This is a genomic window from Vreelandella sp. H-I2, from assembly GCF_052959335.1.
In genome coordinates this window covers 340,012-397,266 of record NZ_JBRAMC010000003.1, presented here as the reverse complement: position 1 = coordinate 397,266, position 57,255 = coordinate 340,012, and the positions used below count along the sequence as shown (strand labels likewise).

Annotated in this window: 55 protein-coding genes and 4 tRNA genes (2 of these 59 cut by a window edge); 22 read left to right on the top strand and 37 right to left on the bottom strand. The window is 52.8% G+C overall.

The genetic code is table 11. The features are described 5' to 3' along the window. A protein-coding gene (locus tag ACUVOF_RS09815) for a D-2-hydroxyacid dehydrogenase (RefSeq protein ID WP_447044180.1) crosses the window boundary here: on the top strand, positions 1-342 show its end. It extends 597 nt beyond the left edge of the window; the window shows 342 of its 939 coding nt (coding positions 598-939); its start codon lies off the left edge, out of view; the stop codon is at positions 340-342. A 48-nt stretch (positions 343-390) separates the two neighbouring features. Here ACUVOF_RS09815 and ACUVOF_RS09810 read toward each other — a convergent pair whose 3' ends face one another. Together ACUVOF_RS09810 and ACUVOF_RS09805 are read right to left on the bottom strand one after the other, a co-directional pair. Then, positions 391-666: an acylphosphatase gene (locus ACUVOF_RS09810; protein WP_447044179.1), complete on the bottom strand. Its 276-nt coding sequence runs from the start codon at positions 664-666 to the stop codon at positions 391-393. Between the two features lie 23 nt (positions 667-689). Then, a complete protein-coding gene (locus tag ACUVOF_RS09805; RefSeq protein ID WP_447044178.1) occupies positions 690-1,589 on the bottom strand; it encodes a YihY/virulence factor BrkB family protein in 900 nt (299 codons plus the stop codon). Between the two features lie 141 nt (positions 1,590-1,730). Between ACUVOF_RS09805 and ACUVOF_RS09800 the strand changes: the two genes are divergently transcribed. Beyond that, entirely contained in the window at positions 1,731-2,825 is a 1,095-nt protein-coding gene (locus ACUVOF_RS09800) for a bifunctional nicotinamide-nucleotide adenylyltransferase/Nudix hydroxylase (protein ID WP_447044177.1), read from the top strand. A 53-nt stretch (positions 2,826-2,878) separates the two neighbouring features. On the opposite strand, the gene ACUVOF_RS09795 is transcribed toward ACUVOF_RS09800, so the two are convergent. From ACUVOF_RS09795 to ACUVOF_RS09765, 7 genes are all read right to left on the bottom strand, one after another. Continuing rightward, a complete protein-coding gene (locus ACUVOF_RS09795; protein ID WP_113267893.1) occupies positions 2,879-3,796 on the bottom strand; it encodes a LysR substrate-binding domain-containing protein in 918 nt (305 codons plus the stop codon). Between the two features lie 62 nt (positions 3,797-3,858). Further along, complete coding sequence (gene cls, locus ACUVOF_RS09790) at positions 3,859-5,277, bottom strand: cardiolipin synthase (RefSeq protein WP_447044176.1); 1,419 nt, start codon at positions 5,275-5,277, stop codon at positions 3,859-3,861. A 109-nt stretch (positions 5,278-5,386) separates the two neighbouring features. Next, a complete protein-coding gene (locus tag ACUVOF_RS09785; protein ID WP_447044175.1) occupies positions 5,387-6,892 on the bottom strand; it encodes a fumarate hydratase in 1,506 nt (501 codons plus the stop codon). A 220-nt stretch (positions 6,893-7,112) separates the two neighbouring features. Then, the gene (gene nei, locus ACUVOF_RS09780) at positions 7,113-7,937 is read right to left on the bottom strand and encodes an endonuclease VIII (RefSeq protein WP_447044174.1); all 825 of its coding nucleotides are present in this window, start codon (positions 7,935-7,937) and stop codon (positions 7,113-7,115) included. A gap of 3 nt (positions 7,938-7,940) precedes the next feature. After that, positions 7,941-9,965 carry an excinuclease ABC subunit UvrB gene (gene uvrB / locus ACUVOF_RS09775; protein WP_447044173.1) on the bottom strand — a complete coding sequence of 675 codons (2,025 nt, stop codon included), beginning with the start codon at positions 9,963-9,965 and terminating at the stop codon, positions 7,941-7,943. A gap of 35 nt (positions 9,966-10,000) precedes the next feature. Further along, on the bottom strand, positions 10,001-10,408 hold the full coding sequence (locus ACUVOF_RS09770; RefSeq protein ID WP_447044172.1) for an OsmC family protein: 408 nt from the start codon (positions 10,406-10,408) through the stop codon (positions 10,001-10,003). After that, positions 10,408-10,605 carry a hypothetical protein gene (locus ACUVOF_RS09765; protein ID WP_447044171.1) on the bottom strand — a complete coding sequence of 66 codons (198 nt, stop codon included), beginning with the start codon at positions 10,603-10,605 and terminating at the stop codon, positions 10,408-10,410. The genes ACUVOF_RS09770 and ACUVOF_RS09765 overlap by 1 nt, the downstream gene beginning before the upstream one ends. A gap of 161 nt (positions 10,606-10,766) precedes the next feature. On the opposite strand from ACUVOF_RS09765, the gene ygfZ reads away from it, so the two are divergent. Beyond that, the gene (gene ygfZ / locus ACUVOF_RS09760; protein ID WP_447044170.1) at positions 10,767-11,750 is read left to right on the top strand and encodes a CAF17-like 4Fe-4S cluster assembly/insertion protein YgfZ; all 984 of its coding nucleotides are present in this window, start codon (positions 10,767-10,769) and stop codon (positions 11,748-11,750) included. A 48-nt stretch (positions 11,751-11,798) separates the two neighbouring features. On the opposite strand, the gene ACUVOF_RS09755 is transcribed toward ygfZ, so the two are convergent. From ACUVOF_RS09755 to ACUVOF_RS09720, 8 genes are all read right to left on the bottom strand, one after another. Continuing rightward, positions 11,799-12,560, bottom strand: a complete 762-nt coding sequence (locus tag ACUVOF_RS09755) for a TatD family hydrolase (RefSeq protein ID WP_447044169.1) — start codon at positions 12,558-12,560, stop codon at positions 11,799-11,801. Positions 12,561-12,568: 8 nt separating this feature from the next. Beyond that, positions 12,569-14,158 carry a peptide chain release factor 3 gene (locus tag ACUVOF_RS09750; protein ID WP_447044168.1) on the bottom strand — a complete coding sequence of 530 codons (1,590 nt, stop codon included), beginning with the start codon at positions 14,156-14,158 and terminating at the stop codon, positions 12,569-12,571. Positions 14,159-14,396: 238 nt separating this feature from the next. Further along, on the bottom strand, positions 14,397-14,606 hold the full coding sequence (locus ACUVOF_RS09745) for a putative motility protein (RefSeq protein ID WP_007114201.1): 210 nt from the start codon (positions 14,604-14,606) through the stop codon (positions 14,397-14,399). A 141-nt stretch (positions 14,607-14,747) separates the two neighbouring features. Continuing rightward, positions 14,748-15,989 carry an NAD(P)/FAD-dependent oxidoreductase gene (locus ACUVOF_RS09740; RefSeq protein WP_447044167.1) on the bottom strand — a complete coding sequence of 414 codons (1,242 nt, stop codon included), beginning with the start codon at positions 15,987-15,989 and terminating at the stop codon, positions 14,748-14,750. A gap of 371 nt (positions 15,990-16,360) precedes the next feature. Beyond that, a tRNA-His gene (locus tag ACUVOF_RS09735) sits at positions 16,361-16,435 on the bottom strand. A 35-nt stretch (positions 16,436-16,470) separates the two neighbouring features. Continuing rightward, positions 16,471-16,545: transfer RNA gene (locus ACUVOF_RS09730), tRNA-His, on the bottom strand. Positions 16,546-16,622: 77 nt separating this feature from the next. Further along, a tRNA-Arg gene (locus ACUVOF_RS09725) sits at positions 16,623-16,699 on the bottom strand. A 90-nt stretch (positions 16,700-16,789) separates the two neighbouring features. Further along, positions 16,790-16,866: transfer RNA gene (locus ACUVOF_RS09720), tRNA-Pro, on the bottom strand. A 202-nt stretch (positions 16,867-17,068) separates the two neighbouring features. Here ACUVOF_RS09720 and folD point away from each other — a divergent pair. Continuing rightward, the gene (gene folD / locus ACUVOF_RS09715; protein WP_447044166.1) at positions 17,069-17,941 is read left to right on the top strand and encodes a bifunctional methylenetetrahydrofolate dehydrogenase/methenyltetrahydrofolate cyclohydrolase FolD; all 873 of its coding nucleotides are present in this window, start codon (positions 17,069-17,071) and stop codon (positions 17,939-17,941) included. A gap of 39 nt (positions 17,942-17,980) precedes the next feature. Beyond that, positions 17,981-18,688 carry a 5'-methylthioadenosine/S-adenosylhomocysteine nucleosidase gene (mtnN, locus tag ACUVOF_RS09710; RefSeq protein WP_447044165.1) on the top strand — a complete coding sequence of 236 codons (708 nt, stop codon included), beginning with the start codon at positions 17,981-17,983 and terminating at the stop codon, positions 18,686-18,688. 80 nt (positions 18,689-18,768) lie between these two features. Here mtnN and pyrC read toward each other — a convergent pair whose 3' ends face one another. Then, a complete protein-coding gene (pyrC, locus tag ACUVOF_RS09705) occupies positions 18,769-19,806 on the bottom strand; it encodes a dihydroorotase (protein ID WP_447044164.1) in 1,038 nt (345 codons plus the stop codon). A 170-nt stretch (positions 19,807-19,976) separates the two neighbouring features. Between pyrC and ACUVOF_RS09700 the strand changes: the two genes are divergently transcribed. The 3 genes from ACUVOF_RS09700 to ACUVOF_RS09690 are packed head-to-tail and all read left to right on the top strand — an operon-like array spanning position 19,977 to position 22,255. Next, entirely contained in the window at positions 19,977-20,393 is a 417-nt protein-coding gene (locus tag ACUVOF_RS09700; RefSeq protein WP_447044163.1) for a hypothetical protein, read from the top strand. A gap of 7 nt (positions 20,394-20,400) precedes the next feature. Further along, positions 20,401-21,672: an ATP-binding protein gene (locus ACUVOF_RS09695; RefSeq protein WP_447044162.1), complete on the top strand. Its 1,272-nt coding sequence runs from the start codon at positions 20,401-20,403 to the stop codon at positions 21,670-21,672. Positions 21,673-21,715: 43 nt separating this feature from the next. After that, positions 21,716-22,255, top strand: a complete 540-nt coding sequence (locus tag ACUVOF_RS09690; protein ID WP_447044161.1) for a response regulator transcription factor — start codon at positions 21,716-21,718, stop codon at positions 22,253-22,255. Positions 22,256-22,330: 75 nt separating this feature from the next. Here ACUVOF_RS09690 and ACUVOF_RS09685 read toward each other — a convergent pair whose 3' ends face one another. Next, positions 22,331-23,104 carry a 3-hydroxybutyrate dehydrogenase gene (locus ACUVOF_RS09685; protein ID WP_447044160.1) on the bottom strand — a complete coding sequence of 258 codons (774 nt, stop codon included), beginning with the start codon at positions 23,102-23,104 and terminating at the stop codon, positions 22,331-22,333. 87 nt (positions 23,105-23,191) lie between these two features. Beyond that, a complete protein-coding gene (gene hybE / locus ACUVOF_RS09680; protein WP_447044159.1) occupies positions 23,192-23,617 on the bottom strand; it encodes a [NiFe]-hydrogenase assembly chaperone HybE in 426 nt (141 codons plus the stop codon). A 183-nt stretch (positions 23,618-23,800) separates the two neighbouring features. Here hybE and ACUVOF_RS09675 point away from each other — a divergent pair, with 183 nt between their 5' ends. Together ACUVOF_RS09675 and ACUVOF_RS09670 are read left to right on the top strand one after the other, a co-directional pair. Beyond that, positions 23,801-24,064: a GrxA family glutaredoxin gene (locus ACUVOF_RS09675; RefSeq protein WP_113267909.1), complete on the top strand. Its 264-nt coding sequence runs from the start codon at positions 23,801-23,803 to the stop codon at positions 24,062-24,064. Between the two features lie 155 nt (positions 24,065-24,219). Next, a complete protein-coding gene (locus ACUVOF_RS09670; RefSeq protein ID WP_447044158.1) occupies positions 24,220-24,987 on the top strand; it encodes a DUF1338 domain-containing protein in 768 nt (255 codons plus the stop codon). A 71-nt stretch (positions 24,988-25,058) separates the two neighbouring features. On the opposite strand, the gene ACUVOF_RS09665 is transcribed toward ACUVOF_RS09670, so the two are convergent. Together ACUVOF_RS09665 and ACUVOF_RS09660 are read right to left on the bottom strand one after the other, a co-directional pair. Beyond that, positions 25,059-25,724, bottom strand: a complete 666-nt coding sequence (locus tag ACUVOF_RS09665) for a CoA transferase subunit B (protein ID WP_447044157.1) — start codon at positions 25,722-25,724, stop codon at positions 25,059-25,061. A 60-nt stretch (positions 25,725-25,784) separates the two neighbouring features. Continuing rightward, complete coding sequence (locus ACUVOF_RS09660; protein WP_113267912.1) at positions 25,785-26,483, bottom strand: CoA transferase subunit A; 699 nt, start codon at positions 26,481-26,483, stop codon at positions 25,785-25,787. Between the two features lie 163 nt (positions 26,484-26,646). Here ACUVOF_RS09660 and ACUVOF_RS09655 point away from each other — a divergent pair, with 163 nt between their 5' ends. The 3 genes from ACUVOF_RS09655 (at position 26,647) to ACUVOF_RS09645 (ending at position 29,456) form a co-directional block, all read left to right on the top strand. Next, complete coding sequence (locus tag ACUVOF_RS09655) at positions 26,647-27,543, top strand: LysR family transcriptional regulator (RefSeq protein ID WP_447044156.1); 897 nt, start codon at positions 26,647-26,649, stop codon at positions 27,541-27,543. A gap of 105 nt (positions 27,544-27,648) precedes the next feature. Continuing rightward, positions 27,649-28,530 (top strand): acyltransferase, encoded by an 882-nt coding sequence (locus ACUVOF_RS09650; protein WP_447044155.1) that lies wholly within the window; start codon positions 27,649-27,651, stop codon positions 28,528-28,530. Between the two features lie 125 nt (positions 28,531-28,655). Beyond that, positions 28,656-29,456, top strand: a complete 801-nt coding sequence (locus ACUVOF_RS09645; protein WP_447044350.1) for a LysM peptidoglycan-binding domain-containing protein — start codon at positions 28,656-28,658, stop codon at positions 29,454-29,456. A 91-nt stretch (positions 29,457-29,547) separates the two neighbouring features. Here the strand turns inward: ACUVOF_RS09645 and gcvT are convergent, their stop codons facing one another. Beyond that, a complete protein-coding gene (gcvT, locus tag ACUVOF_RS09640) occupies positions 29,548-30,660 on the bottom strand; it encodes a glycine cleavage system aminomethyltransferase GcvT (RefSeq protein WP_447044154.1) in 1,113 nt (370 codons plus the stop codon). A gap of 126 nt (positions 30,661-30,786) precedes the next feature. After that, on the bottom strand, positions 30,787-32,196 hold the full coding sequence (locus tag ACUVOF_RS09635; RefSeq protein ID WP_447044153.1) for an alanine/glycine:cation symporter family protein: 1,410 nt from the start codon (positions 32,194-32,196) through the stop codon (positions 30,787-30,789). Between the two features lie 401 nt (positions 32,197-32,597). On the opposite strand from ACUVOF_RS09635, the gene gcvH reads away from it, so the two are divergent. Together gcvH and gcvP are read left to right on the top strand one after the other, a co-directional pair. After that, positions 32,598-32,987, top strand: a complete 390-nt coding sequence (gene gcvH / locus ACUVOF_RS09630) for a glycine cleavage system protein GcvH (RefSeq protein ID WP_447044152.1) — start codon at positions 32,598-32,600, stop codon at positions 32,985-32,987. Between the two features lie 84 nt (positions 32,988-33,071). After that, positions 33,072-35,966 (top strand): aminomethyl-transferring glycine dehydrogenase, encoded by a 2,895-nt coding sequence (gene gcvP / locus ACUVOF_RS09625; RefSeq protein WP_447044151.1) that lies wholly within the window; start codon positions 33,072-33,074, stop codon positions 35,964-35,966. Between the two features lie 34 nt (positions 35,967-36,000). Here the strand turns inward: gcvP and ACUVOF_RS09620 are convergent, their stop codons facing one another. Beyond that, positions 36,001-36,909, bottom strand: coding sequence for a LysR family transcriptional regulator (locus ACUVOF_RS09620; protein WP_447044150.1), 909 nt, complete (start codon positions 36,907-36,909; stop codon positions 36,001-36,003). Between the two features lie 268 nt (positions 36,910-37,177). Here ACUVOF_RS09620 and ppnN point away from each other — a divergent pair, with 268 nt between their 5' ends. From ppnN to ACUVOF_RS09605, 3 genes are all read left to right on the top strand, one after another. Further along, a complete protein-coding gene (gene ppnN, locus ACUVOF_RS09615) occupies positions 37,178-38,560 on the top strand; it encodes a nucleotide 5'-monophosphate nucleosidase PpnN (protein WP_113267919.1) in 1,383 nt (460 codons plus the stop codon). A 61-nt stretch (positions 38,561-38,621) separates the two neighbouring features. Further along, positions 38,622-39,353, top strand: a complete 732-nt coding sequence (locus tag ACUVOF_RS09610; RefSeq protein ID WP_447044149.1) for a sulfite exporter TauE/SafE family protein — start codon at positions 38,622-38,624, stop codon at positions 39,351-39,353. Positions 39,354-39,484: 131 nt separating this feature from the next. After that, on the top strand, positions 39,485-39,685 hold the full coding sequence (locus ACUVOF_RS09605) for a hypothetical protein (protein WP_113267920.1): 201 nt from the start codon (positions 39,485-39,487) through the stop codon (positions 39,683-39,685). An 82-nt stretch (positions 39,686-39,767) separates the two neighbouring features. Here ACUVOF_RS09605 and ACUVOF_RS09600 read toward each other — a convergent pair whose 3' ends face one another. The 4 genes from ACUVOF_RS09600 to ACUVOF_RS09585 form a co-directional block, all read right to left on the bottom strand. After that, complete coding sequence (locus tag ACUVOF_RS09600; protein ID WP_447044148.1) at positions 39,768-40,604, bottom strand: DUF6694 family lipoprotein; 837 nt, start codon at positions 40,602-40,604, stop codon at positions 39,768-39,770. Positions 40,605-40,775: 171 nt separating this feature from the next. Beyond that, on the bottom strand, positions 40,776-41,009 hold the full coding sequence (locus ACUVOF_RS09595) for a hypothetical protein (RefSeq protein ID WP_447044147.1): 234 nt from the start codon (positions 41,007-41,009) through the stop codon (positions 40,776-40,778). Between the two features lie 152 nt (positions 41,010-41,161). Next, a complete protein-coding gene (mepA, locus tag ACUVOF_RS09590) occupies positions 41,162-41,965 on the bottom strand; it encodes a penicillin-insensitive murein endopeptidase (RefSeq protein WP_447044146.1) in 804 nt (267 codons plus the stop codon). A 64-nt stretch (positions 41,966-42,029) separates the two neighbouring features. After that, positions 42,030-43,217 (bottom strand): alpha/beta hydrolase family protein, encoded by a 1,188-nt coding sequence (locus tag ACUVOF_RS09585; protein ID WP_447044145.1) that lies wholly within the window; start codon positions 43,215-43,217, stop codon positions 42,030-42,032. 205 nt (positions 43,218-43,422) lie between these two features. On the opposite strand from ACUVOF_RS09585, the gene ACUVOF_RS09580 reads away from it, so the two are divergent. After that, a complete protein-coding gene (locus tag ACUVOF_RS09580; protein ID WP_447044144.1) occupies positions 43,423-43,623 on the top strand; it encodes a hypothetical protein in 201 nt (66 codons plus the stop codon). Positions 43,624-43,655: 32 nt separating this feature from the next. Here ACUVOF_RS09580 and ACUVOF_RS09575 read toward each other — a convergent pair whose 3' ends face one another. From ACUVOF_RS09575 to hemN, 8 genes are all read right to left on the bottom strand, one after another. Next, positions 43,656-44,918 carry a molybdopterin molybdotransferase MoeA gene (locus ACUVOF_RS09575; RefSeq protein WP_447044143.1) on the bottom strand — a complete coding sequence of 421 codons (1,263 nt, stop codon included), beginning with the start codon at positions 44,916-44,918 and terminating at the stop codon, positions 43,656-43,658. Positions 44,919-44,921: 3 nt separating this feature from the next. Next, the gene (moaB, locus tag ACUVOF_RS09570) at positions 44,922-45,488 is read right to left on the bottom strand and encodes a molybdenum cofactor biosynthesis protein B (protein ID WP_447044142.1); all 567 of its coding nucleotides are present in this window, start codon (positions 45,486-45,488) and stop codon (positions 44,922-44,924) included. A 49-nt stretch (positions 45,489-45,537) separates the two neighbouring features. Beyond that, entirely contained in the window at positions 45,538-46,359 is an 822-nt protein-coding gene (locus tag ACUVOF_RS09565) for a peptidylprolyl isomerase (RefSeq protein ID WP_447044141.1), read from the bottom strand. A 39-nt stretch (positions 46,360-46,398) separates the two neighbouring features. Then, positions 46,399-47,091 carry a respiratory nitrate reductase subunit gamma gene (narI, locus tag ACUVOF_RS09560; RefSeq protein WP_447044140.1) on the bottom strand — a complete coding sequence of 231 codons (693 nt, stop codon included), beginning with the start codon at positions 47,089-47,091 and terminating at the stop codon, positions 46,399-46,401. Between the two features lie 10 nt (positions 47,092-47,101). Further along, positions 47,102-47,917 (bottom strand): nitrate reductase molybdenum cofactor assembly chaperone, encoded by an 816-nt coding sequence (gene narJ / locus ACUVOF_RS09555; protein WP_447044139.1) that lies wholly within the window; start codon positions 47,915-47,917, stop codon positions 47,102-47,104. Continuing rightward, complete coding sequence (gene narH / locus ACUVOF_RS09550) at positions 47,910-49,472, bottom strand: nitrate reductase subunit beta (RefSeq protein WP_447044138.1); 1,563 nt, start codon at positions 49,470-49,472, stop codon at positions 47,910-47,912. Before narH ends, narJ begins: the two co-directional genes overlap by 8 nt. Further along, positions 49,469-53,251, bottom strand: a complete 3,783-nt coding sequence (locus ACUVOF_RS09545; RefSeq protein ID WP_447044137.1) for a nitrate reductase subunit alpha — start codon at positions 53,249-53,251, stop codon at positions 49,469-49,471. Before ACUVOF_RS09545 ends, narH begins: the two co-directional genes overlap by 4 nt. A gap of 173 nt (positions 53,252-53,424) precedes the next feature. Further along, positions 53,425-54,810, bottom strand: coding sequence for an oxygen-independent coproporphyrinogen III oxidase (gene hemN / locus ACUVOF_RS09540; protein ID WP_447044136.1), 1,386 nt, complete (start codon positions 54,808-54,810; stop codon positions 53,425-53,427). Between the two features lie 203 nt (positions 54,811-55,013). On the opposite strand from hemN, the gene ubiU reads away from it, so the two are divergent. The 3 genes from ubiU to ACUVOF_RS09525 form a co-directional block, all read left to right on the top strand. Further along, entirely contained in the window at positions 55,014-56,009 is a 996-nt protein-coding gene (ubiU, locus tag ACUVOF_RS09535) for a ubiquinone anaerobic biosynthesis protein UbiU (RefSeq protein WP_447044135.1), read from the top strand. Positions 56,010-56,017: 8 nt separating this feature from the next. Continuing rightward, on the top strand, positions 56,018-56,965 hold the full coding sequence (locus tag ACUVOF_RS09530) for a U32 family peptidase (RefSeq protein WP_447044134.1): 948 nt from the start codon (positions 56,018-56,020) through the stop codon (positions 56,963-56,965). Positions 56,966-57,110: 145 nt separating this feature from the next. Continuing rightward, a protein-coding gene (locus ACUVOF_RS09525) for a ribonucleoside triphosphate reductase (protein ID WP_447044133.1) crosses the window boundary here: on the top strand, positions 57,111-57,255 show its beginning. The gene runs 1,598 nt beyond the window's last position; 145 of the gene's 1,743 nt are visible here — the first part of the coding sequence; its start codon is at positions 57,111-57,113; the stop codon falls past the right edge of the window.

The following is a 57,255-nucleotide window of genomic DNA, read 5'->3' as shown; positions in this document are numbered from 1 at the left end:
GTGATTAGTTTGCACTGCCCCCTCAGTGATGCCACCAAACATTTGATTAATCGAGAGCGCTTGGCCAGGGCCAAGCCGTCCTTACTGTTGGTTAACTGCGCTCGCGGCGGGGTTATCGACGAGGTCGCTGCGCTTGAAGCGCTGCGCAGCGGCCAATTGGGCGGCTTGGGTGTTGATGTATTACCCTCAGAACCGCCTAAAGAAGGCCACCCGCTATTAGAAGCGCTCAGTGAGCCGCTCAATCTAATTGTCACGCCTCACAACGCCTGGATTACCCCCGAAGCGCGTCAGAATATTGTCAGCCTAACGGCTACTAATATCCGCGAATGGAAAAGCGTTTAAGTAGGAGATTTACCCTATCTCATGCTACCACTAGGGCTTGACCAGGCCCTAGTGAGTAGCGAAATGGCTGGGAGGACGGCAGTTATCCAGTACATCAAGTTCGACGTGGGTTACCTGCGCCCCTTCTGAGCCTTGCCATAGCCATTCGCTTAGTAGTTTGACGGCCTCAGGATGCCCGCACATTAAGACCTCAACGCGCCCATCTGGAAGGTTCTTAGCGTAGCCGGTAACACCCTGCTGAAGTGCCTTTTCATGGGTAGCGCGGCGATAACAAACACCCTGTACTTTACCGGTAACCAGGGCACGCACACAGCAATCGGTCATATCTTTCTCCTCGCACCAGAATGTTAAACAAACTCGCGCTTTACTATCACTGCACTGTTGCGCGGTATCAACGGGCGACCACGGCGCAACAGCAACGATCGCGTAAACGCTGCACCAAACAGCAGGATCAATGAGCTGTAGTAAACCCACAGCAAGATCATCACGACTGACCCAGCAGCACCATAGGTAGACGCCGTAGCCGTATAAGCCAGATAAATCGCAATCACACTGCGGCCAATGGTAAACAGCACGGCAGTCACAACGGCACCAATCAACACATCTTGCCAGCGAAGCATGACGTCGGGAAGCACCTTAAAAATGGTCGCAAACAGTAAGGTGACGACACCCAGCGAGATCAGCGACTCAACCGACGTCGTTAACAAACTGGCATAAGGCACTAGGTTATCGGCAGCTTGCAGCATTCCCCGCAGCACTACCCCCATCACTAATGAGACCAACAATATAAACCCAATGGAGAGCACTACCGTTAGCGACAATAGCCGACTTTTAATAAAGCGTAATACGCTGTTAGAGGTTGGCTTTGCCGTTACGCCCCAAATGGTATTAAGTGAAAACTGCATTTGAGCGAAGACAGTCGTCGCACCGATTACTAGCGCTCCCACACCTAACAGCGTAGGCAATAGGCCTGACTCCTCGATTCTCGACTGAGCAACGGCTTCTTGAATGGCGATAGCTGCATCCATGCCTAAGGTGCCCTGCAGTTGAGCGACGATTTGTCCTTGAGCTGCTTCTTCACCCATAACAACACCGATCACCGTGACCGCAATAATAATCGTAGGAGCCAGTGAGAAAAGCGTATAAAACGCAAGTGAGCCTGCATAACTAAAGGCATTTCGCTCCAACCATAGTGACGTGGCGTCTTGCACGACATTCCACCAAAAGATAGCTGTGCGTTTAATCATATTCACTTCCTGTGCCGTAGGTATGGAGGCCTTTTATAAACGTTATCAATCTTCTATTTTTCTAGCATACCGAACCACAGCGTTGAGCGCAGTTTTCTGGTACGTTGCATCATTAACACGACCAAACAAAAGGAAGCTTGGATGGCCATCGACGTTTCGCGCTCCGCTGCTGCCTGCGATTTCGACTGTTTGGTGTTTATTGGGCGCTTTCAGCCTCCTCACTTAGGTCACTTGGCGATTATTCGTGAGGCATTGAAGCGCGCTCGGCAAGTGATTGTCTTGGTAGGTTCATCTTGGCAAGCGCGTTCGTTGCGAAATCCATGGCAATTTGATGAGCGTCAGGCAATGCTCCGTGCAGGGTTTGGCGACGTGGATAATCAGCGCTTAGAAATTACCCCGTTATTGGACGCTCTCTACAATGATGATGTTTGGGTACGCGACGTTCAGCGCAAAGTACGCGATTTGGCCGCCCCGGCCAATGCACGCCTGCCCCGCATTGGTTTGATTGGTGCCAGCCGAGGTCAGTCAAGCTACTATCTTTCGCTGTTTCCTCAGTGGGAGTCGGTCAGTGTGCCGCCGGTGGAAGGGATTTCAGCGAGCCAAATTCGAGAGCGCCTATTTCGCTCTCCCAGTTCAACAAATGACTACCTGAGCACTGGCGCCTACCACGATTTACCGCCCGGCGTTGTCGAGAGGGTTAAAAAATTCTGCCACGCAAGCGCCTACCAGCGACTGCTCGAAGAACAACAGCTATTGGAACAATACCGCCAAGCGTGGGCTCAAGCCCCCTACCCACCTATTTTTGTAACGGTTAATGCGGTAGTGGTTCAGTCGGGGCACGTCTTGCTAGTGCGGCGCACAGCGGCACCGGGTGAAGGGCTTTATGCCTTGCCGGGAGGATTCATTAACCCCCACGAGCGGTTACTCGATGCCTGTTTGCGTGAACTTCGTGAACGCATACGCTTAAAGGTTCCCGAGCCTGTGCTCAAAGGCTCTCTGCGTGGTCAGCGCTTATTCGATGAGCCTCACCGCAGTTGGCGCGGTCGCACATTGGCGGAAGCCTTCTATTTTGCACTACGCCCTGATCAACAATTACCCCGTTTAAAGCCTATCAAAGGCGGCGACCATGCACGCTGGGTGGCGTTAGCTGATCTAGAGCCTGACAGTCTGTTTGAAGACCATTTTTTTATTATCCAAAACTTTTTGGGTTTGCCAGCCGATTTTGGCAGTAGCTAAACGGAGTAAGCGGTCGACAATATTTATCTTTGTGACCGATAGACCTGTGAATATTAGGCTTGAAGAAAGTCACGTGGCAGCTTCATCATTTGCCGCCACAAACGCTCTACTCCGGGTTTATGCACCATCGCGCAACGGTATAAGCGAATTTCCAAGGGTATATCCCAACTCTGGTCACCCGCTCTCACCAGTCGACCACTCTTCAACTCTTCACGAATGCAGAAATCAGGTATCCACGCCACACCAACGCCTTGTAGTACCATGCCCTTTAAACCTTCGGCCATGGCCGTTTCATACACGGTACGCAATTTCATACGCAACGGATCATTCTTCAGCAGCATACGCACACTGCGCCCTAAGAAAGCCCCCTGCGTATAGGAAAGATACGGTATGGAAGTGTCATGCTGGAGTGAAAACTTTGCTTTTCCCTGCGCATCTGGCAACGAGACGGGCAGCATATTGACCTTACCAATGGAAAAAGAGGGGAACACCTCGGCATCCAGTTGCATAGTGGCAAACGGGTCGTAATAGGCGAGCATAAGATCGCAGTTGCCCTCGCGGAGCACATGTATCGCTTCGCCCACGTTCATGGCAACTAAGCGAGTTGGCAGTTCCCCCAAACCTTGCTGCAGGCGCGAAATCCATGGCGGGTAAAAACTCAACGCCAGAGAGTGAGCTGCGACGATGTCCAACGCCTCATTGGCAATAGAAAGACCTCGTAAATGGCTAAGCGATTCATTTAATTGTTCGACCAAATTGCGCGCAGTCACCAAAAATAACTGCCCTTCCGGCGTTAACCCAATGGGGGTGGTTGAACGGTCTACCAAGGTAACATCAACAGCTTGCTCTAATGCCCGGATACGTCGACTAAACGCCGGCTGCGTGACATGTCGCTGGCGTGCTGAGGCAGAAAAGCTACGCGTATTGGCGAGCGCGACGAAGTCTTCTAGCCATTTTGTTTCAAGATTCACCCCAAGGCTCCTTGTTTTACCCATCGTGCACGCATATTGGTTCCCTTATTACGCTTTCTTTACTATTGAACTGGAGCCAGTAAATAGGCAGCCCGTGAGATCACTTTCTTCCACATTGGACGCTGGTTAATTTCATCAATATTCAAACGACGGCACTGTGCAAAATCATTTTCCAGCATAACCTGCACGCTGGCTGCAAAATCTTGACTAGGAATAAACGCGGTGATTTCAAAATTCAATCGAAACGAGCGATTATCTAAGTTTACTGTGCCAACGGTGGCTGCTTCGTTGTCTACTAGGATTACTTTTTGGTGTAGAAACCCAGGGAGATAACGGTATATTTTCACACCAGCTCTTAACATATCGGGTAAAAATGAGAATGCTGACAGAAAAACCAGCAAATGATCCGGGCGTTCAGGGATCATTACTCGAACATCTACCCCACGCATTGCCGCAAGGCGCAGAGCATCTTGAACCCCCTGGTCAGGGACAAAATAAGGGCTGGTTACCCATAACCGATGTTTGGCACTATGGATAACCTGTTGAACTAACAGGCTAGCGGTGTCCTGCCGATCAGCAGGCCCCGAGGGCACAATAACAACATGATGGTTTTTTGAGGAAGAAGCCTTTGCCATCCAATTCAGGCTAATCACCTCATCGGTAGCCCAGTGCCAATCTTCCCAAAACGCTTCCTGCAGCCCCAACACACTGGGGCCTTCAAGCTTCAGGTGAGTATCTCGCCAGGGTCCATGTCGAGCGTCCTCCCCCAAGTATTCGACGCCAACATTAAAACCGCCTATCCAGCCCTCTTTGCCATCAATTACCGTTACTTTGCGATGGTTGCGAAAGTTAAGCTGAAAGCGATGTTTTAGGCCCCGCGAGGAGCGAAAGGCGCTGACGGCCACACCATCATGGGTTAAATCATTAAGGTAACTATCGGGTAATTTACGACTACCCACTTCATCGTAGAGAAAATAGACGCGGACGCCGCGCTGGGCAGCGTGCTGTAAATGATCCTTTAGTTGTTGTCCAAGCGCATCATTGCGAACAATAAAAAACTGCAGCAGAACATAATCTTCAGCGCGAGCAATACCCTCAAAGAGACTTTCAAACGTCTCGGGGCCATCAATCAACAGCTTCGCATGATTGCCAAGGGTTAATGGCATCATGGCAAGTTGCTCAACCGCCTGTATATCTGCATTACCAGAGGGCGCAACATGCGGTTCTACATTGGCACGGTAACGAACCAGCACCCGGCGCAATACGTTGTCACGCTGTCCTCGGGCAGATACGTAACCATAAAACCGCGGGCGCCCAAAGAACCAGTAAGCGGGTACCGCAGCATAGGGGAACGTAAGCAGGGATATAATCCACGCCACGGCCCCCTGTGAGGTGCGACTAGACATCAATGCCATAATGGCTGAAACAACACCCAACAGGTGTATCAATAAGATACTGGTCCCCAGCAACCAGGAGGTCATAGCTACATCCTCATAAAGCCCTCACAAAGAACAGGGCCTCGCCGTTAGCGAGGCCCTTATGCGCTTAAAAACGAATGCGCTTAAAGCCTAATCAATCTTACCATTCCCGCTATGCCGACTGAGCAATAATCTCTTTCCATTTAGCCGGTCCAGTTTGATGGACTGAAGTCCCCTGACTATCAACGGCAACGGTCACCGGCATATCTTCCACTTCAAACTCGTAGATCGCCTCCATGCCCAGGTCTTCAAAACCCACTACTCGCGATTTCTTAATTGCTTGGGCGACCAGATAGGCAGACCCACCTACAGCCATTAAGTAAACTGCTTCATTGTCACGGATAGCATCAATGGCGGCTTGACCACGCTCTGCCTTGCCTACCATGCCTAATAGGCCGGTCTCTTCTAACATTGTGCGGGTAAACTTATCCATCCGCGTGGCGGTGGTCGGGCCAGCAGGGCCAACAACTTCATCTCTGATAGGATCAACCGGGCCGACGTAGTAAATAAACCGACCTCTCATGTCGACTGGCAACGGCTCACCCTTAGCCAGCATATCGACCATACGCTTGTGCGCAGCATCGCGACCGGTTAGTAACTTACCGTTCAATAGCAGCGTATCACCGGGCTGCCAGGTTTTGACTTCAGCAGGCGTCACGGTGTCGAGATTGACACGTTTAACGTTATCACCTGCTTCGCGAGTGATTTCCGGCCAGTCTTCAAGCTTCGGCGTTTTTAATGACGCAGGCCCTGACCCATCAAGGGTAAAGTGGGCATGACGCGTCGCCGCACAGTTGGGAATAATTGCGACCGGCTTGTTGGCCGCATGGGTAGGATAATCTTTAACTTTAATATCCAGCACGGTGGTTAAACCACCTAACCCTTGCGCGCCAATACCGCTCTTATTGACCTTATCAAATAGTTCCAAGCGTATCTCTTCGGCGCGATTACTGGGGCCCCGCGCCTGTAAATCCTGGATATCGATAGGATCAAGCAGCGCTTCTTTGGCAATCATCATGGCTTTTTCAGCAGTGCCACCGATACCAATACCCAGCATCCCAGGCGGACACCAGCCTGCGCCCATCTTCGGCAGCTGTTCCATTACCCAATCGACAACACTGTCGGAAGGGTTAAGCATGGCAAATTTAGACTTGGCTTCACTCCCCCCACCTTTTGCGGCTACGTGAATATCCACGCTGTCGCCAGGCACAATCTGGTGGTGGATAATCGCAGGGGTATTGTCTTTGGTGTTAGCCCGTTTCCCGTCAGGATCTGCCAGTACTGAGGCACGAAGGACATTGTCAGGCAATAGATAAGCGCGACGAACACCTTCGTTGATCATGTCGTCCAGGCTCATGTCCGCTTCCCAGGTAACGTTCATACCCACGTGAACAAACACGGTGACAATACCGGTGTCCTGGCAAATTGGGCGGTGACCTGTGGCACACATACGCGAATTAATCAGAATTTGCGCAATAGCGTCTTTAGCAGCGGGGTTCTCTTCACGCTCGTAGGCGGCCGCCATGGCGTCAATAAAATCTTTAGGATGATAGTAAGAGATGTACTGCAGAGCATCGGCAACGCTTTGAATAACGTCGTCCTGGCGAATCACGGTCATGGACTAACAGCTCCTAGGTTATCGTCTAGTCAGCGACATTTTTGCGTATCAGCGCAAGTGCCGTCTTAGCGTGTGGCCAAGTATACCGTATTGCCCTGCCGCCGGCAGCATTCCTCGCTGGCTAACTATTTTATAAGTTTAGTGTTTTAGTGGTTGTTTTATAATAATCAAGATAACGGTATAAAATCTAAAAAAGCATGATCGACTGCCCGTCAGAAAGCTAACCATTAGCTTGGCAGTGAGGGCAATAATAGAGCCTTCGTGATCCGACCATTTTGCGCTCGATCACCGAATTACAGCGGTGGCACCCAAGCCCTACGCGATCGAACACTGCAAAACGCCATTGCCTGCGTGGCTCGCCTACGGCTTTAGCCTGCTCAATCCAAGCCTCACGATTCGTGACGCCTGCGGTGTGGTACGCTTGCCGAGTCGTCTCAATAATGCATTGCGCCAGCAATTGTTGCTGATTAGGAGTGAGATCTATCGGGCGAGCGCTAGCGGACAACTGAGTAAAAAACAGAATTTCAGAGCGAAGATAATTGCCCAGCCCTGCCACCAACGTTTGATCAAGCAGCAGCGCTCCTAAGCGACGTTTGTGGAATTGTTTGAGGTTCAAGCGCTGCTGTACGTCTGATGGCGTTACCCGCTGACTCAATAAATCAGGCCCTAACCGAGATAAAAAGGGATGCTCGGTGAGACGCTCTTCATGCCAAAGGGAAATGTCAGACGCACTGTAAAGGCTTGCGCAGTGCCCTTCTGCTGTTAATCGAACACGCAACGTGCGCTTAGTTACCGGCGGTTCATCTTCGCGATGCAGCTTCCAAACCCCATAGAGCTGGTTATGAGAATAAAGCACACGCCGATCAGTAAACCGGATCAGCATCGCTTTACCCCAAGTATCAACGCTTGAAACTCGAACGCCAATAAAGGATGACGCCTTTTCCGCAAGCTCTGGAAAGGCGAACCAAGCATCAGCAATTACCCGCCCGCCTATCTGCTCCTGAATACGGTCTGCTGCGCGACGTATTTCTGGCCCTTCTGGCATCCGTTAGCCCAGCGCCAGCTGTTTTTCTTTCATTTGATGGAGTTGATCGCGAAGTCGGGCCGCTTCCTCAAATTCCAGGTTTTGCGCTGCTTCAAACATGGCGTCTTCAAGCTTGCTGATCGCGCCCAACAGGTCCTGTTTGTTCATGGTCGACACATCATACTCGGCGCCACTTTCCGCCACTTTACGTTCACTGCCGCGCCGGCGACTGCTTTTCTTACCCGGCGCCTGGGCAGCTTCAAGGATATCAGCCACCGAGCGGGTAACCGTTGTTGGCGTAATACCATGTTCTTCATTATGAGCGGTCTGCTTGGCCCGTCGACGTTCGGTTTCATCGATGGCTTTACGCATCGAGTCGGTAATCCGGTCGCCGTACAGAATCGCCTTACCATGCGCGTTACGAGCAGCGCGGCCAATGGTCTGTATTAACGAGCGCTCCGCGCGGAGAAAGCCCTCCTTATCGGCATCCAAAATGGCCACCAGCGAGACTTCGGGAATATCCAACCCTTCACGCAGCAAGTTAATGCCTACCAGCACATCAAACTTGCCCAGTCGTAAATCACGAATGATCTCGACACGCTCGACGGTATCGATATCCGAGTGCAGGTAGCGAACCCGTATGCCGTGCTCGTCAAAATACTCGGTCAAGTCTTCCGCCATACGCTTGGTGAGCGTGGTCACCAGCACCCGCTCACCCACGGCGGTGCGTAGGCCAATCTCCGAAAGCAGATCATCGACCTGAGTACTGGCCGGACGCACCTCAATTTCAGGATCCAGTAGACCAGTAGGACGCACCACCTGTTCGACGGTTTGGCTAGCGTGCTCGCCTTCATAACGACCTGGGGTGGCGGAGACAAAGATGGTTTGCGGGGAAATCGCCTCCCACTCTTCAAATTTCATTGGCCGGTTATCCAGTGCTGAGGGCAACCGAAAACCGTACTCGACCAGCGTCTCTTTTCGGGACCGGTCGCCTTTATACATGCCGCCTACCTGGGGCACACTAACGTGAGACTCATCGATAAATAGCAGTGCGTCATCGGGTAAATAGTCGAAAAACGTGGGCGGCGGCTCGCCGGGCGCCCGCCCCGAGAGATAACGTGAGTAGTTTTCAATGCCGTTGCAGTAACCCAGCTCCAGCATCATCTCAATATCATAAAGCGTACGCTGCTCCAGACGCTGCGCTTCTACCAGCCGTTCGTGCTTGCGCATCCACTCAAGGCGACCTTTTAGCTCCTCTTTGATCGCATCAATGGCCCCTAGGATGGTTTCCCGCGGCGTAACGTAATGCGATTTGGGGTAGATGGTCATACGCGGGACTTCCCCACGAACAGCACCGGTCAACGGATCAAATAGGCGGATCGTATCGATCTCGCTGTCAAATAGCTCGACGCGTACCGCTTCCTCGTCGGAGTCAGCGGGGAAAATGTCGATCACATCACCGCGCACTCGATAGGTACCGCGCCGGAAATCCATATCATTGCGGGTATACTGTAGCTCGGCCAAACGTCGTAGAAAGGCGCGCTGATCAATTAGTTCTCCGCGGGTGAAGTGAAGACGCATTTTAAGATATTGATCGGGATCACCCAGACCATAAATCGCCGAGACTGACACCACAATCAGCGCGTCGCGGCGTTCTAGCAGAGCCTTGGTGGCCGAAAGCCGCATCTGCTCGATATGGTCGTTTATCGAGGCATCTTTCTCGATAAAGGTATCCGAGGAAGGCACATAGGCTTCCGGCTGGTAGTAGTCGTAATAGGAGACGAAGTACTCTACGGCGTTATCCGGGAAGAATGCCTTGAATTCGCCGTACAGCTGGGCCGCAAGAGTCTTGTTCGGCGCCATGACGATAGTGGGGCGTTGCTGCTGCTCAACCACATTAGCCATAGTGAAGGTTTTGCCCGACCCGGTTACGCCCAACAACGTTTGATGGGCAAGCCCTGATTCCAGCCCACTAATCAGTCCTTTAATGGCGGCAGGCTGATCGCCTGCAGGCTGAAATTTTGACTGTAAGCGAAAGGCTTTGCTCATCGGTGCTCCAAAAAGAGAAACTAGATAAGGGGTAACTAAACAAGAAGTGTGGCGATCTCGACCGTGGATACCGTCATCAAACGTTGGATGGGGCAGCGATGACTAATCTCTTCAAGCCTGGCGCGCTGATCAGGGTCATCAATACCGTGCAATGCCAATACGACGGTTAGCTTGTATATCCCCTTTTTTTCCTGACTATCATCGCGCTGCACCGTGACGGTCACACCCTCAAGCGGCCACGCCTTCCGCTTTGCGTACATCTGTACCGTAATGGCTTTGCAGGTACCTAAGGCAATATCGAAATAGTCATGCGGGTCAGGAGCACTGCCATCCCCACCGACGATCGGCGGCACATCGGCATACAGCGCCTCTAAGCCATCAACGTCTACCCGCTGCCTAAATACGCGGTTGCGTTCACTGATGACAGTAATTGGTATGTGCATTAAGAGATTTTCACACCTAATTTGAGTTTTTCGATGGCATTAATCAGCGTTTCACGCTTTGCTCGACCGTCTACATCCGCACCATGGCGGCCCACTTCGGCACTGTCGACGCCATCAAGCATCATGAGCGCTGTGGTAATTTTATTGACTTGCTCGACCGTTTTTACACCTTGAAATGTTAACGACTGCTGCGCCATGACCTTTCCCTGCCTATTGACCTGTGCAAGACTTCCAAAGCAACGAGTCTAGCACGCTAATGGTGCCTTGCAATTAATGCCTACTGCCCGCACTTAATGGCAATATTCGTCGATTATTTTTCTAGCAGATTCTCTACTGCTACCTACACCAGGAGTTTTTTATGGCGACCGTTACCGCTAGCAACCCCGACCTTGGCAACGTCCGCCTTAGCCATTTAGCCGCGCTTGACGTAAAAGGTGCGGACGCTGAAAAATTTCTTCAAGGGCAGACCAGCGCCCAGGTCAGCTTAGCCGATGGCAATTTCGCACCGCTAACCTGCTTTTGCACGCCTAAGGGCCGTATGTTAGCCAACGCCTATCTACTCCGCATGGGGGAAAACCATTTCCGGCTGCTACTGAGCAGTACCCTATTGGATAGCTTAGCCAACCATCTTAAAAAATTCGCCGCTTTCTATAAGACCGAGTTGATCGCCCTGCCCAACCTCACCTTCATCGGCGCCAGCGATAGTGCCCAAATGATTGCTGACCAGATGGCCCTGCAGCTCCCTGAGCAAATAGGCACCCACACCACCAATGATCACACCTGTGCACTGCGCTACCCCAGTGAGACACCACGTTGGCTATTATGTTTCGACAACGGTTTCGACAATCATAGTGATAGCGATGCTGCCGAGATCAAGGACGACGAAGCGAGTCGCAACGCTTGGCAGCTTGAAGATATTCGCAGCGGCCTGGCATGGCTTACCGATGCGCAGCAGGATCACTTTTTGCCTCAAATGCTTAACTGGGAAGCATTGGGCGGCATTAGTTTTAAAAAGGGCTGCTATACCGGCCAAGAAGTGGTCGCGCGGGCTCACTTCCGGGGTCAAGTAAAAAAGCGCTTGATGCGCGTCAGCGTAGACACAAAAGTGCTACCCGAAGTGGGCGCCAGCCTCGTCAGTAATGACGATAAAACGGTGGGCGAAGTGGTCGTCAGCGCCTTTGATGGACAAGGTCATGTCGAGTTATTGGCGGTGATGAATACCAAGGTAGCGGAAGAAGCAATGCCCGTTTTTCTAGCGGGAGAACCCGCTACCCTTCTACCGTTACCCTACGCGATTGAGCGCGTTGATCCAGAACAGCTAGCGGTTAGCCTTAACGCCTAATGGCTAATGTCGCAGAGGCTAGTAATTCAGAGGGTAATGCCTTAATCGCTAGTACAGGCCAAATAGTTGTGCCGCGGTATTACTGCTCTGAGCCTCGACTTGCTCAGTTGTTTGACCACGCAGGGTAGCCACGACGTCACAAACCTCGGCTACCCTGCACGGTTCATTTCGCTTCCCTTGATAGCCGCTAAGCGGCATGTCAGGGCTGTCGGTTTCCAGCACAAAAGCATCATTAGGTAGCGCCTCAACGGTTCGCTGTAACCGCTTGGCACGCTCATAGGTGACTGCGCCGCCCAGCCCTAGCTTGAACCCCAGGTCAAGAAACTTCGTTGCTTGTTCAATGGAACCTGAAAAGGCATGAATGAGGCCTGCTTGAGGAAGCTCAAGCTGACGAAGACGCTTTGCGACCTTATCGTTAGCGTGGACGCAGTGCACTACCACCGGAAGAGAGTGGCGCTTCGCGAGTTTCAGTTGAGCATCAAAATAGCGCCACTGCGCGTCAAGCGTGTCTGTAAACCGGGCATCAATGCCACACTCACCCAACGCTACGAGCTCAGGGTGTTCACTGAGTTGCTGATCAAGTGCCTCAACATCCGATTCCTGATGCTGATCTATAAAGTAAGGATGAAGGCCCAGGCATACTGAAGTATCCTCCCGCCCACCTAACGTCAGTACATGCTGCCATCGGCCACGGGTCGTGCCAGGCACAATAAAATGCCCGACGCCCACTGCCTTAGCGGCCTCAAAGACTTCAGGCCGATCATCATCGAACTGAGTAAAATCGAGATGGCAATGTGCGTCAATTAACATGGGAATACTTAGTGCTCGCGGGTGGGTTGGAAGCGTATTTCCGGCCAGCGTTCCTGGGTCATCTGTAAATTAACCCGGGTAGGTGCAATATAGGTGAGATAGCCACCGCCATCAATCGCCAGGTTAGCGCTGGCCTTCCGTTTAAACTCTTCCAGCTTTTTGGCATCTTCACTGTAAACCCAGCGGGCGGTCTGGACATTGACGCCTTCGTACAGGCAGTCGACCTTGTACTCTTCTTTGAGACGGTGGGCGACAACATCAAACTGCAGAGTACCCACGGCGCCGAGAATCAGGTCGTTATTATCCATTGGCATAAAGACCTGGGTTGCCCCTTCTTCAGAAAGTTGCTGCAACCCCTTTTGTAGCGCCTTCATTTTTAACGGGTCTTTAAGGCGTACGCGCTTAAAGAGCTCTGGGGCGAAGTGGGGTATGCCGGTAAAGCGCATATCCTCACCCACGGTAAAGGTATCGCCGATCTGAATTGTACCGTGATTGTGCAGGCCGATAATATCGCCGGGCCAGGCTTCCTCCACCTGAGAGCGGTCGGAGGCCATAAAGGTCAATGCATCGGCAATTTTAACGTCCTTACCAATGCGAACATGGCGCATCTTCATGTTCTTTTCGTACTTGCCTGAACAGACCCGCAAAAAAGCGATACGGTCGCGGTGATTAGGATCCATATTGGCCTGGATTTTAAACACAAAGCCGGTGAAGCGATCATCATCGGAAGTGACTACCCGAGTATTAGTTTCGTGGGCCTGGGGCGGCGGCGCATACTCGACAAAGCCATCCATCATCTCGCGCACCCCAAAGTTGCCCATGGCGGTACCGAAATAGACCGGCGAAAGCTCACCCCGGCGGTAAGCGTCGAGATCGAATTCATGGGAAGCGCCACGCACCAGCTCTACTTCCATACGCAGCTCTTCAGCCTGATCTTCCCCAAGTACGGCATCCACTTCGGGGCTATCTAACCCCTCAATACGCTTATCCTCGGGAATGCGGCTACCCTGCCCCTGGGTATAAAGATGAATCACGTCATTATAGAGGTGATAAACGCCCTTGAAGTGACGCCCCATGCCAATCGGCCAGGTCATCGGCGCGCACTGGATATTCAGCACCGTCTCAACTTCATCCATGACTTCAATCGGGTCGCGGATATCGCGGTCCATTTTATTGATGAAGGTGAGAATCGGCGTGGTGCGCAGACGACACACTTCCATCAGCTTAATGGTGCGATCCTCAACACCTTTGGCGCCGTCGATCACCATCAAGGCAGAGTCAACCGCCGTGAGCGTGCGGTAGGTATCTTCAGAAAAATCTTCGTGACCGGGTGTATCCAGTAGGTTGACGATACGGCCACCGTAGGGGAACTGCATGACCGAGGTAGTGACAGAGATACCCCGCTCCTGCTCCATCTTCATCCAATCCGACGTGGCATGACGGTCATTACGCTTACTTTTAACCGACCCCGCCAACTGAATGGCGTTACCAAACAGCAGCATCTTTTCGGTAATAGTGGTTTTACCGGCGTCGGGGTGCGAAATAATAGCAAAGGTGCGTCTAAGCCCTGCTTCATGGGCCAGCTGTGTCTCTTTCATTGTGCCTCTTCAAATATAGGGTCTCAGCGCAGCACCCAATCAGCAGCTCTCGCTAACTAGCCTCTACGCAATGAGCAATGTTCATTGCGGCAATTGTAACGCTTGGAGACGGCTGTTGTCGCGGGTGGCATCAAACGTGACACCCTTGAAAAAGACCAAAAAAAACGCTGAGCAAGTCAGCGTTTTATCGTACTAACGGTTATGACCGTTGCCAGTCAGCCGCTATTGGTACTGGACTCTAGGCGTAGGTGTTAACCTGGGTACCTACACTGCCCTCTTTGGCCAAATCCGGCTGAGCGCCAGTGTCTGCAGAGGCCATGATTTCGGTCACTTGCTGCGCCTGTGTATCTAGCGCTTCTTTAAACACCTGCATTTGTGCTTGCTCAGGCGTTTGCGCTTGGTTCATATAAAGCGAAGCGCTAACTGAACTGCTGATGCCTACATCCATATATCCACCTCATGGTGTGCAAATGTGCTTTTAAACTAGCAAAGCATTAGATCACGCGCAAAGATATCGTTCCCCATTACTAGTACCAGCATCTACCACTATCGGCCTATTTTACCTGATCATTACTGAATATAGCGCTAGCTAGAACCTGTCAGCGCGAAACGGTGCCATATCAATGGTCGTAGGCTGCCCTTCCATCATCTCCGCCATCAGATGACCGGTGGCCGGGCCTAGAGTAAAGCCTTGATGGCCATGGCCAAAGGCAAGCCATAGCCCTGGGTGGCGAGGCGCAGGTCCAATCACAGGCTTCATATCAGGCAAACAGGGGCGTGCGCCTTTCCAAGGGGCTTCATCACGGCGCTCCCCTAAGGGAAAGACACTGCGTGCGACCTTCTCTGCAGCGCCCAACTGGTTAACGTCAGCGGGAGCATCCAGGCGATCCAACTCTGCCCCAGTGGTCAACCGGATGCCTGCATTCATCGGCGCCAGCAAATAGCCAACTTCTGCATCCATCACCCAAAAATTGAGTTTTGCTGAGGCCTGAGAAGCGTAGTGCATGTGGTAGCCACGCTTTACAAAAGTCGGAAAGTGATAGCCAAGCTCTTTCAGCCAGCTACCCGCCCAGGGCCCCAGTGCCACCACCACCTCGTCCGCCTCAACCGTTTCAGAGGCTGTATTTACCTGCCATCGGTCACGCACCTGCTGAACCGACTTAATGTCCGCCTGCAAAATGCGTCCACCACTCTCACTAAATGATTGTGCGTAAGCCGCGACCAGTGCGCCTGGATCGGCTACGGTCCAGGGATCTAGCCAATGAATTGCACCAACAATTGCGTCGCTCAGAGAAGGTTCTTTCTCTGCAAGTGCAGCTCGATCCAATTGCTCAAACTGAACGCCATATAGGCGCCGAGCCTCTTCGGCATCTTTTAACCGCGCCGCTAGTTTTTCAGATGTTCTGTAGAGCTCAAGCCATCCCTGCCGGCGCACAAGGTGTTCTGCACCGGCAGCCTCAATCATGGGCCCATGGGTCTTCAGTGAAAGCTGGATCAACGACGCGTATTCCGGCACGATTTTCTGGTAAGCCTTGGGTGCGGAATTCATCCAATAGCGCAGTAGCGGAGAGGCGGCATTAACCATACCCGCTGGGCGATAGCGGATATCGACACGGCGATTAGGCAAGACGCTTAACAGCGTTTTAACATCACGTGGAAAAGGGTAAGGTCTAACTGCCTCACGCTGAATAATGCCCGCATTGCCAAACGACGTTTCGCGACCAGGTTGTTGGCGGTCCACGAGCGTTACGTCATGGCCGCGCTGGCGTAGATGCCAAGCAATGCTGACACCCACCATACCTGCTCCCAAAACTACCGTTTGACGTGCCATTTTGATGCACTCCCTTTGATCAATTCACAAACACAATGGATGATAATAACTATTTGAAAAATATCACCAAATATACTGCATTTATAGAGTGGAAAGCGCTATTTTAGAGCATTAAAACAGTGGTTTATGTCGCTGAAAACGAATAATGTTAATAACATTACTACAAATGATAGAGCCATTACTTACTAGTAATTTATTACAAATAGCCGGGAACGCTAGCTGCATGCCTTTAGCTACATACCAATCATGCAACGTTAGCGCTAACGCATCAAAAATTGAAAACGAAAAAAACCCAATTAAGGGCATAAATTACTAATCAATAAATAGCAGAGATTGAAGCAAAGAAAAGAAATATAAAGAGGGGTAGGTAATGGGGTGGATGATGGGACTTGAACCCACGACCACCGGAGTCACAATCCGGGGCTCTACCACTGAGCTACACCCACCACAACCTAAAAACTGGAAACGCAAATATTGTCACTGGGGTGGATGATGGGATTTGAACCCACGACCACCGGAGTCACAATCCGGGGCTCTACCCCTGAGCTACACCCACCATAGACAATCTTACGAAAAAACAAGCATTACGTGCATGAAGATAGGATTCTGTCAGGTTGTTACCACTGAATTAGATGGCACGCCCAGCAGGAATCGAACCCGCAACCTACGGCTTAGAAGGCCGTTGCTCTATCCGGTTGAGCTATGGGCGCACAAAAAGTATTCAGAAGATACGAATACTGATGAGCACTAGACCACAACCAAAGCTTGGAAAAGCAAACTGCTACCTTTCGCGTTAGGTGTGGTCGGGATGGAGGGATTCGAACCCCCGACATCCTGCTCCCAAAGCAGGCGCGCTACCAGACTGCGCTACATCCCGATTTTATCACCCTAGACGCTACCGCATGGCCCGTCTCAAGCGAGGCATATATTACTATTTTTAATTTTAAAGTCAACCATTAAAGTGATTGTTAGTGAAGGCGCTTTGCCTGGATGCCCTAGCGTGCGAAAATTACTGCTATTAAAGTGCTTTAGATGAACGTCTGGCACTACCCTTTCAACGTCCACAGGGATTCCAGTACATGACCGCCCAACTAATCGATGGCAAAGCCATCGCTGCTACTGTCCGCCAACAGGTTGCCGAAAAGATCGTCGCACGCCGTCAAGCAGGCGGACGGGCACCGGGACTAGCCGTGGTTGTGGTAGGGGACGATCCCGCCTCTCAAGTCTATGTCAATAATAAGCACCGTGCCTGCGAGCAGGCAGGCATTCTTTCCTTTCAGCATGCCCTGCCGACAACAACCTCACAGCATGATTTAGAGGCACTTGTTGACCAGCTCAATAGCGATCCTGCCGTCGATGGCATATTGGTTCAACTGCCATTGCCTAAACACCTGGATGCAGAGCCCATTTTAGAACGCATCCGCCCTGACAAGGATGTGGATGGCTTTCACCCTTATAACATCGGGCGCTTAGCACAGCGCATGCCCGCCCTGCGACCCTGTACCCCTAAAGGGATTATGACGCTACTAGAACAGAGCGATATCGCGCTACGTGGCTTGGACGCCACCGTGGTAGGCGCTTCTAACATTGTCGGCCGCCCTATGGCGCTTGAACTGATGCTGGCGGGGTGCACAACCACCGTATGCCACCGCTTCACCCAAAACCTCAAAGACCACGTTAGCCGCGCCGACATTCTGGTCGTTGCTGTCGGCAAGCCGGGCATCGTCCAAGGGGAATGGATTAAGCCAGGGGCTATCGTGATTGATGTCGGCATCAACCGCCAAGAGGATGGCACATTAAAAGGTGACCTTGATTTTGCCATCGCTGCCGAACGCGCCAGCTTTATCACTCCCGTCCCAGGAGGCGTTGGCCCGATGACCGTTGCCACCCTGTTGGAAAACACCCTGGAAGCCGCTGAGCAGCACGATTTAGCGCCAATGGATCACGTCTGATTCATATATTTTTATTCTTTTATGCAGGAGCATGGCGCAGTGAAGCGTATTGGTATTATTGGCGCAATGGCGCAGGAAGTAAGCACCTTAGTGGAACAGCTAGACACTCCCCAGCGCTATGAGCATGCGGGGTTTATATTCCATACCGGCACACGCTATGGCCTTGAGATCATTGTGCTGCAATCGGGAATCGGTAAAGTCAACGCAGCGGTGGGCACTGCTATTTTATTAGAGCGCCACCAGCCAGACGCCATTATCAACACCGGATCAGCCGGTGGATTTGCCACCGATTTAACCATTGGCGATGTGATTATCTCTGACGAAGTGCGGCATCACGATGTTGACGCCGTGGTGTTTGGCTATGAGTTAGGCCAGGTGCCAGGAATGCCTGCCGCCTATCTGGCTGACCCGGCACTGCGAGACATCGCGCGTAAGGCAATTGCTACATTAGGAGAAGTCCAGGTGCGCGAAGGGCTGATCGCCACGGGAGACGCCTTTATGGCTGACCCAGCGCGAGTAAAAGCAACTCGGGCGCAATTCCCCACCATGCTTGCCGTAGAAATGGAAGGCGCCGCGATTGCTCAGGCCTGCTATCTCTACCAATGCCCGTTCGTGGTTATCCGCGCACTCTCGGATATCCCAGGCAGCGGCGACAATCACCTCTCCTTTGATGATTTTTTGGAAGTGGCTGCCGATCACTCGTCGCGAATGGTCGATCAAATGCTTAAACAGCTTAGCCATGATTAGCAGTTGACCGCCTCCCGTATTACCAAACCCGCTGACAACGTATGTCAGCGGGTTTGATCAAGCTATCCGATACGCGAGAGCTACTCCTTAATGGCCCAGCTTAGCGATTCCCCCGCCAATAGCGGAACAATTTTCTCTCCCTGAGCATAGGGATAGCTTTCCGGTAGCCGCCATTCACGTCGTTCCAACGTTATGCTGCCTGTGTTAGGCGGGAGCCCATAAAAACGCGGCCCGTTAAAACTGGCAAATGCTTCCAGTTTGTCCAGGGCATCCATTTCATCGAAAGCAGTTGCGTAAAGTTCAATGGCCGCAGGCGCTGTATAAGCACCGGCACAGCCACAGCTTGACTCTTTCGCACCTTGCGAGTGAGGGGCGCTGTCGGTACCTAAAAAGAACTTGTGACTACCGCTAGTAGCCGCTTTTAGTAACGCCTGACGATGCTGCTCGCGCTTAAGAACAGGCAGGCAGTAATAGTGAGGGCGGATGCCCCCGACCAGCATTTTATTGCGGTTAAACAGCAAATGATGGGCGGTAATGGTGGCTGCCACGTTATCCGGCGCTTGCGCGACAAACTCTGCCGCTTGCTGGGTAGTGATATGTTCAAATACCACTTTCAGGTCGGGGTGGCGCGCCAGCAACGGCTTCATCACCTGTTCAATAAATACCGCTTCGCGGTCGAAAATATCGATCTCGGCGTGGGTAACCTCCCCATGGACTAAAAGGGGCATGCCCACCTTCACCATCATGGCAATGGTGGCATCGCAATGAGCCAAGTCAGTGACACCTGAGTCAGAATTTGTCGTGGCCCCTGCTGGGTAAAGCTTCACCGCTTTTACAATGCCACTCTGTGCTGCGCGCTCAATTTCTTCCGGCGGAGTGGTATCGGTAAGATATAAAACCATCAAAGGCTCAAAAGCACTTCCCGCTGGTAAGGCATCAAGAATACGCTGACGATATTCAAGCGCCTGGGCCGTTGTGGTAATCGGCGGGGTGAGATTGGGCATAATAATGGCGCGCCCCATTTGATCGGCGGTATGGCCTACCACCGCTTTTAGCGCTTCATCGTCGCGCAAGTGAAGATGCCAATCATCGGGGCGTGTCAGTGTCACAGTGTCCACGGCAATTCCTGTACTGAAGTTAAGTCGGACCAAAAACAGTGTGCACAGTATACGCAATTGCGTGATTGGATAAATCCGCCACGTGAGCCACCACAGCATTGTCCAATTGTCGTATCATGGCGGCACTTTTTACATTGTTATTCTTTTTTGCGGTAAGGGTCCGGTTATTTATGCAGAACGTGCGACGCTATGCAGATATTATTGCCAGCTTGGAAGGGCTGATGTGGCTAAGCCTCGCTTGGTCTATTTCACTTTCCGTTCACATCGGTAGCACGGAACCCTCTCTCGCCAGCCTATTGGTAATTGGCGCCTTGGTGGTTTTCTGTTGGGCACATCGGCCACTACGTTATTTACTGGCGCGCTACCATATCCGCAAACGGCGAACCGATATGTGGATTCATATTCTGGCCTTGCCGTTGCTCCTGGCGATGTTTTTTCACATCATGCTTGAAGCCCTACTGGGCAGCGCGTGGCTTCCACCCAAGATGCTGCTGTTCAATATTCTGGCTACCGCGGGCTGGACGACTTACGTTATGACCCTGTTTATCAAGTTTGTCATTCACGGCTTTAAAGCCAAAACGAAGTAAGCTCATTATGGCAACCGCTTTGCCCCTTCCTCTCTCCACGCCCAACCGCAACTTAGTGCGGCTCACTATCGTGCGCGGCATCACGTGGACAGGTTTTTTACTGGCCATTATTGTTGGTATTGAGCTGCTTGCCTTCGATTTGCCGGTCATTGCCGTGGTAAGCGTTGTGATAGCAATGGGCGTGCTTAATATTGCTACCTGGTGGCGGCTGGGGCGGCCACGCGCGGTTACCCACCTTGAGTATTTACTGCATTTGCTCGCCGATATTACCGGCTTAACGCTGCTATTTTATTTTTCGGGCGGCTCTACCAACCCGTTTATTACTTACTACTTAGTGCCGGTGACTATTGCTGCCGCCACCCTGCCCTGGCGCCACGCCTGGATCATTGCCGCGTGCTCTATGGCAGGCTATACCTTTTTAATGTTTGCCTATTACCCCATCCCACAGCTGGGCCATATCAATAGTGATAGCCCCTTAAGCCTACACATATTAGGGATGTGGCTAAACTTCGGTCTTTCAGCAGGTCTGGTAACGTTCTTTATCTATAAAATGGCCCACGCCCTGCGTAGCCGTGACCAGGCGCTATCTCGAACGAGGGAAGCCGCGTTACGCAATGAACAGGTGTTGGCAGTGGCTACCCAAGCTGCGGGCACTGCTCACGAATTAGGCACTCCCCTTTCAACCATGGCGGTGCTACTCAAGGAAATGCAGGCCGACGCACCTGCTGACTCACCGCTTGAGCAGGACATTAATTTACTGCGCCAGCAGGTAGATATATGCAAATCTCGCCTGCAAAATTTAGTTTCTAACGCTGATCGAAGGCGAATGGCCGAGCCCGAAGTGCTTGATGCAGAAGTATGGCTAGCAGGGGTTGTCCAGCGCTGGCTAGTGCTACGACCTGATGTGAGCCATCGTTTTGACGTGGCGGAAAAACGTGGGAAACCATGGCTGGCAGTAGACGCCACACTTGACCAAGCATTGACCAATCTGCTCAACAACGCCGCCGATGCTAATCCTGAACACATTGCCATTCGCTTGGACTGGCAAGATGAAAGCGTAGTCATTGATATTCGAGATCACGGCCCAGGTGTCGCCATGTCAATTGCCGATCAGCTTGGTGAAACCTTTATCTCCACTAAAAGCAAAGGTATGGGGATAGGCCTGTTTTTAACGCATGCCACCATCAATCGCTTAGGAGGCGGTGTAAGCCTGTATAATCACCCCGAAGGAGGTACGCTAACAGAAGTTAAGCTACCTCGCTGCGCGGCGCCTATTTAAACGCGGCCGCCCTAAGCACCTCCAGCAATAGATTGAGGACATCATGCAAACGCGAGAAGAACGCCTGCTGATCATTGATGACGACGAAGTTTTTTGCCATGTGCTGAGTCGTGCCCTAACACGTCGCGGGTATGAAGTGATCGTTGCCCATGATGCGGAGCAAGCTCTGACGCTGGCCGCGCAATATTCACCCTCCATGGCGACCCTTGACCTAAAACTGGAGAACAGCTCAGGTTTAAAGCTGCTTCCTGAGTTGCTGACCACCTCGCCGCACTGTCGCATTGTGGTGTTAACAGGCTACTCCAGCATTGCCACAGCGGTTGAGGCGATTAAACTCGGCGCCGTCAATTACCTGTGTAAACCGGTGGATGCAGATGATGTATTAATCGCGTTTGAGCGCCAGAGTGGCGATCCGGATATCGAGCTGGCTGATAACCCGCCGTCGATTAACCGCATTACCTGGGAACATATTCAGAAAGTCCTTCAGGAACACGATGGCAATATATCGGCGACTGCTCGGGCATTGGGCATGCATCGCCGGACTCTGCAGCGCAAATTACAAAAACGCCCCGTACGCCGCTAGGCCGTTTGTTAACGTCTCGGTTAGCCAATCCCCCACCAAACTAATAAACGTTCATTGTGGGGGATAGGGGCTTGCTTAGTGCGCTGTCCAGCCTAGATCAATATTAAAGCTTGACCCGGTCACGGCACCGGCGGCATCGGAGGCTAGATAAACGACTAATTGTGCGACCTCATCAGGCTCGATTAAGCGCTTGATTGCTGCCTGTTTGAGCATGACTTTTTCGATTACTTCCTGCTCATCCATGCCGTGCAATTTAGCCTGATCGGCAATCTGATTATCCACTAGCGGGGTTTTCACATAAGCAGGACAGACCGCATTAGCCGTAATGCCTTGTTCCCCACCCTCTAACGCCGCCGTTTTGGTCAAACCAATCATGCCATGCTTGGCACTGATGTAAGCCGCTTTACCCGGTGAAGCCACTTGAGCATGTATCGAAGCCACATTAACAATCCGACCCCAGCCCTTTTTACGCATATGGGGCCATGCCGCTTGAGAAAGCAAAAACGGGGCCGTGAGCATCAGATCCATAATTTGACGCCATTTCTCTTCAGGAAACGTCTCAATCGAAGCAACATGTTGAATGCCAGCATTATTCACCAATATATCGACGCCGCCAAAACGCTTAACCGCATCAGCCACCGCCGCGCGACAGGCATCAGGGTCAGTCAAGTCAGCTTCAAAAAAGGCGGCGCCAGTCTGTTCAGCAATGGCTTTGCCGGCCGGATTGAAATCGACAGCAAGCACTTGGTAGCCTAATGCGCAAAAGTGCTTAACAACAGCAGCACCGATACCACTGCTAGTTCCGGTTACTAGAGCGACTCGCGGGGTTGTAACGGCTTGGGTGGTCATAAGCAATTCCTTTTTACTGATTGTAGGAAAGATAATGTTTTTAAAAACGATATTAGCTAAAAATCATGTCAGCATCATTAATAATACTTAGACATTGAGCTCTTCGGCAGGTTGCATTAAACGTCCCATCATTTGCTGCGCGAGCCTAGCAGCCTCCTGCAAACTTCCAAGATCACTTAAATCGTGCAAAATTGCGCGCTTATAAAACTCATATCCGCCCGGCAGCCGCTCAAGGGATAGACGATAGGCGCCTGAAGGGAGTGATAGCGTAAGCGAATCTGCCAACGGTTCAGTAACACGGTGCTGCTCAGGCACCATGACTAACCAAAGCTCGCAAGGCGTAATCAACGCACCCACCATGCATTCAGCGCCGTGGTGTTGAAAGCATAGCGCATCGACCCCTACACGAGGGTTCCAAACCTCTCTCTGTTTCAAAGAAGGCAGATGCACATCACGATATGCCTTCGCCAGTTCAGCAAGAAATTTATATTCATCAGCAGTGAGCGTTTGCATAGGCTTATACGTTTACCCTAGGTCATAACAGGCTTTAATGGGCCAAGTAGCGAGCTGCTATTGGCGAAACGTGCACTGCTCAGCCACAATAATTTGTAAGCTATCGTCTAGCTAACTACTATTTAGCTCTCAGTTACTCGCCACTCTGTAACTTATTTTGCTTATCGTAAAGGAGTGCCACCTATGTTCGTGGTTATTTTTGGCCGGATGTCATGCCCATTCTGCGTGCGTGCGAAACACCTTGCCGACCAGTTGGAAAAAGCCGGAAAAATTGAAGGTTATCGCTATGTCGATATGCCCTCTGAAGGCGTTACTAAAGAAGATATCGCCAAAACAGCAGGCAAACCCATTCATACCGTACCGCAGGTGTTTGTTGACCAAACCCATGTAGGCGGCTTTACCGAGTTTGATCAATTTGTCCGCAGTAAGCAGCTACTCGGTGCTTAATCTCCAGGCCATTAAATAGGCGCGCCGTTAAAACGCTCGTGCCGTTAAAAAGGTCGTTAATCGCCGTTGAACCCTTGTCGTCCTCGCTTGCCTATACTGAGCACTTACTCAACGGCTCACGCCAGGTGTGCCAGTTTTTAGGGAAGGAGTTCACCATGCAGCGCCAGGAGTTTGTTCAGCAGCTGTGGCTTGACTATGTACACACACATCCCGATATCGGCGCACTGAGGTTGTGGCCGCTGTCGACCGCGGTCGAGTATTTAACGCTAGTGACGCTGAATTACGGTCCCTTTTCGGCTACCGCTCTTAACGGTAATTTAGCCCACATGGGCTATCGTTCAATGGGTCATTACGCCATGGCAGACAAGGGCCTACTTGTGCACCTACTAGCACCCAGCGACGGCAGTAGCTGGCTGGTGTTAGCAGAATTGCAAATAGGTACGTTATCCAAGGCACCCCGAGAAGCCATTGAAGAGCTTGTGCAGCAATCACATCCCCAAGACTGTAAAGGCCATAACCTACTCTGCCGCGGTCGGCCTTGGCCGATGCCGTCATGGGCGCTTTACCAACAGCTGCAGCATGCCCACCCTCTGGCGGCTTGGCTGGCGGTGATGGGACCCCGCTTGCACCATGTTGGCTATGATTGTGGTCAGCTCGGCGATTGCTTGACTGACCTTGATTATCGCTTAGAGGACGTGGGAATGCCCTGCCTTCAGGGGCATCAAAACGGTGTCTTTACAGTCTCATCGTTGCTGGATCATCGTTTCTATCCTTCAACGCCACAGAAAACAGTTTTCGCTGATGGTGACGAACATCGTCTCTGCTTCGGCGGCTTGGCACTAGTCCAAAAGCAGTTTGAGGATAACCATGAGCGCATTGCCGAAGTCCTACTACCCCAACACACGCGCTGCGAAATGGCATGAGACGCTAGTAGCAAATTAGCTAGCGTCTCACAGCAGGGTTTGTCTACTCGTTTGTTAGGAACAATCAGGGCTTAGACGGCATCAAACGTCATCTCAGGAACATGATCGGGCACTATCAGTTTACCCGCTGTTTTTTCGATGATTTCTTCTACGCTAATGCCTGGGGCGCGTTCCTTGAGGATAAAGGCACCGTCTTTGATTTCAAGATACGCCAAATCCGTCAAAACACGGTTGATGCAACCAGCGCCTGTTAATGGCAACTCGCATTTCTCCAATAGTTTGGATTCACCGTGCTTAGAAGCGTGGGTCATAGTGCAAATAATATTTTCAGCGCCAGCGACTAGATCCATCGCGCCGCCCATACCCTTAATTAACTTGCCAGGAATCATCCACGAAGCAATATTGCCCTCTTGATCTACTTCAAAAGCACCCAATACAGTCAGGTCGACATGGCCGCCTCGGATCATCGCAAAGGATTCTGCTGAAGAGAAAATAGCCGCACCTGGGCGAGCTGTGACGGTTTGTTTACCCGCATTAATCATATCGGGATCAAGCTCATCTTCTGTAGGGAAGCGCCCCATCCCGAGCAATCCATTTTCAGACTGCAACATGACATCAATGCCATCAGGAATGTAGTTAGCCACCAGCGTGGGGATGCCAATGCCCAAGTTGACGTAAAAACCATCTTCGAGTTCGCGGGCGACACGCTGAGCCATTTGTTCTCGTGTTAAAGCCATGATGAATTCCTCTTGTTGAATCATTAAGTAAGCTGATGAAACGTCTGAAACAAGCGTGCGTTAACTGTGCACTGTGCGTTTTTCAATACGTTTTTCAAACGTGCCTTGAATCACCCGATCCACATAAATACCCGGCGTATGGATCTGGCTAGGCTCAAGCTCACCCGGCTCAACGATTTCCTCAACTTCCACTACGGTAATTTTTCCAGCGGTGGCGGCCATGGGATTAAAATTTTGTGCCGTATGGCGATACATCACGTTGCCATAGCGATCTGCTTTCCAGCCCTTCACAATTGCGAAGTCACCAATGATCGCTTCTTCTAGAATATAGTGCCGGTCATTAAACACGCGGACTTCTTTGCCCTCGCCAATCGGCGTGCCGTAACCCGTAGCGGTGTAAAAGGCGGGAATACCCGCACCACCAGCGCGCATTTTTTCGGCTAGGGTGCCCTGTGGGGTCAATACGACGTCAATTTCGTTATTAAGCATTTGCTGCTCAAACAGCGCATTCTCACCGACATACGAAGCGAGAATTTTGCTTATTTGACGGTCTTCAAGCAGTAACCCGAGGCCGAAGCCATCAACACCGCAGTTATTGGACACCACGGTCAAGTCCTTAACTCCTCGTCGTTTAATTTCAGCAATCAGGTTCTCGGGAATACCGCATAGGCCGAAGCCGCCCGCGATCACGGTCATACCGCTCTCGATACCTTCCATTGCTTCTTCGTAGGAAGCTACACGCTTATCGAATCCTGCCATTGTTATGCCTCGCATTGTTGTCGGTGGTGAGTGCTATTCAAATAAGTGCTGTCGGTAAAAGATGAATTGCGTGTTGCGATAGTGCCAGTGTTGTGCGAGAAGATATATTTGTTAAGTTTGTTTTTCTTATCAATTTATTTTTAAAACTTATAAAAGGTTTTTCATGACCGTCAAACAGCTACGCGCCTTCCTGGCAGTCGCTCAAACGCTTAGTTTTACACAGGCCTGCGAGCGGCTACACCTATCGCAACCGGCGCTGAGTCTGGCGATAAAAGGCCTGGAAGAGTCCCTGGGTGGCAAATTATTGATTCGCAGCACCCGTAGCGTCAGATTAACCCCAGAAGGTGAGTCGCTGCTACCGTTAGCTAAACATCTACTGGCCCAGTGGGATAATACCGAAGAGCGTTTGCGCCAGCGCTTTACGCTTCAGCTGGGGCGGCTCAGTGTCGCGGCAATGCCCGCTTTTGCGTGCAACCTGTTGCCTGCAGCATTGGTTAAATTTCGCCAGCAGTATCCTAAAATCAACATTACCGTACACGATGTTATCAATGAAGAAGTCACCGAAATGGTGCGCTCCCGCCAAGTGGAAATGGGCATTGCTTTTTCGCCAGAAGGTACCGGCAGCCTACTGTTTACGCCACTTTTCGAAGATCATTTCGTCGCAGTCGTCGCGCCGACATCCAATTTAATCCAGTCCACACAACTCGCCTGGTCGACGCTGCTCAGTCACGACTTTATTACATTGCAACGTCCTTCCATGGTGCGCCGCTTACTTGAGCAAGAACTGCGTAAACAGCATATGGAGCTGCCTGTCGCTTTTGAAAGCCACCAGCTTTCCACTGTAGGGAGGATGGTGGCGGATGGCCTAGGCGTGAGCGCGGTGCCTTCCATGTGCATTCGCCAGATGCATGAGCTAGGGGCACGCTGTATACCACTAACAGCGCCCGCCATTTCTTGCCGAGTGGGCATTTTGACTCATCAAGAGCTTTCCGTAGCCGCCCACGCACTACGCACCGTACTCATTAAGACCGTGCAAGCGCCCTCATTGCCTCAGGCCTAACGCAGTAAAACATCCTCACGCTTGCTAGGTTTATACTGGGCAGCGTGGCTAGGATCCTTTAGCATTCACTCCTAAGCTATTGGCCTGACAGTAAGGAAAAGCGGTATGCCTATTTTAAAGGGGCTGGTTAGTGCGCTACTGCTGACGCTCAATACGCTATTCTGGGGCGTGCCCCTTATTATGCTGACCCTACTTAAAATTATTGCCCCAGGGCAACGTTTAAAGCAGATAGTATTACGAGGGCTGAACGGCGCCGCGCTCAACTGGATAGGCGTCAATCTATGGTGGATGCGTCATTGGCTTAAGCCACAACTGCATGCCAGTGTGCCCGATAATTTAAGCCCGCAGCAGTGGTGGCTGGTGATATCTAATCACCGCAGTTGGACCGATATTTTTATGTTGTTAATGGCTTTGCATCGTCGCATCCCCATGCCGCGGTTTTTCCTAAAGCGGCAATTAATCTGGATTCCCATTGTAGGGTTGGCTTTCTGGGCACTTGAATTCCCGTTTATGCGCCGCTTTAGCCGTGAACAAATTGCCAAAAATCCTCGCTTAGTCACCATTGATCGCACCGCTACCCAGCGGATGTGCCAACAGGCACGACATTCGCCCATTGCGATTTTTAACTTCGTCGAGGGCACCCGCTTTACGGTTGATAAACGCGATGCGCAGCAGAGTCCTTACCGTCATTTGTTACGCCCTAAAGCGGGGGGTGTTGCCCAAGTGCTTAGCCTGCTTGGAAGCCAACTAAATGGTATCCTGGATGTCACTATCAGCTATGCCAACCCGTCCCCGACATTTTGGGGCTTTTTGTGCGGCAAGGAAGCGCCCGTTACGTTGCAGGTACGGCAATTCAGCATTCCTGAGTGGATGTACGCACCAGATAACCACGAAGAAAAGCAGCATAAGGAACGCTTCCACACATGGATCAATTCGCTCTGGCTGGAAAAAGATGGTTTGTTGGACAATCGAACCGATCACGACTAGTCGGCTGGTTAACCAACTGCTTGCTAGTAGGCGTTGTGGCGATAATGACCGGCTGTTCCAGCGCCCCCCACTCGCCCTCTCAACGTGCAGCGGTGCCTAGTGCCAACCAGATTAGCGGTAATTGGGTGCAGGTTCAGCGTGGCGATACGTTAGGCAAGCTGGCGACCCGGGCTAACGTCCCGTTAGAACGTTTGCAGCGTTTTAACCCAGGAGTGGATGCACGCAAGCTTAAAGTGGGACAACGCTTGTTGATTCCTAGCCAACAAGAGCGCGCGCCTTCCGGGGGCCCTTATCGCTACCAAATTCGCCCTGGCGATACATTTTCAAGTATCGCGCGCCATTTCGGTACAACGAGCGGCCGCATTCAGAGCGCCAACCCCAGTGCCTCACCCACCCATTTGAGAATAGGCCAAGTGATTAGTCTTCCGCTGGGGAGTTCGGGGGCGCGCAGTTCAGCGACGCGAACGGCTGCTAGCACTAGTGGCTCATCGAGTGCTAATCGCCCTGCCGCTGCTCCCACGAGTAGCGCACCTAGCCAGCCACTGCCTTCGTCAGCTCGGCGCTGGCAATGGCCGTTGGATGATTACCGCGTGGTACGTCGTTTTGGACCAGATAGCCGTGGCACACTGCAGCCCATGCTGCTTGCAACGCAGGCTGGCGCACAGGCTAAGTCCGTCGCCCCCGGCGAGGTACGCTTTGCCGATGGCATGCGCCAGCTAGGCGAAGTCGTGATCGTGCACCATGCCGATAACCTGCAAACCGTATACGCCCTGTGCGAGCGCATTTTAGTCGCGGTAGGAAAGCAGGTGAACGCGGGAGATCCGCTTTGTGAGGTAGGAAAAAGCAGTGCCACCCAGCGTTATGATCTGCTTTTTGATCTGCGCCAAGGCGGCAAACCCATCGATCCCAAGCAGGTGCTGCGCTAGAGCGCTTGGCTTATTAACCTCGCGGCCCCTGCAAGTGCAGGGGCCGCTGTGGTTTGACAGTACGAATTAAGAACGCTGCCTAAGCTCTCTTTTAACCACGGAAATAGCCAGGTTTCACGAAGGGCATGGGGGTGACCACCATGGGTAACTGTTTACCGCGAACGACGGCGAACACATTGGTTTGCGGTGCTTCCAGTTCGCGACTCACGTAACCCATGGCCACCGGCTTACCCACACTTGGGCCAAAGCTTCCGGAAGTAACCACCCCAACGTCATTGCCCGCTTCATCCACTAATGGCGCGCCTTCGCGCACCGGCGCACGGCCTTCAGCCAACAGTCCAACGCGCTTACGGATATGATCTTTGGCATCGACTTGATGAAGAATTACGTCAGCGCCAGGAAAACCACCGGCGCGATCACCGCCATGGCGCCGAGGTTTGCCAATCGCCCATATAAGGCCAGCTTCTACAGGGGTAGTCTGCATATCCATATCGTGCCCGTAGAGGCATAAACCGGCTTCTAAACGTAGCGAGTCACGCGCGCCCAAACCAATCGCCTCTACCTCTGGCTCGGCTAACAACTGCTGGGCGAACGCTTCACAGGCATCAGCAGCAACTGAAATCTCAAACCCGTCTTCGCCCGTATACCCACTGCGGCTTACCCACACTTCCAGGCCTGCAATGGTGAAGCGGCCATGTTGCATAAACACAAGCTCACAGGCTTCTGGGCACAGCCGCTGCATCACATTCTTGGCCTGCGGTCCCTGCAGCGCCAACAAGCCACGATCCAACGGCTCGATGGTATGCGTTGCCGCCAAGTTAAGGCGCAAGTGAGCCAAGTCTTGGTCTTTGCAGGCCGCGTTTACCACTAAATAGAAATGATCACCCGCATTAACCACCATTAGGTCGTCAATAATGCCGCCTTCGGTGCTGGTGAATAGCCCGTAACGCTGCGCGCCTTTCTCCAGCCCTACCAAATCTGCGGGTATCAGAGTTTCCAGGGCTTCGGCAACGTTATCACCGGAAACACAGATTTGCCCCATATGAGACACATCAAATAACCCGCACTGCTGGCGGGTGTGCTCATGCTCTTTTTTGACCCCCAACGGATACTGCACCGGCATATCGTAGCCTGCAAAAGGGACCATCTTGGCGCCTAGCTTGAGGTGCAGCGCGTGCAGCGGCGTTTGCTTTAATTCAGTCATGGGGGCTTTCCTCACTTAAAAATTCGTCACTAAAAAGAGAACGGGAAGCCACCTGCGTGTCTTCCCGACTCTATTTGTCTGCAAATCAATTATTCACTTACAACACACATAACAAGCGGAGAAGTTTTATTGATCATGTTCCAGTTCTTCACCCGGCAATACGTCTTTACCGTCGAAATAGTCCTTGGTTAGCTTAAAGACTACCGGCGAAAGCAGTGCCAGGGCAATCAGGTTCGGGATCGCCATCATAGCGTTGAAGGTATCCGCCATGAGCCAGATAAAACCCAGTTGAGCGATAGCGCCCAGCGGGATAGCCAGTACGAACAGCACCCGATAGATCATAATAGAGCGAGTACCAAACAGGAACTGGCAGCACTTCTCACCGTAAAATGACCAGCCTAGGATGGTGGTAAATGCGAAAATCGCCAAGGCGACCGCTACGATTTGATTACCAAAGCCAGGCAGCGCGGCGTCAAAAGATAGCGCGGTCAGCGATGCCCCCGCTTCGCCGTCTATCCAAACGGTAGAGGTCAAAATGACCAACGCAGTAATCGTGCAGACAATGATGGTATCGATAAAGGTGCCCAGCATCGCGATTAAGCCTTGGCGCACCGGATTTTTGGTTTTCGCCGCTGCGTGTGCGATAGGTGCGCTCCCCAAGCCCGCTTCGTTGGAGAAGATACCACGTGCAACACCAAAACGAATCGCTGCCATTACCGCAGCGCCTGCGAAACCACCGGCAGCGGCCATGGGGTTAAAGGCGTAGTAGAAAATCAACCCAAAGGCTTCACCGATCTGTCCGGCGTTAATAATCAACACCAGCAGGCCTGCCACCACATAAGCAATGCCCATGATGGGAACCAGCTTGCCCGCCACTTTGGCAATTCGCTTAATGCCGCCGAGTATCACCGCCCCGGCCAATACCATAATGACGACGCCACTAAGCCATGTGGGGATACCAAAAGTAGCGTCCATAGCATCAGCAACCGAATTTGACTGAACGGTATTACCAATACCGAAGGCGGCTACCGCACCAAAGAAAGCAAACACACCCCCTAGCCAAAGCCACTTCTTGCCCAAGCCGTTTTTGATATAAAACATCGGCCCACCGACGTGAAAGCCAGTACTATCTGTTTCGCGATAGCGCACGGCCAGCACCGCTTCGGCAAACTTAGTTGCCATACCCACCAGCGCGGTAATCCACATCCAAAACACAGCACCAGGCCCACCAAGGGCAATGGCCGTAGCGACACCGGCGATATTACCGGTACCGATGGTCGCAGAGAGTGCGGTCATCAAAGCGTCGAAGGGAGATATTTCCCCTTCATCTCCCTCTTTAGCAACGGCCGCTTTGCCCACCCCAGGCTTGGCTTCACGCCCTGCCCACATTAGCTTGAAACCCATGCCGAGCTTTCTAATCGGCATCAGTTTCAAGCCAAGCTGCAGGTAAATCCCTACACCGAGTAGCAGAATCAACATGACGGGGCCCCAGACCACGCCATTGATCGCCCCTAACAGGCTAGTTAATGTTTCCACGACTATCTCCTCGCTTTGTTGGTATCTAATGGTGTGTATTGTTGGTTTATTGCAATTACGGGTAGTCCTGACGTCGCTACTAGTGGCTAGCGTACGATTTGAACGTTTTACACCATAAACTTAGTAAGCATCTACGGTGATGTCGCTTGTGCATAGAGGATACCGCTTTTCTCATAACCAAATTCTATGCGCTACATTACCAAAACAGTTTACGGCATTGGCGCACCAATGGAGCAATCAAGAAATTTGTTTCCGATTAGAAACACGTTAACATGCGCTATCATTTACTCGGCTCGGCACCCAGCTAAGCAACAGACATTGCATCAACTGCTAGTCGCCAAGCCAAGCGACAACCGCTAGTATGCTCGGGTCCAGAAAACTGTTTCATATAGGAAAACATCATGAGCAATCTTCCCGCCAATCTCCATTACGCTGAAAGCCACGAATGGGTGCTCGATAATAAAGATGGCACCGTTACGGTCGGTATCACTGATCATGCCCAGCAAGCGCTAGGCGATGTGGTGTTTGTTGAGTTACCTGAAGTGGGCACAGAACTGAGCAAAGGCCAAGAGTTTGGCGTTATAGAATCCGTTAAGGCCGCTTCAGACCTTTACTCGCCCGTTGATGGTGAAGTCATCGAAGTCAACGAATCGCTTGAAGATGCCCCTGAAACAGTCAATGAAGCGCCTTACCAAGGCGGCTGGATCATGAAAGTACGTCTAGATGGCAACTCCCTTGACGGCTTGCTAGATGCAGATGCCTATCAAGCGACTCTTAGCGCTGACGAATAAAACGTCTACAGGCGTCTGCCTTTTCAGGCAGGCGCTTCGCTTATTACCCTGCACGGTTCTCTCTTAACGTTCGGAATCTTCTTCATGCCTCTTGAAACACGCCGCCTGGCCGAGCTGGCCGACCACGATGCTTTTATCAAACGTCATAATGGCCCTAACCGCGATGATATAGCCACGATGTTAAAAGCGCTCAACATGCAGCACATGGAAGATCTGATCGAGCAGACCGTGCCGAGCGATATCCGCCTTGGCCGCGAACTGGCACTTGAAGAACCGCGTAGTGAAGCAGAGGCGTTAGAATATTTAGCACAGCTGGCCCGACAAAACCGTATCGCTAAAAGCTATATCGGCCAGGGCTATTACGGCACCCATATGCCGGCGGTGATCCAGCGCAACGTATTAGAGAATCCAGGTTGGTATACGGCTTACACGCCCTACCAACCGGAGATTTCTCAAGGGCGTCTGGAAGGCTTGCTTAACTTCCAGCAAGTCATCATGGACCTGACCGGTATGGAGCTTGCAAACGCCTCGCTGCTCGACGAAGCCACCGCCGCCGCCGAAGCGATGGCGTTGTGCAAGCGTGGCAATAAAAAAAGCAAATCCAACGCTTTCTTCGTTGCTGACGACGTTTTCCCGCAAACGCTGGATGTGGTCAAAACCCGCGCCGAGTTTTTTGGCTTTGATTTGATCACAGGTCCTGCCGAAGAGTTGGCCAACCAGGATGTTTTTGGTGCTCTTGTCCAGTATCCGTCTGCTAGCGGCGAAGTACGTGACTTAGCACCGCTATTAAGCGCTGCGTCTGAACGCAATATCATGACCTGCGTGGCTACCGACCTATTGAGCCTGGTGTTACTAAAAGAGCCCGGCACACTGGGCGCTGACATTGTGGTCGGTAACTCCCAACGCTTTGGGGTGCCGATGGGTTTTGGTGGCCCGCATGCGGCTTTCTTTGCGACGTCCGATAAGCTCAAGCGCTCTATTCCTGGACGTATCATCGGTGTATCTAAAGATAGCCGTGGCAATACCGCTCTGCGCATGGCGATGCAAACGCGTGAACAACATATTCGCCGTGAGAAAGCGACTTCCAACATCTGTACGGCTCAGGCGCTACTGGCCAATATCGCAGGCTTTTACGCAACGTATCACGGGGCTGAAGGGTTACGTAAAATCGCTGGGCGCGTACACCGCTTGGCAACCCTACTCGCTCAGGGCCTTAAACAGGCAGGCGTAACACTCGCGCATGATAGCTGGTTTGATACGCTGTGTTTAACGGGCGTGGATGCAGGTAAGATTCATGGCCGCGCCATGACGCATGATATTAACCTGCACTATTTCGCCAATGGTGATGTAAGCATCAGCCTAGATGAAACCACCACCGCCCACGACGTAGCAACGCTGTTTGACGTGCTACTAGGCAATGAGCACGGCCTTTCCGTTGCGGTATTGGACGAACAGGTGGTTGCTGACGGCGTTTCTGGTATTCCTGCCGCCTGCCAGCGCGAAAGTGACTTTTTGAGCCACCCCACCTTTAGCCGCTACCGCAGCGAAACCGAAATGCTGCGTTACTTGAAACGGCTGGAGAATAAGGATCTGTCGCTTGCTCATGCAATGATCCCGCTCGGATCCTGCACCATGAAGCTCAACGCTACTAGCGAAATGATCCCCGTTTCCTGGCCATCATTTGCGCACCTGCATCCCTTCGCGCCTCGCGACCAAGTTGCCGGCTACCAGCAGATGATCGACGAACTCTCGGCCTTTTTGGTCGAAGTCACCGGCTATGATCACCTTTCTATGCAGCCCAACTCGGGCGCGCAGGGCGAATATGCGGGATTGGTGGCGATTCGCCGTTACCAAGCTGCCCAAGGTGAGGGGCATCGTGATGTCTGCTTGATTCCCAGCTCCGCTCACGGCACAAACCCTGCCTCAGCGGCAATGGTGCAAATGAAGGTGGTCGTCGTCGAGTGCGATCATAACGGCAACATTGATATGGCTGACTTGCGTGCTAAAGCCGAGCAACACCGTGATCAGCTGTCGGCCATTATGCTGACCTACCCTTCCACCCATGGTGTATTTGAAACCAGCGTGCGTGAAGCGTGCAAAGTCGTGCATGACAATGGTGGTCAGGTCTACATCGATGGCGCCAACATGAATGCCCAGGTTGGATTAACCCGGCCCGGCGATTTTGGCGGTGATGTGTCTCACCTTAACCTGCACAAAACGTTCTGCATCCCCCATGGTGGCGGCGGCCCAGGCATGGGCCCTATCGGCGTTAAAGCGCACCTTGCGCCCTACGTTTCTAACCATGTGGTAACACCGATCAGCGGTGTGAATAGCGACAGCGGCGCGGTGTCCGCGGCAGCCTTTGGCAGTGCCTCTATTCTGCCCATTTCATGGGCCTATATTAAAATGATGGGCGCACGCGGGCTGCGGGAAGCCACAGAGCTTGCCATCCTCAACGCTAATTATATTGCCAAGCGTTTGGAAGCATCATTCCCGATCCTCTATCGAGGCCAGAACGGCACCGTCGCCCACGAATGCATTATCGATATTCGTCCGCTCAAAGCTGCTTCAGGGATCAGTGAAGAAGATATTGCCAAGCGCTTAATGGATTACGGCTTCCATGCGCCTACCATGTCGTTCCCCGTACCAGGCACACTGATGATCGAGCCGACAGAATCTGAGTCGCTGTATGAAATAGATCGGTTTTGCGATGCCATGATTGCGATTCGGGAGGAGATCGCGCGAGTCGAAGGTGGTGAGTGGCCGTTGGATAATAACCCGCTGGTGAATGCACCACACACGCAAGCAGATCTAATGGATAGCGACTGGAAGCGGCCTTATGAACGCCAATTAGCAGCGTTCCCCTCTGCTGCAGTGCAAGCTGCTAAATACTGGCCTGCCGTTAACCGCGTCGATAACGTCTTTGGCGACCGACAGCTGATTTGCTCATGCCCCAGCATTGATGAGTATCGTGATTAATCTCGCTGATAAATAGAGTAACGCCCCTGCTGCCTTAACCGTTCGACAGCATCAGGGGCGTTTTTTCTTGCATACGCTGCGCGTGAAAACCGTCTAACAGCTTCTCGTAGCGCTTCGGTAATACAGAGTCACGACGGCGAAGTAGGTAAAGCACTTCGTTGACCGCGTTGGGTAAGTTCAGTTCTTTTACTTGTCGTTGCCAAGGGGATGTTTCCAGTACTAGCCTCGATACCACGGTAAATCCTAACCCCCTGGCCACCGCATCCAACACCATGCTGACCTCATTGGTAAACCCCTGATGGCGGAAATGCGTCATGGAGCGAAACTCATCGGGATAGTTTGCGCGCAATAGCGCGTTGGCGTGGTTAATGCCGTCGTAATAGTTGAGAAAGCCGATGCCCATTAAATCTGACAGCGTACCGCCCGCAAAATCCGCAGGGACAACCAAGCAAAGCGGTTCCTGATGCCAAATACTGCAATTTAGCTCTGGATGGCTCATTGCCTCGGTCACTATGCCGATATCGTATCGCCCTTCAAGCAGATCATTCACAATCTCGTGATTAAACGCAAAACTGTAATTGACCGTTAAATTAGGATGCATCTGCTGCTGTCCCAATATGAACGGATAGAACATCAAGCCGACGCTGCCCGGAGAAGCAATGCGACAGTCGCCACTGTCTAACGAGTCATCGTCCAGCCCGTGTCGAAACTGCTCATGCTCAGCAAATAGCTTTAAGGCGTAATCATAAGCACGCCGGCCCGATTCAGTTAAGGTAAAACTGCGTCCCTTTCGCTCCAGCAGCTCTTTACTTAAATAATGCTCTAACTTGCGTACATGTTGGCTTACGCCGGGCTGGGTCATTTCTAAACGCTGCGCGGTACGTGTAAAACTCCCTGTTTCTACAAGCGTAATAAAAGTACGAAAATAATGGGCATTGAACATAGTTAAGCGCCGTAGTCTTGAGAAACTGATTTTAGAGGCAGTCTTTGGAAACAGTCTTTAGAAACAAATTTCCTCAACTGCCTTTGAGTACATTCTATGGAGACAGCGTTTGAGAACAGCCTTTAGTAAACAATAGGTTGTTTAGTCGCCGTCATGTTAAATACAGCTAATCATAGCACAGCCAAGCTGGGCAGCCGTTGCGCTGTACCCACTGCGTCGGCGTGGTAATATGCAAAAAGCCATCTAACGACTAGGGACAGCCCCGCTAATGACCGAAAATGTTCAACCTCGCGCTACTCTTTCCAGCATTATTTCCCCTGAGGGTAGCCTCGAAGTACTGTCTCAGCATGAAGTTAATCGGCTACACAAAACGTCTCAAAGCGGTCTGCATGATCTGCTGCGGCGATGTGCGTTGGCGGTACTCAATTGTGGTAACCCCAGCGACGATAGCCTAGCTATTTTAGAAGCTTATAAAGATTTTGATATTGAAGTGCTGCAGCAAGACCGCGGCATTCGCTTAAAGCTAACTAACGCGCCAGCCGAAGCGTTTGTAGATGGCCGCATGATACGCGGTATCCGCGAACATTTATCGTCGATAATTCGTGACATTGTTTATGTCTACAATGAAATTCAACATCATAATCGCTTCGACCTTAGTACCGGCGAAGGCACTACCAATGCTGTCTTTCACATTTTGCGTAAAGCAGGTACGTTAAAACCCGGCCGTGACCCTAGCCTTGTGGTGTGTTGGGGCGGTCATTCCATTTCCCGAGAAGAGTATGAATATACCAAAGATGTGGGTTATCACTTAGGACTCCGTGATTTAGATATCTGTACCGGTTGTGGGCCCGGCGCAATGAAAGGCCCCATGAAAGGCGCTAACGTTGCGCATGCCAAGCAGCGACGCAAGGAAAGTCGCTACTTAGGCATTTCCGAACCAGGCATTATCGCCGCCGAAGCGCCTAATCCCATCGTTAATGAACTGGTCGTCATGCCGGACATCGAAAAGCGCCTCGAAGCTTTTGTCCGCCTAGGTCATGGCATTATTGTTTTTCCCGGTGGCGTCGGCACCGCAGAAGAAATTCTCTATCTGCTGGGCATTTTGCTACACCCAAGCAACCAAGATATTCCCTTTCCATTAATTTTCACCGGCCCGGCCGATTCTGCAGCCTACTTCCAGAAAATCGATGAATTCCTCGTTTATACCTTAGGTGAGGAGATTCGCCGCTATTACACTATCATCACCGGTGACCCCGTGGCCGTTGCTCGGACCATGCGCCAGGGTATTGATGAAATCGCTGAATTCAGGCGCACCCATCAGGACGCTTTTTATTACAACTGGCGGATGACCATTGCGCGTGATTTCCAGGCCACGTTTGAGCCGAGCCATGAAGCGATGCGTTCACTAGCGCTTCACCGCCAGCAACCCACCCATGAGCTTGCTGCCAATCTTCGCCGCGCGTTCTCTGGCATTGTAGCGGGCAACGTCAAAGAGGCCGGCATTCGCGCCATCGAAGCTCACGGCCCCTTCGTACTGACAGCCGAACCCGAACTGATGCAGCGTTTGGATGAGCTTTTGACTTCCTTTGTCGCACAAGGGCGGATGAAACTCGACGGACAACATTATACGCCCTGCTATGTATTGAAGTAGCAGCGCTCAGACGTGATGTTACGTTAAACAGCGCCCCTATAAGGAAGCCGGGATACTTTCTATGCTGATTACATTCATAACCCTATTAGCCGCAGGCATTGTTAAAGGTGCCATCGGTTCAGGTGTCCCGGTTATCGTAGTGCCCATTCTCACGATGCTCTACGATGTAAAGCTCGCTATTGCCGTATTAGTAGCACCCAACCTGGTTAGTAACGCCCTGCAAGTATGGCAATATCGGCGCCATTTATTGCCGCTACGCTTCCTGGCCGCTTTCTCTCTCGCGGGTGGCTTGGGTATTGTGTTAGGTACGTGGGGGCTGGTGGTGCTCTCAGCCGAGCTACTGTCATTGGGTGTCGCTAGCGCCATTATGCTTTACCTGGCGATCAAACTAGCCAGACGTCGCATAGCGCTTCCGTTTCATATCGCCTGTCGAATAGTGATCCCTGTCGGCTTACTTGCTGGAGTTTTGCAAGGTGCAGCGGGCATGTCAGCACCCGCGTCGGTCACGTTTCTTAATGCCATGCAGTTGGAGCGGCGAGTTTTTATTGGCTCCATTTCGGTCTTCTTTGTGACGATTACCTGCGTACAGATTCCAGCCCTTCTGAGGGCGGGTATTTTAACCACGGAGCTTTTTTACGCTAGTGTGCTTGCCTTAGTCGTCATCGTTGCGGCTATGCCCATTGGCTCACACTTAGGGAAGCGGCTACCCCACCACTGGTTTGATAATTTAATCATGTTGTTGCTTGCAGGTATCGCCAGCAAAATCTTTATCGATACGCTGATTATCAACTGATGACCAATGCGAAGAAGAAAGGGTGTATCCCTTAGTAAAAGGCTGTTTTGGAACCATTTCAGAAAAAAATGGCCTGATTAGCTACGCATAGAGGATGCTACCTCATTATGCTCCATTGAAAGGAACTCTGTATGTCGATGATAAATCAGTTAAAAGATGGAAATATGAAAGATTTTGCCAAGCACTGCTATGAATCCAGCAGTGTCGAGAAACTTCGCGATGCGGCTGAAGGCAGCGCCGATCAAGCAGAAATGGAGCACTGGGGGTTAACCGAAGGGCAGTGGGAAGAGGCAATTGCTGCCGCTTTAGCCGATCATGAAGCTAACGAATAAATAACCCAGACTATGCAAACCAGCAATGCAAGCGCCCTCTCAGAAAGCTGAGCGGGCGCTTGCATTTCGCCGCTCTTATTGCTCAATCCACACGAGAGAAAGCAATACCACCATATTCATTCCGAAGACGCTCAAGCCTGGCCTGCTCACGCTCAGTTAGCTTAGGGGAGTCCCATAATGGCTGCTTATCAATCCCCTTTAGCCCTTCCAATGTTAATGTCAATTCTGCGTCATTGGGTATTTGTGCATTTCCCCATGGACCAAAGCGATTGGGTGCAAGGCTCCATTGCAGCGTTTCTTCCGGCTCAATGCCACCTTCGATAACATAGTAGAAAGTCTCATCCACCCAGGGCACGGTACGATCTGGGCTGGTGACTATGCCCCTTAAAATCAGTTCGGAAATGGCCTGATCAGTACTATTCGTTACTTTAAGATCAATCACCGGCTCAGGAGCGCCGAAAGGACTCACCCCCATATAATAGCGTGCGCTATCAATGCTAAACCGCGTTAATTGCTGATGGTCGCTTTTAGCTTTGGTTTGTTTATCTTCTAAACGCTTTAACGTACGAATTGCTTGTTCTCGCTCGCGTGACCGACGCTCGCGCAAAATCTCATCAGCACGCTGAATAATTTGATTACCCGTCAATCCATGCATTTGAACATTCGCTGCTTCGGCGATCTCAGCTGCATTCATGCGATGAGGATTTAGAAGATCAACCCCGCCAAAGGTTGAAGTCGTCGCAATGATAATCAGCCCTTGATCGAAATCGTTGCGCTTATAACTAGGCAGCGAGTTGCGCACCTTCTCGATAGATACAATCGACGCTGGCATTGAGCTGGTATCAATTTTAGGATCTGAACAACCCGCTATCATTAAAAAGGATAGCGTTAACGCAAACAGCCGTAGAAGGCTCCCCATACAATCACCTTAGAGTAGGTGGCCAGTAAATTTGCTGAGGAGCTTAATCGAAACAGCCACCAACCTCTACTACTAGTGCTGCAAAAAATACTTTAGCCGTTGCAAGCTATTGCTCGCTTACATTCTGGCAACTAAATAGATGACCTCGCTAACAAAAAATGGAAATACGCTTTAATAAGCAAGGTGCAGTCGATGACGTGCATTAATGCGGACGACATAACCAACTTTGATCAGTGTTGGGCCAAGTATGATTAACATGTGCGCAAGCACCTGCAGCGAAATATTTAAGTAGCCATGCCATATGTACCCACCCAACGCCCCATTCACTAGAAGTAGCAGCCCTAATAGCATCATGCCATTCCCCATCTGCTGAGTAACGTGGGGGTCTGTAATGAGCTTTTCCATAGCGCCTCCATAAAGATGTATTAAATATACATCTTATTTTAGTCTCTTTTTGCGTACCGTCAAGCTGACAGTATCCCGAAAAGACAGGCAAGGTCCCATATAGCAAGGCCGACAGTTCGGCTTACATTTGATAGGTCATAGATAGTCCGGGGCTACTGGTTCAATACGGCATTACAGGCCGTTGGCAGGCTACGTCCTGGGCTTGGATAGACCTCTGGGCGCGGTGTGGATGCGAAAGTATCGCAACCCTCCCCTGGCGGCGGTTCGGGCTGATCAACACACTCGGAGGCGCCCGGCGGGCAACGAAGGCGTACATGTAGGTGTTCGTCATGAGAGTGCCAGGGGCGGACCCGGCGCAGCCAGGAGCGATCATCCCATTCTCGCTCACACAAATCGCGCTTGACCGCGCTATCAACAAAGATACGCGCGACTCGTTGATCATCCGCAGCAAGACGAATCAGCATGGCGTGATGTTTATTCCAACGCTCATCAACCCGTTGAGTGACAGGGTCGACTAGAATTGGCTGTTCAAGCCCTTCACGCTCGCTACGCTCCAGTGGTGGTAGATCGAGACGGAACCATATATCGACATCCAGCCCACTCTGATGGCTCACATGCCCATACGGCATTGGACCACCACGGGGTTGGGCCATATCACCCACCAGCATAGGACCGAAGCCGGATGCATCGACGCGCTGGCCGAGCCTTTGGATATAATCGATCAAGGTAGGATGACCGTAGTGGCGATTGCGTACCAGATCCACCGCTTGGTAGCCGTCTCCTTCGGGAGGAAGCTGCTCGGCCCCCACCAAGCAAGCTCCGCCATGATGGCCGATGATACGTGGCTCACCGGGCAGCGGCTCGGTGATATCGGCCCAATCGTCAGCAGCAATGGCGCTTACACTCCAAAAGCCGCAGACGGCGGTAAAGGCAAGCAGCATGACGGTTATGCGCAATAGATATCTCGTGGAGCAAAAACGGGGCATAGCGAAAGCATCCTTGTTAATGACGTTTTTTCACTCAGCGCTGTTGGCGAGCAAGCCACTCAAGCCCTGGGCGATAAAGCATTTCATGCTCGCCATCGAAGAGCACCAGCTCGGCAGGACCCGACTGAAGATAGAGCTGCACCGAGGCATCAGCTTCATCGAAATACTTAAAATTGCGCTCCTCATGCGTCGAGCGCTCGGCCAGTGCTTCAGGCACTTCACGGTGCTCCATAAGCTGATCGATTTGTTCCTGGGGAATTTGATCACCTTCGGCGGCCAAATCATTAAAAGCATGAAGTGCCTGCTCGGGCGGCACGGTATTATCGTTGATACCGTGTGCCAGGAGCACTCGAAGCTCTCCCGCCACATCAGGCAGGTGGGCGCTAACACTTCGCTGGGCACACTCTTCCCTGGCTTCGCTGTCTTCGGTAGGGACCCCACCACAAGCACCGGTGATCTCGTCAGCGTACGGCTCACCGCGTTCAGCATTCCATTGATACCACGTCACCAGATCATAGACCGGCACCCATGCGGCAACCCCCGCAAATGTCTCTGGGTGACGGCTGGCAAAGTGTAGCGCATTCATGGCGCCACCCGAATAGCCGAGTAGATAAATGCGTGACTCGTCGATGTTGGCGTTTTTACGCGCGTACTCAAGTGCATCTTCCATGTCGGATATCACTAGCTCCGAGGCCGTCGACTCGGGGCGACCATCATTCTGACCACGGAAATCAGGGTGCATGAACACCCAATCATTGGCGACGGCGAACTCACCCAAAGGTATATCAATATTTTGCAGATAACCGATACTCCAGCTGTGTAGCACCATCAACAGCGGCTTCTCTTCATCAGAGCCGGAGTTATAGTAGAGGGCTGGCTGACTCGACTCATCAGCCGAAGACGTAATTTCGATATCCTGAATATCGGGTATATATTTTTGCCAGGTAGATAGATCGGCATCGATGAGGGAGCCTGGGAAATCGCTGACGAGAAGATACTCGCTGGGATGTTCGAGCGTTACCTCTACGGGATCCACGGCACCTGCCAAAGTGCCTGACTCTGGCTGTTCAGCCTGGGCGGCACTGGGGTACGGAATACTCATGGCAGCAACGCCGAGCGCAAGCGCCAGTAACACCTGCCAATCAGTGCGCCTGGGCAGTTGTTCAGTGCTAGTGAATGGGTAACAAGGTGAAATGGCTTCCGTTTTCGTTGTCTTTTCCATGACGGCTTCTCCTGGGTATGTCTTTGTTGTATGCCCTCGTGACGGCCATTGCTCATGGCGCCGAGGTCATGATTTATTGCCTCTCGAAAAAATATATTCAACACCTTGCTAACAAGGTAGTAGAAAGCGCAGGGGTTGACCTATCTTGTAACGATCACCATGTTGATTACCCACCGGACACCCCTAAAAACGATAGGAGCCACTAATGAGTCACTGGGAGCTAGCGGACTTTTCCGTCAACGTTATGAGTCATGGCGGTTTTGTAGAGGGCAGATATATCAATGAAGAGAAGCAAGCGAGCCTATCGGTGTCCTTTGAAAGGCCTCACGACCTTGAGGACATTACCGTGGCAGAACTGTTTAGGCGTTTAGACGAGGCACGCGATAACGCCCTTTTAAAAAGCTAGCGCGCCTACATCGGCACAACAGGAAACGTGTTTTAAGCAGTGAACTGGCTGACGGGGTAATAAGTATAGGTGCCCCCTTCTTTCACATCAGCTTCCGGGTTAATCATCAAATAGCCATGGGCTTGGCTAGCCGCACTGAGCATATGTGAACCCTGCCCGCCCGCTAAATGAGCGACCGGCTCCCCGTTAGTCCAGTTCAACACCACCCGTAACAGTTCGCAGCGCCCCTGGGGGCCACGCTGAGCAAAGCTTGCTCTTACTGGATAGCGTTGTAGAGCAACCGAGTGCCTACCTTGCACGGCGTGAATAAACGGCAACGCCAGCAGTTGCCAGCCCACCAGGGAAGCCACTGGGTTGCCCGGTAGCGCAATTAAGGGTGTCGCAGACGAAGACGCTTGACCTAGATAACCAAATGCAAACGGTTTGCCAGGCTTCATGGCGACGCCATGAAAATGAAGCCCACCACGCTCCTCAATGACTGGGCGAACATGGTCTTCTTCGCCTACCGAGACGCCCCCGGTGCATATCACCACGTCGGCAGCGGCTTGGGCATGATCAAAAGCGTGGTGCAGGGGTTGAGGCGAATCGGCGATGACACCCAGATCCAACACTTCGCACTGCGCCTGTGCTAGCAGAACGTTCAGCATGGCGCGGTTGCTATCATATACCTGCCCCGGTGATCGCGCCGTGCCGGGAGCAATCAGCTCGTCACCGGTTGAGAGTAGTGCCACCCTAAGGCGTCGCTTGACAGTAACCGTATTAATTCCATGACTTGCCAGTAGCGCAACAGACGCAGCGTTTAGGTACTCACCCGCGGCGAGTAACTTGGTACCTACTCGGGTTTCCTCGCCTTGCCGACGGATATTAGCACCAACCGTCAGCTTACCTTCAAGGTGCACATAACCACGCTGATCAAGCGTTACACGTTCTTGAGGAACCACGACGTCCGCCCCTCTTGGCACCGGTGCACCGGTGAAAATACGTGCACAGCCCCCCATGGGCAGCAGCATGACGCCTGCGCCAGCCGGTACGCGCTGAAGAACAGGCAGCCCTTCACCGGGAGGGAGGGCTTTATAGTCAGCGAGCCTTAGCGCATAACCATCCATTGCGCTATTGTCCACCCCCGGCATATCAAGTGGTGCAACCACTGTTTCAGCCAACACTCGCCCCGCCGCTTGTTCAAGGGTAACCTTTTCTATGGCATCAAGCGGCATGGCTGCGTCGATAAGCCGTTGGCGTGCATCAAACAAATCTAGCAGGCCGGGCGTAACAACCTCAGCACAGTAACAGCTCATGAATCAGGCCCTCAATTCGATCGTTGGCTGGCGGCTGGCGCAGCCAGGTGCGTCTGCCAGTACCATCGCCGCAAAGTTACATGGCCGGGTACGAGCATCCAGCTGTAAGGCTATTATTCTGTCCCACGCTAAAGCACACGCCTTAGGCGAACCAGGCATAGCAAATAGCAGCGTTCGATTGGCAATTCCCGCCACTGCCCGCGACTGGATAGTCGCAGTGCCGATTGTTTTCAGGGAGTAATACCGAAACAACTCGCCATAGCCTTCAATGGCTTTATCGAATAGCGGCGTCAAGGCCTCAGGGGTGGTATCCCGAGCAGTGAAACCAGTGCCACCGTTAACCAGGATCGCCTGGATATCCGTCCGAGCGATCCACTCCGAGACCACGGCACGCACTTGGTAAATATCATCGGGCACGATACGCCGCTCTACCAAGGTATGGCCGCTTTCGCCCAGATGCTCCACAAGCAGGTCACCGCTACCATCTTCATCGAAGCCACGTGTATCTGAAACCGTTAGCACCGCAATGCCAAGCGGAACGAAAAGCGCATCTAAAGGAACATGGGACATCAAGCCTCTCCTATTTAGCTTTCCTATTGCATTAAACTATTGCATCAAACTATTGCATCAAACTGCCGCCAGCATCGTCATCCAGAACGATCCCTTCGACACCAATATCGCTTTCCAGCGCTAACAAATAGTGGCGCAAGGCACGTCGGGTAGCCTGTTCCCGGAGGCTATGGCGCACCTGATCGGCAACCTGATCGAATGGTAATTCTCGCCCTTCACGTCGCTCGTCGATGCTCACCACGTGCCAGCCATAACGAGAAGCCAAAGGACGTTCGTGTAGCCCTTCCGGTAAGTGTTGCAATGCACGGTCGAGCTCTGCCACCGTTTGCCCTGGCACCAGCCAGCCTAAATCTCCATCCATCTCCTTCGATGGGCATGCAGAATATTGCTGAGCAAACTCGGCAAAGCGCTCGGGGATCTTATTGAGCTCTTCGAGCAGTTTTTCGCCACGCTGATACTCCTCATCGCGGCCTGGAGAATCATCAGGCGCTGCCGCCAGCAGGATATGCCGAACGCGTAACTGGGTTGGTTCGCTGAAGCGCTCACGATGCGTGGCAAAAAAGCGCTGGCAATCCGCTTCGGTAGGTTCAGGCACCTCCAGCTCCTGTTCAAGCAAGGCTGCAATCGCCGCATCTTCTTGCGCTTCCGTCTGGCCTTGCGTCGGCATCAAACCGAGAACGTTAGCCCGTTGGCGCAACAACTCCCTGACCACCAGCGCTCGGGCCGCTTGGAGCTGCGCCTCCCCCGCCGTTTCGGCGGGGTGATACTGCATCTCTAACGCAATCGCTTCCTCATCGATATAGGCCTCGCCGACCCGTACCGGCGGTGGAGCGGCTCGTCCGGGGAGTTGTTCAATATCTATCATTTGCATGTTATTTCTCCTCTCCGCATCGTCGAGTAGAGCATGTTTTTAGGCACGCCGGCGGACAAGCTGATACCGCCGAGTCACGTACCCAAACGGTACACTCCACACATGCACCAACCGCGAAAATGGGAAAAGCAGGATAATGGTCAGACCGAGGAAGATATGCACCTTGTAGATCCACGAGACTTCCTGCATGTAATCCGCCGCGCCGCCGCTGAAGAAGACAATTGATTGCGCCCAGCTGGAGAGCGTTAGCATCATCTCGCCATCCATGTGGCCCAGGGAGAAAACAATAGTGACCATGCCGAGGCCCGCCTGAACGACAATCAAGCCCAGGATCAAGGTGTCCATCAGACTGGAGGACTGGCGTACGCGCAAATTGAAAATGCGACGATGTAACAGCATGGCCCCACCCACCAAGCACATGGCTCCCGCGATGCCACCCACGACAATAGCGATTAGCTGCTTGGTGCCGGCATGCAGGAACGGCGCATAAATCCAGTGCGGCGTTAGCATACCCACTAGGTGGCCGAAGAAGATCACAATAATCCCAATGTGGAATAGGTTGCTGCCCAAACGCATGTTCTTGGATGACAGCATCTGGCTAGAGCCGGTTTTCCAGGTATATTGACCATGATCGAAACGTAGCAGGCTGCCGAGCAGAAACACCGTGCCAGCGAGATACGGATAGTAACCGTAGATCAGGTGGGTTAAATAATGCGCAATCGCGTCATACATGATGATTCTCCTAGTGACGATCGGCGGAAGGAGCAATGGAAGAAGGCGCGGGCATAATGCGCACCGGCTGGCTTTGGACGGTGTGTTTGCGCTCGGCTAGACGACGGCCTTCGGCAGACTGCAGCGCACAGTCCTCATCAGAGGTAGCCGAGAAGCGCACGGCTTCTTCTTCCCATACGGCATCCAGTGCTTCAGGGGTGTTATCGGGCGCTTCTTGCTTCACATGGGGCCGATGTACTTCGACATCGCTCTCGGCCCCGATGAACGCCAGTAGCGACAGAGGTACCAGGGCATGATCGGCTCCGCGCTCTTCCAACCGCGCCGTGAGCAACGCCAGGATATGACGTATTTCACCTAGCCAGCGGCCGATCTCGGCGTCGCTACATAGGGAGAGGTACTCAAGAAATACCGGCAAATGATCGGGCAGCTCGCGAGCATCCAACTCGAAACCGGCAGCCTGGTATTCGTTCATCAGATCGACCATCGCCTGGCCACGATCGCGGGATTCGCCGTGCACATGCTCGAACAACAGCAGCGACGTAGCGCGTCCCTTGTCGAACATGGCGACATACTCGGCCTGCAGCTCAAGCAAATCACCTTCATTAGTACGCTGACACCAATCCATCAACGACGTTTTGAGAGCCACTCCTAGGCGGCGCTCGGCATTGAGAATTTCGATTAGCTCGCCACAAGCATCCTGTAACTCTTGAGTCGGATAATCGAGTAAGCGCGCCAACACACGCAGACTGCGCATGCCCTGAACAGGCTCGACAGACGGCACTGCTGGGGTAGATAAACTAGATGTTTGGACAGCGACTTCAGTCATGACGAGCCTCCTCAAGTTGTGGCTGCGGATCAAAGACCTCTACCGGTTTTACCAAAACGCTGGTCTGCTTACGGCCATTAAACAGGTTGGGCTGGCTCTCACCGTGGCAGCCATCGCCGAAGGTAAAGCCACAGCCCCCCCGCTCGGGGAAAGCTTCGGTCGCCATTTCACGATGGCTGGTAGGAATTACAAAACGATCCTCGTAGTTGGCAATCGCCAAGTAACGGTACATCTCCTCCACCTGAGCAACACTCAGACCTACAGCATCGAGCACTTCGGCGTTCGGCGCGCCGTCCACGTGCTTGCCGCGCATATAGAGGCGCATCGCCATTAAGCGCTTCAGCGCCAGTACCACAGGTTCTTCTTCACCCGCGGTCAACAGGTTAGCCAGGTATTTCACCGGGATACGCAACGATTCAATCTTCGGCAGCACACCGTCGAACTCCACATGGCCCGCTTCGGCAGCTGATTGGATCGGCGACAGCGGCGGTACGTACCAAACCATCGGCAGCGTGCGGTATTCTGGGTGCAGCGGCAGCGCCAAGCCCCAGTCAATGGCCATTTTGTAAACGGGCGAGGCCTGAGCGGCCTTGATGACGTTTTCCTGAATGCCATCGCGCTTGGCCTGGGCAATCACTTCCGGGTCGTGCGGATCGAGGAAGATTTCGCGCTGGCGGTGGTAGAGGTCGCGTTCGTCAGGCGAGCTCGCCACTTCCTCAATGCGGTCGGCATCGTAAAGTAATACGCCCAGATAGCGGATACGACCCACACAGGTTTCGGAGCAAATCGTCGGCTGACCAGCTTCGATGCGCGGGTAGCAGAAAATGCACTTCTCAGACTTACCGCTTTTCCAGTTGTAATAGATCTTCTTGTAAGGACAGCCGGAGATACACATCCGCCAACCACGACACTTGTCCTGGTCGATCAGAACGATACCGTCCTCTTCGCGCTTATAGATCGCACCGCTGGGGCACGCCGCCACACAAGTGGGGTTTAAGCAGTGCTCGCACAGGCGCGGCAGGTACATCATGAAGGTGTTTTCGAACTGGCCGTAAATATCCGCCTGCACCTTGTCGAAGTTGGCGTCTTTGCGCCGCTTGGCGAACTCGGTGCCTAGAATCTCCTCCCAGTTCGGGCCCCATTCGATTTTTTTCATGCGCTTGCCGGAAACCAGCGAGCGTGGACGCGCTACTGGCTGGTGCTTACCGATCTTGGCGGTATGCAGATGCTGATAGTCGAATGTGAACGGCTCATAGTAGTCGTCCATATCGGGGAGGTCAGGGTTGGCAAAAATATTCGCCAATACCCGCCACTTGCCACCGATGCGCGGTTCGATCTTGCCATCGGTACGACGCATCCAACCGCCCTTCCATTTAGCCTGATTCTCCCACTCTTTGGGATAGCCGATACCGGGCTTGGTCTCGACATTATTAAACCAGGCGTACTCCATACCTTCGCGGCTCGTCCAAACATTTTTGCAGGTTACCGAACAGGTGTGGCAACCGATGCACTTATCAAGGTTGAGGACCATGCCTACCTGGGAACGAATCTTCATTTCACGGCCTCCTGAACGCTGTCATTGCCTTCGCCATCCAACCAGTCAACGTGCTTCATCTTGCGAACCAACACGAACTCATCGCGGTTTGAGCCGACAGTGCCGTAGTAGTTAAAACTGTAAGAGAGTTGCGCATAGCCGCCGATCATGTGGGTTGGCTTGGGGCATACGCGGGTGACCGAGTTGTGAATACCTCCTCGTGTACCGGTGACCTCAGAGCCCGGTACGTTCACCTGACGCTCCTGGGCGTGGTACATCATCACCATGCCGTCTTTGACGCGCTGACTGACCACCGCCCGTGCCGCAATCGAGCCATTGGCGTTGTAAACCTCAATCCAGTCGTTGTCTTCGATATCGATTTCCGCTGCATCGGCCTCGGAGAGCCATACCACCGGGCCGCCACGGTTCAGTGTCAACATCAGCAGGTTGTCCGAGTAAGTGGAGTGGATACCCCACTTCTGGTGCGGCGTGATGAAGTTCAGCGCTTTGCTTTTGAAGCCATTGTCGGCGGGCAACGTGAAGCCTTTAGCCGCCTTGGTATCGATCGGCGGACGATAGACCAGCAGGCTTTCGCCGAAAGCACGCATCCAGGCATGATCCTGATAGAACTGCTGACGACCGCTAACGGTGCGCCACGGAATCAACTCGTGAACGTTGGTGTAACCGGCGTTATAAGAGACATGCTCGTCCTCAAGGCCGGACCAGGTCGGACTGGAGATAATCTTGCGCGGCTGGGCGACGACATCGCGAAAGCGAATTTTCTCTTCATGCTTGGGCCTCGCCAGGTGGGTATGGTCGCGCCCGGTAATTTTGGAGAGTGCATCCCACGCTTTTACCGCCACTTGTCCATTGGTTTCCGGTGCCAGCGTTAAAATCATCTCGGCGGCATCGACAGCGGACTCAATCAGCGGGCGCCCTTTATGCGGTCCATCCAGCTTGCGATGGTTGAGTTTGCCCAGCAGCTCGACTTCCGCATCGGTATTCCAGGCGATGCCCTTGCCGCCGTTGCCGATGCTTTCCAGCAGTGGCCCCACAGAGGTGAAGCGCTCGTAGGTTTCAGGATAGTTGCGTTTAACCTCGATCAGCGATGGCATGGTCTTGCCGGGAATCGGTTCGCACTCGCCTTTTTTCCAATCCAGCACTTCAGGCTGAGCCAGCTCTCCTGGTGAGTCGTGCTGCATTGGCAGCGTGACCAGGTCGGTTTCCTCGCCCAGGTGACCTACGCACACCTTTGAGAACGCCTTGGCAATGCCCTTGTAAATATCCCAATCGCTACGCGATTCCCAAGCGGGGTCGGTCGCTGCGGTCAATGGGTGAATAAAGGGGTGCATATCGGAGGTATTGAGATCGTCCTTCTCGTACCAGGTCGCCGTAGGCAACACGATATCCGAGTAGAGACAGGTGGTGGACATACGAAAATCCAGTGTCACCAGCAGGTCGAGCTTGCCTTCCGGTGCATCATCACGCCATACCACTTCTTCGGGCTTCTGACCGCCGAAGTCACCCAGATCCTTGCCCTGAATACCGTGACGGGTACCCAGCAGGTACTTGAGCATGTACTCATGGCCCTTGCCGGAGCTGCCCAGCAGGTTGGAGCGCCAGATAAACATATTGCGCGGGAAGTTCTCCGGAGCATCCGGATCTTCCGCGGCAAAACGAAGCTCACCACTCTTGAGCTGCGCAACTGCATAGTCGGCGGTGGACATACCTGCGGCTTCGGCTTTTTTCGCCAGACGCAGCGGGTTGCTATCCAACTGCGGCGCCGACGGCAGCCAGCCCATACGCTCGGAGCGTACGTTGAAGTCGATCAGGCTACCCGGATAATCCTCGACCTTCACCAGGGGCGACAGAATCTCTTTGATTTCGAGCTTCTCATAGCGCCACTGGGAGGAGTGGTTATAGAAGAATGACGTAGAGTTCATATGACGTGGTGGCCGCTGCCAGTCGAGGCCGAAGGCCAGCGGCGTCCAGCCTGTCTGCGGACGCAATTTTTCCTGACCTACATAGTGCGCCCAGCCACCACCGCTCTGACCGATACAACCGCACATGACCAGCATGTTGATCAACCCGCGGTAGTTCATGTCCATGTGGTACCAGTGGTTCATGCCGGCACCCACGATAATCATGCTACGGCCGTTCGTTTTGTTCGCATTGTCGGCGAATTCACGCGCAATACGGGCGCATTGCTCAGCCGAGACACCGGTAATTTTCTCCTGCCAGGCAGGGGTATAGGGGCGAATTTGATCAAAGGAAGTCGCGCCGTCGTCCTCGCCATCACCAACAAAGCCGCGGTCGATACCGTAGTTGGCACACATCAGGTCGAATACGGTGACCGCCAGCATTTCGCTGCCGTCTGCCTTTTTCAAACGTTTGGCAGGCAGATTGTGGAACAGCAGGTCGTCGGCGGCGCCGACACCCGCCCCTTTTACGTGTTCGAAGTGTTCGTGTTCGATGCCACCGAAGTAAGGAAACGCAACGCGCGCAACGCTATCGTGGTGATTGACCAAACTCAGTAACGGCTTGATCTCGGTACCTTCGGCGTCCAGCGATTCCAGGTTCCACTTACCCACTTCATCGCCGGTTTCCCCCCAGCGGAAACCGATGGAGCCACGCGGCACTACTAACTGATCGCGGGTTTCGTCCCAGGCAACGGTTTTCCACTCAGGATTGTTTTCCTGGCCCAGGGCAGCATCAAAATCACTGGCACGCAGTTGGCGACCCGGTGCGAAGCTGCCATCTTCACGCACTTCCAATGCCACCAGGAACGGCATGTCGGTATAGCGCCGCACATAGTCAGTGAAGTAAGCACTCGGGTTATCGAGGTGAAACTCTTTGAGGATGACATGGCCCATGGCCATCGCCAGGGCGGCATCGGTGCCCTGCTTGGCGGACAGCCATTCGTCGGTGAGTTTAGAAACCTCGGCATAATCCGGAGTGATCGAAACCGTCTTGGTGCCCTTGTAACGTACTTCGGTAAAGAAGTGGGCATCCGGGGTACGCGTCTGGGGCACATTGGAGCCCCAGGCGATAATGTAGCCGGAGTTGTACCAGTCAGCGGACTCGGGAACGTCGGTCTGCTCGCCCCAGGTCATTGGCGAGGCCGGCGGCAGATCGCAGTACCAATCGTAGAAGCTCATGCAGACGCCACCAATCAGCGATAGGTAGCGGCTACCTGCGGCGTAGCTGACCATCGACATGGCAGGAATCGGCGAGAAGCCGAGAATACGGTCGGGGCCGTACTGCTTGGCGGTGTAAACGTTAGAGGCAGCGACCAGCTCGTTGAGCTCATCCCAGTCACCGCGAACGAAGCCGCCCATACCGCGAGCACGCTTGTACTGTTTGGTTTTGGCGGGGTCTTCGACGATGGAGGCCCAGGCGTCTACCGGGTCTGGGTTAGCCTTGAGCGCTTCGCGCCATAGCGCCAGCAGCGGCTTGCGCACTAATGGGTACTTCAGGCGATTGGCGCTGTACAGATACCAGGAGTAGCTGGCACCGCGGGGGCAGCCACGCGGTTCATGGTTAGGCAGGTCGGGACGGGTACGGGGATAGTCAGTCTGCTGGGTTTCCCAGGTAACTAAACCGTTCTTAACGTAGATTTTCCAGCTGCAAGAGCCGGTGCAGTTCACGCCATGGGTGCTGCGAACGACTTTATCGTGCTGCCAGCGGGACCGATAACTATTTTCCCACTGGCGTGATTCACTGCGCAGTTCGCCGTGTTCGTTGGCAAAAGACTCGCGGGACTTACGGAAAAAATTCAGCCGATCTATGAAGTGACTCATGGTCGATCTCCAGGCTCCTCGGAAATGTGCGTTACCCGCCAGGCGGATTCCATGGAGTGAATTCTGCTTGATCGACACGTGAATTACTGCGTGGTTACCTCTATATACACCCTATCTACCCCCAAGGTGATAGAGCGCCAACGTAAAGGAATAGGCGACTGACACTCTCAATATCATACCGTGCGCGAGTAGCGATTTTCTGCAGGCTTTAGGTAGGCATCGAAGGCCATGGCCAGATTGCGGACCATCAGTCGACCCGGCGGCAACACCTCGATTTCATGGTCGCGTAACGCAATCAGACCGTCGTCCGCCATCTCTTCCAGACTCTCTAGGGCACTTGCAAAGTAAGCACGAAAATTAATGTCATGGCGGGCTTCGATAGCGGCGAACTCAAGACGACCGTGGCACATCAATGTATTGATAACGTCGCGGCGCAGGCGGTCATCGTCGCTGAGGCGATAGCCCCGAAAAACCGGCAAGCGACCTTCATCGAGGCGATGCTGATACTGGGCAGTTTCCTTAACGTTTTGGCTGTAGGTATCGCCGACCTTACCGATAGAAGTGATTCCCAGCCCAATCATGTCGCAATCGGCGTGGGTGGAGTAGCCCTGGAAATTACGCTGCAAGGTGCCATTTTCACGCGCCAAGCTGAGCTCATCGTCAGGTAGCGCGAAATGATCCATACCGATGTAGACATAGCCTGCAGCCGTCAGGCGGTTAATCGTCAATTCCAACAGCTCCAACTTACGCTCTGGCGGCGGCATGTCTTCTGGGCGAATCAACCGCTGGGCTTTAAACAGTTCGGGTAGGTGCGCATAACTATAGGCGGCAATTCGATCCGGGTGCAGATCAATAATCTTCGCCAGGGTGGTATCGAAACTGGCTACCGTTTGTAGCGGCAAGCCATAAATTAAGTCAACGCTGACTGAGTCAAACCCCGCCTCGCGGGCCGCCTTCACCAGGGAGACCACCTGCTCTTCGCTCTGGACACGATTGACCGCTTGTTGCACATCGTGATCGAAATCTTGCACGCCGAAGCTCAAACGATTGAACCCCAGCGCGTGCAGTTCATGCACCTGCTCGGGCGTGACGGTGCGTGGGTCTACCTCTAGCGAGAATTCGCGCTCTTCAGGCGCGGCGAAATGAAAAGCCTCATCCATTGCCGCCATCAATTCGCCTAGCTGGGTGTTACTTAAGTACGTAGGAGTGCCGCCACCCAAGTGCAACTGCGTCATTCGTCGAGTGGTATCAAACAGCGCCCCCTGAACACGAACCTCGTGTTTGAGCCATTCAAGGTATTCATCGGCTCGTTCGGTGTTGTGGGTAATAATTTTATTACAGGCGCAGTAATAGCATAGGCTTTTACAAAACGGGATGTGCACGTAGACCGAGAGTGGTTTGGGTTCATCAGCCTGATTACTGCGCTCGGCAGCGCTACGGTAGTCATCCTCTGCAAATGCTGCATGAAACTGTGGAGCGGTGGGATAAGAAGTATAACGGGGGCCTGGGCGATCGTACTTCTCTACCAACGGGCGGTTGAATAGCAGTTCATTTTGCATAATTGGACAATATCTCTGGAAGTTGGCACAGCTGGCGGTAGTTAATATGCATAAGATATATGTTTTAAAAACCACCTGCATCCACCGCGCCTACCCTCCCGTATAAGTCATAGATTAAAAGCCACCTCAGTATGATCTGAGTCAAAGGTTGGCAAAAATAGATGACTAAAATAGTCAGGTTTTCATTGTTAGGAGCCTCCGCGATGGAGCTTGTTTGTCCTGCCGGGAACCTGCCCGCCCTGAAGCGTGCTATAGATGAAGGTGCCGATGCTGTCTACTTCGGCTTCCAGAACGCCACAAATGCACGCCAGTTTGCCGGATTGAACTTCACCGACAAGCGTGCCCGAGAGGGTATCGACTACGCTCATCAACATGGCAAACGCGTATTTTGTGCCATTAATACTTACCCTCAGCCCGATGGTTGGCACCAGTGGACGCAGGCCGTAGACCAAGCCGCCGAACTGGGCGTGGATGCGCTTATCCTCGCCGATATGGGGCTGCTCGATTACGCCACGCGACACCATCCTGACGTAGCGCGTCACCTTTCGGTACAGGGATCGGCAACCAGCCATGAAGCATTACGCTTCTATCATGAACAATTCGGTATCAAGCGCGCCGTGCTACCTCGCGTGTTATCGATTACCCAGGTGCGCGACCTGGCCAGACAGTCGCCCGTAGAACTAGAAGTTTTCGCCTTTGGTAGCCTGTGCATCATGGCTGAAGGGCGATGCTATCTCTCCTCCTATCTCACCGGCGAGTCACCCAATACGCGGGGCGTCTGTTCACCGGCAGCCCACGTACGCTGGGAAGAGACTCCTCAGGGGTTAGAATCACGTCTTAACGATGTGCTTATCGACCGCTACGCCGAAGGCGAGCGTGCTGGCTATCCTACCCTGTGCAAGGGGCGTTTCGAGGTAGCGGGTGAGACTTATCATGCTATTGAGGAACCCACCAGTCTCAATACGCTGGAGCTATTACCAGAGCTACGTGAACTGGGAATTAGCGCAGTGAAAATCGAAGGCCGCCAGCGCAGCCCTGCCTATGTGTCGAAAGTGGCCGGTATCTGGCGCCAAGCGCTCAATCGCCTTGCGGATGAACCTGCGCGCTTTCAACCCGAATCCGCCTGGATGACCGGTCTTGCCGAGCTTTCAGAAGGTGCCACCACCACATTGGGCGCCTATGAGCGTCGCTGGAAATAGGAGTTTGCATGCCGTCACCTACCCCGCTCTCGCAACCAGCCCTGTTAACTGACCGTCTACAACTTTCGCTCGGTCCCGTACTCTTCTATTGGACGCGGGAACGCTATGCCAGTTTCTACCGTGAAGCGGCCGACTGGCCGGTGGAGGTCGTTACCCTGGGCGAGACAGTCTGCTCCAGGCGTCGCGATATGAAACTGGACGACTGGCTGGGCATTGGTCGCGAGCTTACCCAGGCTGGCAAGCAGGTCATTATTGCCAGCCAGACGCTGATCGAGTCCGAAGCCGACCTGCGCGACTTGCGCAAGCTGTGCGACAACGGCGATTTCATTGTCGAGGCTAACGACCAGAGTGCCCTACAGCGGCTCTCTAATGCCGGGCTGCCATTCATTGCTGGCGCCGCGCTTAACCTCTATAACCCGGCCACCCTAGGCGTCATGGGCCGGGCCGGCATGCAGCGTTGGCAGGCGCCGGTGGAAATGTCGCAGAAAGACTTGGCCCGGCTTATTAACGATAGCCAACAGGCAGGTGTGATCCAGCCCTGTGAAGTATTCGCCTACGGCCATCTCCCCTTGGCCTGGTCATCGCGTTGCTTTACCGCCCGCCGTCACCAAAAACCTAAAGATCGCTGCAAGTTCGTCTGTCAAAAGTATCCAGAAGGCTTGGCGCTGCGCTCACAGGAATCTCGTGATGTTTTTACCCTGAACGGTATTCAGACCCTTTCGAGTGCCTGCCAGGACCTACGCCATGAGCTTGGAAACATGGCGAAGATGGGCGTTTCAGTGGCACGTCTCAGCCCAAGGGCAGAAGGCATGGCCGATGTGGTCAAGGCCTTCGACCAGGCCCGCCACGGCAGGCTACCTACACCCGATCCATTAACGCTGGTGGAAGCTGAAATCTGCGACGGTTATTGGCATGGCCGGCCGGGTATGGATAACACTCGCACGATGGTCGACTGAAGCAATCGCTTAAACGCCACCTCGCCTTATCATTTTTTCCAATCATTTTTGATCTGGATCATATTTTGAAATTCCTGAACGCTTATCCTGAAACACAACATATAGTATTTATTTTTATTGATACGTACATATATAGGTGAATTAGGTGAAAAACTCCTCCAGCGTTCAGGTAGCAAAGCGCCATATTGATGTCGCTTCGACGGTCAACGAGTACCTCCAACGCGCCGACTGGCGTGTTCATGCCAATGCCAACCAGGGCTATTCATTGGGCGGTTTAATTCTCAATGTTT

Bases quoted from the DNA above. Each gene is read 5' to 3' on its own strand.
- ACUVOF_RS09675 (WP_113267909.1), top strand. From the start codon at position 23,801: ATGTTCGTGGTTATTTTTGGCCGGATGTCATGCCCATTCTGCGTGCGT.
- ACUVOF_RS09745 (WP_007114201.1), bottom strand. From the start codon at position 14,606: ATGGATGTAGGCATCAGCAGTTCAGTTAGCGCTTCGCTTTATATGAAC.
- narJ (WP_447044139.1), bottom strand. From the start codon at position 47,917: ATGACTGAAGTCGCTGTCCAAACATCTAGTTTATCTACCCCAGCAGTG.
- nei (WP_447044174.1), bottom strand. From the start codon at position 7,937: ATGCCAGAAGGGCCAGAAATACGTCGCGCAGCAGACCGTATTCAGGAG.
- ACUVOF_RS09620 (WP_447044150.1), bottom strand. From the start codon at position 36,909: ATGTTCAATGCCCATTATTTTCGTACTTTTATTACGCTTGTAGAAACA.
- ygfZ (WP_447044170.1), top strand. From the start codon at position 10,767: ATGGCGACCGTTACCGCTAGCAACCCCGACCTTGGCAACGTCCGCCTT.
- ACUVOF_RS09650 (WP_447044155.1), top strand. From the start codon at position 27,649: ATGCCTATTTTAAAGGGGCTGGTTAGTGCGCTACTGCTGACGCTCAAT.
- gcvH (WP_447044152.1), top strand. From the start codon at position 32,598: ATGAGCAATCTTCCCGCCAATCTCCATTACGCTGAAAGCCACGAATGG.
- ACUVOF_RS09770 (WP_447044172.1), bottom strand. From the start codon at position 10,408: ATGCACATACCAATTACTGTCATCAGTGAACGCAACCGCGTATTTAGG.
- ubiU (WP_447044135.1), top strand. From the start codon at position 55,014: ATGGAGCTTGTTTGTCCTGCCGGGAACCTGCCCGCCCTGAAGCGTGCT.
- ACUVOF_RS09700 (WP_447044163.1), top strand. From the start codon at position 19,977: ATGCAGAACGTGCGACGCTATGCAGATATTATTGCCAGCTTGGAAGGG.
- cls (WP_447044176.1), bottom strand. From the start codon at position 5,277: ATGACCTCCTGGTTGCTGGGGACCAGTATCTTATTGATACACCTGTTG.
- gcvP (WP_447044151.1), top strand. From the start codon at position 33,072: ATGCCTCTTGAAACACGCCGCCTGGCCGAGCTGGCCGACCACGATGCT.
- moaB (WP_447044142.1), bottom strand. From the start codon at position 45,488: ATGTCCCATGTTCCTTTAGATGCGCTTTTCGTTCCGCTTGGCATTGCG.
- ACUVOF_RS09610 (WP_447044149.1), top strand. From the start codon at position 38,622: ATGCTGATTACATTCATAACCCTATTAGCCGCAGGCATTGTTAAAGGT.
- ACUVOF_RS09665 (WP_447044157.1), bottom strand. From the start codon at position 25,724: ATGGCTTTAACACGAGAACAAATGGCTCAGCGTGTCGCCCGCGAACTC.
- ACUVOF_RS09800 (WP_447044177.1), top strand. From the start codon at position 1,731: ATGGCCATCGACGTTTCGCGCTCCGCTGCTGCCTGCGATTTCGACTGT.
- ACUVOF_RS09670 (WP_447044158.1), top strand. From the start codon at position 24,220: ATGCAGCGCCAGGAGTTTGTTCAGCAGCTGTGGCTTGACTATGTACAC.
- narH (WP_447044138.1), bottom strand. From the start codon at position 49,472: ATGAAGATTCGTTCCCAGGTAGGCATGGTCCTCAACCTTGATAAGTGC.
- ACUVOF_RS09750 (WP_447044168.1), bottom strand. From the start codon at position 14,158: ATGAAAGAGACACAGCTGGCCCATGAAGCAGGGCTTAGACGCACCTTT.
- ACUVOF_RS09545 (WP_447044137.1), bottom strand. From the start codon at position 53,251: ATGAGTCACTTCATAGATCGGCTGAATTTTTTCCGTAAGTCCCGCGAG.
- ACUVOF_RS09695 (WP_447044162.1), top strand. From the start codon at position 20,401: ATGGCAACCGCTTTGCCCCTTCCTCTCTCCACGCCCAACCGCAACTTA.
- hemN (WP_447044136.1), bottom strand. From the start codon at position 54,810: ATGCAAAATGAACTGCTATTCAACCGCCCGTTGGTAGAGAAGTACGAT.
- narI (WP_447044140.1), bottom strand. From the start codon at position 47,091: ATGTATGACGCGATTGCGCATTATTTAACCCACCTGATCTACGGTTAC.
- ACUVOF_RS09805 (WP_447044178.1), bottom strand. From the start codon at position 1,589: ATGATTAAACGCACAGCTATCTTTTGGTGGAATGTCGTGCAAGACGCC.
- folD (WP_447044166.1), top strand. From the start codon at position 17,069: ATGACCGCCCAACTAATCGATGGCAAAGCCATCGCTGCTACTGTCCGC.
- ACUVOF_RS09785 (WP_447044175.1), bottom strand. From the start codon at position 6,892: ATGACCGTGATTCGCCAGGACGACGTTATTCAAAGCGTTGCCGATGCT.
- ACUVOF_RS09755 (WP_447044169.1), bottom strand. From the start codon at position 12,560: ATGTTAATTGACGCACATTGCCATCTCGATTTTACTCAGTTCGATGAT.
- ACUVOF_RS09565 (WP_447044141.1), bottom strand. From the start codon at position 46,359: ATGCAAATGATAGATATTGAACAACTCCCCGGACGAGCCGCTCCACCG.
- ACUVOF_RS09810 (WP_447044179.1), bottom strand. From the start codon at position 666: ATGACCGATTGCTGTGTGCGTGCCCTGGTTACCGGTAAAGTACAGGGT.
- ACUVOF_RS09660 (WP_113267912.1), bottom strand. From the start codon at position 26,483: ATGGCAGGATTCGATAAGCGTGTAGCTTCCTACGAAGAAGCAATGGAA.
- ACUVOF_RS09600 (WP_447044148.1), bottom strand. From the start codon at position 40,604: ATGGGGAGCCTTCTACGGCTGTTTGCGTTAACGCTATCCTTTTTAATG.
- uvrB (WP_447044173.1), bottom strand. From the start codon at position 9,965: ATGAGCAAAGCCTTTCGCTTACAGTCAAAATTTCAGCCTGCAGGCGAT.
- ACUVOF_RS09685 (WP_447044160.1), bottom strand. From the start codon at position 23,104: ATGACCACCCAAGCCGTTACAACCCCGCGAGTCGCTCTAGTAACCGGA.
- ppnN (WP_113267919.1), top strand. From the start codon at position 37,178: ATGACCGAAAATGTTCAACCTCGCGCTACTCTTTCCAGCATTATTTCC.
- hybE (WP_447044159.1), bottom strand. From the start codon at position 23,617: ATGCAAACGCTCACTGCTGATGAATATAAATTTCTTGCTGAACTGGCG.
- gcvT (WP_447044154.1), bottom strand. From the start codon at position 30,660: ATGACTGAATTAAAGCAAACGCCGCTGCACGCGCTGCACCTCAAGCTA.
- ACUVOF_RS09530 (WP_447044134.1), top strand. From the start codon at position 56,018: ATGCCGTCACCTACCCCGCTCTCGCAACCAGCCCTGTTAACTGACCGT.
- ACUVOF_RS09580 (WP_447044144.1), top strand. From the start codon at position 43,423: ATGAGTCACTGGGAGCTAGCGGACTTTTCCGTCAACGTTATGAGTCAT.
- ACUVOF_RS09605 (WP_113267920.1), top strand. From the start codon at position 39,485: ATGTCGATGATAAATCAGTTAAAAGATGGAAATATGAAAGATTTTGCC.
- ACUVOF_RS09690 (WP_447044161.1), top strand. From the start codon at position 21,716: ATGCAAACGCGAGAAGAACGCCTGCTGATCATTGATGACGACGAAGTT.
- ACUVOF_RS09655 (WP_447044156.1), top strand. From the start codon at position 26,647: ATGACCGTCAAACAGCTACGCGCCTTCCTGGCAGTCGCTCAAACGCTT.
- ACUVOF_RS09595 (WP_447044147.1), bottom strand. From the start codon at position 41,009: ATGGAAAAGCTCATTACAGACCCCCACGTTACTCAGCAGATGGGGAAT.
- ACUVOF_RS09575 (WP_447044143.1), bottom strand. From the start codon at position 44,918: ATGAGCTGTTACTGTGCTGAGGTTGTTACGCCCGGCCTGCTAGATTTG.
- ACUVOF_RS09765 (WP_447044171.1), bottom strand. From the start codon at position 10,605: ATGGCGCAGCAGTCGTTAACATTTCAAGGTGTAAAAACGGTCGAGCAA.
- ACUVOF_RS09740 (WP_447044167.1), bottom strand. From the start codon at position 15,989: ATGGCACGTCAAACGGTAGTTTTGGGAGCAGGTATGGTGGGTGTCAGC.
- ACUVOF_RS09585 (WP_447044145.1), bottom strand. From the start codon at position 43,217: ATGGAAAAGACAACGAAAACGGAAGCCATTTCACCTTGTTACCCATTC.